General features: G+C 68.0%; 43 protein-coding genes. 15 read left to right on the plus strand and 28 right to left on the minus strand.

All coding sequences use genetic code 11. The annotated features are described in order from the left end of the window. Positions 1–302 precede the first annotated feature (302 nt). Both JNL31_RS17095 and JNL31_RS17100 read right to left on the minus strand, forming a co-directional pair. Positions 303–1,676: an amidase gene (locus JNL31_RS17095; protein ID WP_294975872.1), complete on the minus strand. Its 1,374-nt coding sequence runs from the start codon at positions 1,674–1,676 to the stop codon at positions 303–305. A gap of 171 nt (positions 1,677–1,847) precedes the next feature. Next, positions 1,848–2,642 (minus strand): class III extradiol ring-cleavage dioxygenase, encoded by a 795-nt coding sequence (locus tag JNL31_RS17100; RefSeq protein ID WP_294975875.1) that lies wholly within the window; start codon positions 2,640–2,642, stop codon positions 1,848–1,850. A 160-nt stretch (positions 2,643–2,802) separates the two neighbouring features. On the opposite strand from JNL31_RS17100, the gene JNL31_RS17105 reads away from it, so the two are divergent. Further along, positions 2,803–3,588 (plus strand): transporter substrate-binding domain-containing protein, encoded by a 786-nt coding sequence (locus JNL31_RS17105; RefSeq protein WP_294975878.1) that lies wholly within the window; start codon positions 2,803–2,805, stop codon positions 3,586–3,588. 36 nt (positions 3,589–3,624) lie between these two features. Beyond that, complete coding sequence (locus JNL31_RS17110; protein ID WP_294975880.1) at positions 3,625–4,419, plus strand: amino acid ABC transporter permease; 795 nt, start codon at positions 3,625–3,627, stop codon at positions 4,417–4,419. A gap of 36 nt (positions 4,420–4,455) precedes the next feature. Here JNL31_RS17110 and JNL31_RS17115 read toward each other — a convergent pair whose 3' ends face one another. Then, on the minus strand, positions 4,456–5,142 hold the full coding sequence (locus JNL31_RS17115) for a DUF599 domain-containing protein (RefSeq protein WP_294975883.1): 687 nt from the start codon (positions 5,140–5,142) through the stop codon (positions 4,456–4,458). A gap of 80 nt (positions 5,143–5,222) precedes the next feature. On the opposite strand from JNL31_RS17115, the gene JNL31_RS17120 reads away from it, so the two are divergent. From JNL31_RS17120 to glcF, 3 genes are all read left to right on the plus strand, one after another. After that, positions 5,223–6,656, plus strand: a complete 1,434-nt coding sequence (locus JNL31_RS17120) for an FAD-linked oxidase C-terminal domain-containing protein (RefSeq protein WP_294975885.1) — start codon at positions 5,223–5,225, stop codon at positions 6,654–6,656. 61 nt (positions 6,657–6,717) lie between these two features. Then, positions 6,718–7,800, plus strand: a complete 1,083-nt coding sequence (locus JNL31_RS17125) for an FAD-binding protein (protein WP_294975889.1) — start codon at positions 6,718–6,720, stop codon at positions 7,798–7,800. Beyond that, positions 7,800–9,080, plus strand: a complete 1,281-nt coding sequence (gene glcF / locus JNL31_RS17130; RefSeq protein ID WP_294975892.1) for a glycolate oxidase subunit GlcF — start codon at positions 7,800–7,802, stop codon at positions 9,078–9,080. Before JNL31_RS17125 ends, glcF begins: the two co-directional genes overlap by 1 nt. Here the strand turns inward: glcF and JNL31_RS17135 are convergent, their stop codons facing one another. Beyond that, positions 9,081–9,257: a hypothetical protein gene (locus tag JNL31_RS17135; protein WP_294975895.1), complete on the minus strand. Its 177-nt coding sequence runs from the start codon at positions 9,255–9,257 to the stop codon at positions 9,081–9,083. Further along, positions 9,257–10,009, minus strand: a complete 753-nt coding sequence (locus tag JNL31_RS17140) for a DUF6502 family protein (RefSeq protein WP_294975898.1) — start codon at positions 10,007–10,009, stop codon at positions 9,257–9,259. The genes JNL31_RS17135 and JNL31_RS17140 overlap by 1 nt, the downstream gene beginning before the upstream one ends. Positions 10,010–10,091: 82 nt before the next feature. On the opposite strand from JNL31_RS17140, the gene JNL31_RS17145 reads away from it, so the two are divergent. From JNL31_RS17145 to JNL31_RS17160, 4 genes are all read left to right on the plus strand, one after another. After that, complete coding sequence (locus tag JNL31_RS17145) at positions 10,092–11,396, plus strand: VWA domain-containing protein (protein ID WP_294975901.1); 1,305 nt, start codon at positions 10,092–10,094, stop codon at positions 11,394–11,396. A gap of 147 nt (positions 11,397–11,543) precedes the next feature. Continuing rightward, positions 11,544–12,353: a trypsin-like peptidase domain-containing protein gene (locus JNL31_RS17150; protein ID WP_294975903.1), complete on the plus strand. Its 810-nt coding sequence runs from the start codon at positions 11,544–11,546 to the stop codon at positions 12,351–12,353. Then, entirely contained in the window at positions 12,350–13,219 is an 870-nt protein-coding gene (locus JNL31_RS17155) for a trypsin-like peptidase domain-containing protein (RefSeq protein ID WP_294975906.1), read from the plus strand. The genes JNL31_RS17150 and JNL31_RS17155 overlap by 4 nt, the downstream gene beginning before the upstream one ends. A 125-nt stretch (positions 13,220–13,344) precedes the next feature. Further along, positions 13,345–13,815, plus strand: a complete 471-nt coding sequence (locus JNL31_RS17160; RefSeq protein WP_294975909.1) for an Hsp20 family protein — start codon at positions 13,345–13,347, stop codon at positions 13,813–13,815. A gap of 101 nt (positions 13,816–13,916) precedes the next feature. Here JNL31_RS17160 and JNL31_RS17165 read toward each other — a convergent pair whose 3' ends face one another. From JNL31_RS17165 to ubiA, 13 genes are all read right to left on the minus strand, one after another. After that, the gene (locus tag JNL31_RS17165; RefSeq protein ID WP_294975912.1) at positions 13,917–14,681 is read right to left on the minus strand and encodes an anti-sigma factor; all 765 of its coding nucleotides are present in this window, start codon (positions 14,679–14,681) and stop codon (positions 13,917–13,919) included. Further along, positions 14,681–15,193, minus strand: coding sequence for a sigma-70 family RNA polymerase sigma factor (locus tag JNL31_RS17170; protein WP_294975915.1), 513 nt, complete (start codon positions 15,191–15,193; stop codon positions 14,681–14,683). The genes JNL31_RS17165 and JNL31_RS17170 overlap by 1 nt, the downstream gene beginning before the upstream one ends. Before the next feature lie 21 nt (positions 15,194–15,214). Continuing rightward, entirely contained in the window at positions 15,215–15,580 is a 366-nt protein-coding gene (locus JNL31_RS17175; protein WP_294975917.1) for a hypothetical protein, read from the minus strand. Positions 15,581–15,710: 130 nt separating this feature from the next. After that, on the minus strand, positions 15,711–17,876 hold the full coding sequence (locus tag JNL31_RS17180) for a von Willebrand factor type A domain-containing protein (RefSeq protein ID WP_294975920.1): 2,166 nt from the start codon (positions 17,874–17,876) through the stop codon (positions 15,711–15,713). Beyond that, entirely contained in the window at positions 17,873–18,409 is a 537-nt protein-coding gene (locus JNL31_RS17185; protein ID WP_294975979.1) for an RNA polymerase sigma factor, read from the minus strand. Before JNL31_RS17185 ends, JNL31_RS17180 begins: the two co-directional genes overlap by 4 nt. Positions 18,410–18,593: 184 nt before the next feature. After that, positions 18,594–19,073: a peptidoglycan-binding domain-containing protein gene (locus tag JNL31_RS17190; RefSeq protein ID WP_294975922.1), complete on the minus strand. Its 480-nt coding sequence runs from the start codon at positions 19,071–19,073 to the stop codon at positions 18,594–18,596. Between the two features lie 147 nt (positions 19,074–19,220). Next, a complete protein-coding gene (locus JNL31_RS17195; RefSeq protein WP_294975924.1) occupies positions 19,221–20,342 on the minus strand; it encodes a pyridoxal phosphate-dependent aminotransferase in 1,122 nt (373 codons plus the stop codon). An 88-nt stretch (positions 20,343–20,430) separates the two neighbouring features. Beyond that, a complete protein-coding gene (locus tag JNL31_RS17200) occupies positions 20,431–21,174 on the minus strand; it encodes an SDR family oxidoreductase (RefSeq protein ID WP_294975926.1) in 744 nt (247 codons plus the stop codon). Between the two features lie 75 nt (positions 21,175–21,249). After that, complete coding sequence (gene yghU, locus JNL31_RS17205; RefSeq protein WP_294975929.1) at positions 21,250–22,101, minus strand: glutathione-dependent disulfide-bond oxidoreductase; 852 nt, start codon at positions 22,099–22,101, stop codon at positions 21,250–21,252. Between the two features lie 156 nt (positions 22,102–22,257). Then, positions 22,258–23,736, minus strand: a complete 1,479-nt coding sequence (locus JNL31_RS17210; protein ID WP_294975932.1) for an NAD-dependent succinate-semialdehyde dehydrogenase — start codon at positions 23,734–23,736, stop codon at positions 22,258–22,260. 190 nt (positions 23,737–23,926) lie between these two features. After that, positions 23,927–24,256 (minus strand): hypothetical protein, encoded by a 330-nt coding sequence (locus tag JNL31_RS17215; RefSeq protein ID WP_294975935.1) that lies wholly within the window; start codon positions 24,254–24,256, stop codon positions 23,927–23,929. Between the two features lie 3 nt (positions 24,257–24,259). Beyond that, the gene (locus tag JNL31_RS17220; RefSeq protein WP_294975938.1) at positions 24,260–26,344 is read right to left on the minus strand and encodes an OmpA family protein; all 2,085 of its coding nucleotides are present in this window, start codon (positions 26,342–26,344) and stop codon (positions 24,260–24,262) included. Between the two features lie 34 nt (positions 26,345–26,378). Then, the gene (gene ubiA / locus JNL31_RS17225; RefSeq protein WP_294975940.1) at positions 26,379–27,377 is read right to left on the minus strand and encodes a 4-hydroxybenzoate octaprenyltransferase; all 999 of its coding nucleotides are present in this window, start codon (positions 27,375–27,377) and stop codon (positions 26,379–26,381) included. A gap of 12 nt (positions 27,378–27,389) precedes the next feature. On the opposite strand from ubiA, the gene JNL31_RS17230 reads away from it, so the two are divergent. The 5 genes from JNL31_RS17230 (at position 27,390) to pepT (ending at position 32,361) form a co-directional block, all read left to right on the plus strand. After that, entirely contained in the window at positions 27,390–28,109 is a 720-nt protein-coding gene (locus JNL31_RS17230) for a 16S rRNA (uracil(1498)-N(3))-methyltransferase (RefSeq protein WP_294975942.1), read from the plus strand. Then, a complete protein-coding gene (locus tag JNL31_RS17235; RefSeq protein WP_294975945.1) occupies positions 28,106–28,954 on the plus strand; it encodes a GNAT family N-acetyltransferase in 849 nt (282 codons plus the stop codon). The genes JNL31_RS17230 and JNL31_RS17235 overlap by 4 nt, the downstream gene beginning before the upstream one ends. Then, the gene (locus JNL31_RS17240) at positions 28,951–29,502 is read left to right on the plus strand and encodes a hypothetical protein (RefSeq protein WP_294975948.1); all 552 of its coding nucleotides are present in this window, start codon (positions 28,951–28,953) and stop codon (positions 29,500–29,502) included. The genes JNL31_RS17235 and JNL31_RS17240 overlap by 4 nt, the downstream gene beginning before the upstream one ends. Positions 29,503–29,763: 261 nt before the next feature. Continuing rightward, positions 29,764–31,110 carry a glutamate--cysteine ligase gene (locus JNL31_RS17245; RefSeq protein WP_294975951.1) on the plus strand — a complete coding sequence of 449 codons (1,347 nt, stop codon included), beginning with the start codon at positions 29,764–29,766 and terminating at the stop codon, positions 31,108–31,110. A gap of 9 nt (positions 31,111–31,119) precedes the next feature. After that, the gene (gene pepT, locus JNL31_RS17250) at positions 31,120–32,361 is read left to right on the plus strand and encodes a peptidase T (RefSeq protein WP_294975954.1); all 1,242 of its coding nucleotides are present in this window, start codon (positions 31,120–31,122) and stop codon (positions 32,359–32,361) included. Between the two features lie 86 nt (positions 32,362–32,447). Here pepT and plsY read toward each other — a convergent pair whose 3' ends face one another. The 10 genes from plsY to JNL31_RS17300 all read right to left on the minus strand — a co-directional run bounded on the left by plsY (position 32,448) and on the right by JNL31_RS17300 (position 39,878). Then, the gene (gene plsY, locus JNL31_RS17255) at positions 32,448–33,062 is read right to left on the minus strand and encodes a glycerol-3-phosphate 1-O-acyltransferase PlsY (RefSeq protein ID WP_294975956.1); all 615 of its coding nucleotides are present in this window, start codon (positions 33,060–33,062) and stop codon (positions 32,448–32,450) included. Between the two features lie 3 nt (positions 33,063–33,065). Further along, positions 33,066–34,340 carry a dihydroorotase gene (gene pyrC, locus JNL31_RS17260; RefSeq protein WP_294975959.1) on the minus strand — a complete coding sequence of 425 codons (1,275 nt, stop codon included), beginning with the start codon at positions 34,338–34,340 and terminating at the stop codon, positions 33,066–33,068. A 66-nt stretch (positions 34,341–34,406) separates the two neighbouring features. Further along, positions 34,407–34,934 (minus strand): hypothetical protein, encoded by a 528-nt coding sequence (locus JNL31_RS17265; protein WP_294975961.1) that lies wholly within the window; start codon positions 34,932–34,934, stop codon positions 34,407–34,409. Beyond that, positions 34,931–35,374, minus strand: coding sequence for a hypothetical protein (locus tag JNL31_RS17270; protein ID WP_294975963.1), 444 nt, complete (start codon positions 35,372–35,374; stop codon positions 34,931–34,933). Before JNL31_RS17270 ends, JNL31_RS17265 begins: the two co-directional genes overlap by 4 nt. Before the next feature lie 115 nt (positions 35,375–35,489). Next, the gene (locus JNL31_RS17275) at positions 35,490–36,020 is read right to left on the minus strand and encodes a hypothetical protein (RefSeq protein WP_294975965.1); all 531 of its coding nucleotides are present in this window, start codon (positions 36,018–36,020) and stop codon (positions 35,490–35,492) included. Between the two features lie 20 nt (positions 36,021–36,040). Further along, positions 36,041–37,003, minus strand: a complete 963-nt coding sequence (locus JNL31_RS17280; RefSeq protein WP_294975967.1) for an aspartate carbamoyltransferase catalytic subunit — start codon at positions 37,001–37,003, stop codon at positions 36,041–36,043. A gap of 56 nt (positions 37,004–37,059) precedes the next feature. Then, positions 37,060–37,602, minus strand: a complete 543-nt coding sequence (moaB, locus tag JNL31_RS17285) for a molybdenum cofactor biosynthesis protein B (protein WP_294975969.1) — start codon at positions 37,600–37,602, stop codon at positions 37,060–37,062. 4 nt (positions 37,603–37,606) lie between these two features. Further along, entirely contained in the window at positions 37,607–38,236 is a 630-nt protein-coding gene (locus JNL31_RS17290) for a LysE family translocator (RefSeq protein WP_294975972.1), read from the minus strand. Beyond that, positions 38,236–39,033 (minus strand): uracil-DNA glycosylase, encoded by a 798-nt coding sequence (locus tag JNL31_RS17295; protein ID WP_294975974.1) that lies wholly within the window; start codon positions 39,031–39,033, stop codon positions 38,236–38,238. Before JNL31_RS17295 ends, JNL31_RS17290 begins: the two co-directional genes overlap by 1 nt. 53 nt (positions 39,034–39,086) lie before the next feature. After that, on the minus strand, positions 39,087–39,878 hold the full coding sequence (locus tag JNL31_RS17300; protein ID WP_294975977.1) for a protein-disulfide reductase DsbD domain-containing protein: 792 nt from the start codon (positions 39,876–39,878) through the stop codon (positions 39,087–39,089). 140 nt (positions 39,879–40,018) lie between these two features. On the opposite strand from JNL31_RS17300, the gene JNL31_RS17305 reads away from it, so the two are divergent. Continuing rightward, positions 40,019–40,398, plus strand: a 380-nt coding sequence (locus JNL31_RS17305; protein WP_294975982.1) for a YqgE/AlgH family protein, incomplete at its 3' end; no start/stop codon positions are given.

A 40,398-nucleotide genomic window follows, 5' to 3' on the forward strand; every position in this document is an offset into this window, starting at 1 on the left:
GCGCGATCTCCCGCTGGCTCGTGCCCCGGCGATGCTCCGCAAAGATCACCGCACGCTCGCATGCGTCCAGATGCCGCCCCCGCCTCTCCATCGCAACCCCCCTCCAAACCTCAGGTGTTGCGTTCCTTTCTAGAGGCTAAGTGGTGTTAAGGTTTGGGATCCGGGTGTTCGGGTCCTGCCCCCCACCCCATCCCTCCCCCACGAGGGGGGAGGGAGGCGCTTTGCGGCTGGGCGTGGTGCGGGCTTTGGGGCGGAGGAGTCGGGCTGAAGCCCGACCTACGGATGGTGCGCTTTAGCGCACCCTACGATACCGCCGGAATGTCGGGCGCGAGGAGGTCGGCCAGATCGAGGAGGATGTGCTCGCAGCCGCGGTCGGCGAGGGCCTGGATGCCGAAGGGGTGCGTCGCCGTGCGGCCCGTGGTGACGGCCAGGCCGGGGAGGCCCATGAAGGGCGGGGCGATCTGGGGCATCTGGGCCTCGATCACCTGGGCGAAGGCCTCTGGCGAGGTGGTGTCGTAGTGGTCGGGGAAGGGCAGGCGGGCGGAGACGGGGGTCAGCAGGACCGGCCAGTCGGCGAAGAAGCCGCGCCAGAGCCGGGCGAGGCGGGCGCGGGATTGCAGCGCCTTCATGAAGCTTTCCAGCGTGGGCGGCGGGGCGAGTTTCAAGAGCTCCCGATGGACGAAGCTGGCGTCGGGGTCGGCTTCGCGAGTGATGGCGTCGGCCCCGCCGAGCCCGAATTCGGAGAGCCAGAGGGTGAGTTGCAGCTCCATCGCCTCGCGGAAGGGCGGGAGAGTGGGTTCGCCGATCTCCCAGCCATTCGTTTCGAGGGTGCGGGCGGCTGCGGAGAGGGCATCACGGAGAACGGGGTCGGTGTCGAGGCCGTCGGGGGTGAGGGCGAGGGCGGCGCGCTTGCGGTAGGGTGCGGGCGGTGGCGCGGGGGTCCACCACGGATCGCGCGGGTCGGGCTGCGACAGGGCCTGTAGCCCGAGGCGGAGGTCAGCGGCAGAGCGGGCGAGGGGGCCTGATACGGCCATCAACTGCCCGCCGATCAGCCGGTCGCCTGCGGTGGCGTTGAAGGCAGGAACACGGCCAAGGCCGGGGCGGAGGCCGTGGATACCGCAGGCATAGGCTGGATAGCGGATCGACCCCGCGATGTCGGTGCCATGGCCGATGGGTCCAAGGCCTGCGGCGACGGCCGCGGCGGCCCCGCCGGAGGAACCGCCGGGGGTGAGGCCGACGAAGGCGGGGTTCCTTGTGGCGCCGTGAAGCGAGTTGCGCGTGAACCAGCGAAGCGAGAAGGCAGGTGTGTTGGTGCGCCCGACGATGATTGCCCCGGCGCGGCGGAGGTTGGCGACGGGCGGGCTGTCCTCTGTCGCGATCAGGCCCTGCTGGATGCGCAGGCCGTTGGTCGTGGCAAAGCCCTGCTGGTCGATGTTGACCTTGACGGTGACGGGCACGCCCGCGAGCGGGCCGGGGTCGTCGCCTCGCGCAATCTTTGCGTCGACGGCGGCGGCATCGCGGAGCGCCTCGTCGTCCATCCGCTGCACGATGGCGTTGAGGCCGGGGTTGATCCGGTCGATCCGGGCGAGGGTGGCGCGGGTTGCCTCGACGGCGGAGAGCTGACCTCTGCGGATGAGGTCCACGAGCACGGATGCGGTGAGGGTGGCGGGGTCCATCGGGCGCTCCTTTCGGTCGGAGGGTGGACCGGATTGCCGCGATGGGGAAGGGGGTGGATCGCGCGCCCTGATCGGCGGGCGTCGGAGCGAGGGGTTTCACACCCCTCGCGCTCCCCGTGGGATATTTGGGGAGGGAAAGCAGGGGCCGGGCTGTTCGGACGCGGCGATGGATCAGCCGATCCGGTAGCTTGACGCAGTGACGCCGCCGAAGAGGTTGGTGTCATGGTAGACCATGGTCGCCTTTTCGCCCTCTGCCGCGCCGAGGGCGGCGAAGAGGGGGACGAAATGGTCTTCCTCCTTGTGGCAGGTGCGGGCGTAGGGGGCGTCTTCCCAGTGGATCAGCCGGTCGGTGCGGTCGGCAGGCGCGGCGGCCATGGTTTCGGCGAGCCAGGCGTCGAAAGCCTCGGACGGGACCTTGGCCTGCGGCCCGAAGAGGCGGAGGTTGTGGTAGGAAAGGCCGGAGCCGACGATCAGCACGCCGTCGTCGCGCAGGGGCGCAAGCGCACGGCCAAGGGCGAAATGTTCGGCCGGGGAATAGCCCTTGCGGAGCGAGACCTGGAAGACGGGAACGCTGGCGTCGGGATACATCACGAAGGCGGGCACGAAGCAGCCGTGGTCGAAGCCCTGGTTTTCATCGAGCCGCACCGGCAGGCCCGCGGCCCGGATCAGCTCGGCGGCTTTCCGGGCAAGCTCGGGCGCGCCGGGGGCGGGGTAGACGATCTGGAAGGTTTCGGGCGGGAAGCCATGATAGTCATAGACCATCGGCGGGTTCGCGCTGGACATGACGGCGAAGGCCTCGTCCTCCCAGTGGCCGGAGATCATCAGGATCGCCTTCGGGCGTTCGGGCAGGTCCTTGACCATCTGGACGAAGCTGGCTTCGAGATTGCGGAACATCGCGCGCCAGTCCGGCATCCAGGGCCAGGGGCCGCCGCCGTGGCTGATGAAATAGGTGGGCATGCGGGTCATGTCGGTCTCCGTTCCTTTGGAGAAAGGTGGGGGATGCGGGGGGGCCGCGCAACTGGGCAATTCTGGCCGGGTCTTGTGCGGGCCTGCACAGCGAGGGCGCCGGGTTGCAAGCGGGCGGGCCACCCGGCATAGTCGGGCAAAACCAACGGGAGCCTGACCGATGAAACTGACTGCTGCCGCCCTTGTGGGCCTTGCCACGCTTGCCGCGCCCGCCTTTGCACAGGACCTGCCGGACCTTGCGGGCAAGGAAGTCGTGGTCGTGACCGAGAACGCCTATCCGCCGTTGCAGTTCCTGGACAAGTCCGGCGCGGCGGTGGGCTGGGAGTATGACGCGATGGCAGAGATTGCCAAGCGGCTGAACATGACGGTGAAATACGAGAACACGTCCTGGGACGCGATGATCCCGGCGGTGTCGGAAGGCCAGTACGACATTGGCATGACCGGCATCACCATCAAGGACGAGCGCAAGGAGAAGGTCGATTTCTCGGACCCCTACATGCGGTCGGAGATGCTGATGATCGTGCGCGGGGATGAGAGCCGGTTCACCGATGCGGCGAGCTTTGCCGCGATCCCGGAGCTGCTGATTTCGGCCCAGCCGGGAACCTCGCCTTTCTACGCGGCGGTCTACAACATCCTGGACGGCAACGAGGAAAACGCGCGGATCATCAAGTTCGAGACCTTTGGCGCGGGGCTTGAGGCGCTGAAGGCGGGCGACGTGGACCTGACCCTGTCGGATTCGACGGCGGCGAATGGCTATGTCGCGGCCTCGAACGGGGCGTTGAAGATCGTGGGCGAGCCCTTGGCTTCGGAGGATTTCGGCTTCATCTTCCCGAAAGGGTCGGAGCTGGTGGCGCCGGTCAACGCGGCGATTGCTTCGATGAAGGCGGACGGCACGCTGGATGCGCTGAACCAGAAATGGTTCGTCGACTACAAGATGGGTGAGTGAAAGGCGGCCTCCCGGCCCGGTCCGGGGGGCAAGCTGATGGCCCCCAACGCCGAACCCGAGAAGGACTTTCCCTGGTGGCTGGTGATCCTTGCGGTCACCGGCCTTTGGCTGTTGTACGAGATGCTGTCGGACGCGGTGTACCGGGACGCGCTGAGGGTGCTGTCCAAGGGCCTGGTGGTCACGCTGACGGTTGCGGTGGTGGCCTATCTGGGCGCCTGCGGCATCGGGCTGGGCCTCGCCGTGATGGGCATGTCGCAGCGCATCGTCCTGCGGCAGGCGGCGCGGCTTTACATCGAGGTGATGCGGGGCGTGCCGATCATCGTGCTGCTGCTGTATGTGGCCTTCGTGCTGGTGCCGGGTGTGGTGGCGGGGGTGAATGCGGTGGCGGGCGAGGACATCCTGCGCACCCGCGACGTGCCGCTGCTGTGGCGGGCGGTTCTTGCGCTGATGCTGGCCTATTCCGCCTTCCTGGCCGAGATCTTCCGGGCGGGGTTGCAGGCGGTGGACAAGGGCCAGATCGAGGCGGCGATGGCGCTGGGGCTGAACGGCTGGCAGCGCTTCCGCCATGTTCGATTTCCACAAGCGTTTCGGCTGATCCTGCCGCCGCTGGGTAATGATTTTGTGGCAATGGTGAAAGACAGCTCGCTGGTGGCGGTGCTGGGGATCACGGATGTCGCGCAGCTGGCCAAGGTCACGGCGGCAGGGAACTTCCGCTATTTCGAGACCTACAACGTGGCGGCCTTCCTGTATCTGGTGATGACCATCGGGTTGTCGCTGCTGCTGCGCCGGTTCGAGGCCCGGATGCGGGCGCGCGGGCGGGACGGATCGTGAGGTGTACGTCCCGGCATCGCGTCCGGGACGGTAGCCTTACCGCTCGCGCATCAGGATCACGGCGCGCGAGTGGCTTGCGAATTCGCGCCGGATCAGGATGCCGGTGGCCAGCACCGTCCCCGCCAGCAGGCCCCAGGGGCCAAGCAGCCACCCCAGCGCCGCAAGGGCGTAGTAGATCGACCGCAGCCCCCGGTTGAAGCTTTTCGCGGCGGTGATGTTGATTTCGGCCGCCTGTCCCGCGCGATGGAAGGCCTGCGGATCGCCGGGGTCGTTCGGGACGGCTGCCATCAGAATCGAGCAGTAACCAAAGAGCCGGTGCGCCCAGACGAATTTCAACAGCGCATTGGCCAGGAAGACGATCACCGGCAGCATTTTGACCGCGACGTCGGGCCCCCCGGTGATGGGCAGCTCGTCGGCCAGCCGCTCTACCGCCGCCGCATTGCCGATCACCGCCACCCCGCCGCCGATGGCGATCATGCAGGCACTGGCGAAGAAGGCGGTGCCCTGTCGCAGGCTGTCTATCAGCGTTGCGTCGAAGATGCGCGGCTGGCGGGTGACGAAGGTCTTCATCCAGTCGCGCCGGTACTCCTCCATCAGCCAGGAGACCGAGGGCCGCGTGGCGGGCGGATTCTCGCTGAACCAGCCGGACCCGAGCCAGAACAGGAGCAGAAGTCCCAGTACGGCCAGGTCAAGAGGGGGGATCGTGCCAAGGTTCATCGTCATCCGACCAGCCTAAAGGCGGGGTTTCTGCTTGTCAGTAGGCAGAATTGGTTATATTTATTTACCGGTCGAGGGGAATTGCCATGGACATGCCAGTGCCGGATGCCGGAGTGCTCGCCCAGGGCGCGCGGATCGTGACGCGGCTCAAGGCCGTGCTGCCGCCCGACGCGGTGATCGACGCGCCCGAGGAACTGCGCGTCTACGAATGCGATGCGCTGACCGCCTATCGCTGCCCGCCGCTGGCCGCCGTCCTGCCACGCACGACTGCGGAGGTGTCGGCCGTCCTGCGCATCTGCTGGGAAGAAGGCGTGCCGGTCGTGCCGCGCGGCTCGGGGACCAGCCTCGCCGGGGGCGCGATGCCGACCGCCGACAGCGTGATCCTGGGCGTCGCGCGGATGAATGCGGTGCTGGAGACGGATTACGACAACCGCTTCATCCGGGTGCAGTCGGGCCGCACCAACCTGTCGGTCAGTGGCGCGGTCGAGGCGGAGGGGTTCTTCTACGCCCCCGATCCCTCCAGCCAGCTCGCCTGCGCCATCGCCGGGAACATCGCGATGAATTCGGGCGGGGCGCATTGCCTGAAGTACGGGGTGACGACGAACAATCTCCTTGGCGTGACGCTGGTCAGGATGGACGGGACGGTGGTCACGTTGGGCGGGCCCTGGGGGGAACCCTCGGGCCTCGACCTTCTGGGTGTGGTCTGCGGGTCGGAGGGCCAGTTGGGCGTTGTCACCGAAGCCTGGCTCCGCATCCTGCCGAAGCCCGAAGGCGCGCGGCCCGTGCTGGTCGGCTTCAACTCGAACGAGGTGGCGGGGGAATGCGTCGCCGACATCATCCGGGCGGGGATCCTGCCGGTGGCGATCGAGTTCATGGACCGGCCCTGCATCCGTGCCACCGAGGCCTTCGCGAAAGCGGGCTACCCGGATTGCGAGGCCTTGCTGATCATCGAGGTCGAGGGGTCGGAGGCCGAGATCGCCGAACAACTGGCCCGCATCCGCCAGATCGCGCTGGCGCATGACCCGGTCGAATTCCGCGAGGCGGCCGACGAGGACCAGGCCAGACGCATCTGGCTGGGGCGGAAGTCGGCCTTCGGCGCGATGGGGCAGATCAACGACTACATGTGCCTTGACGGGACGATCCCGGTCTCCAGCCTGCCACATGTGCTGAAACGCATCGGCGAGATGAGCCGCGACTACGGGCTGGACGTCGGCAATGTCTTCCATGCGGGCGACGGCAACATGCATCCGCTGATCCTGTTCAACGCCAACAAACCCGGCGATCTGGAACGCTGCGAGGCCTTCGGGGCCGATATCCTGAAGCTGTGTGTCGAGGTCGGCGGGTGTCTCACCGGCGAGCATGGCGTGGGCATCGAGAAGCGCGACCTGATGACGGTGCAGTTCGCGCCCGCTGACATGGAGGCGCAGATGCGGGTGAAGGATGTGTTCGACCCGAAATGGCTGCTGAACCCGGCGAAGGTGTTCCCGCTCGCCACCACGGCAACCCGGCGCGCGGGCTGAACCCGCCGGGTGCCAGCCCCCGGACCCCCGGGATACTTGTGCTAAGATGAAAGGCAGGTCGATGCGGCCTTCGAGCGAAGCGGAACTGGCGCAAGCGGTGGCGGGGGCCGCCGGGCCGCTGCTGGTGCGCGGTGGAGGAACGCGGACCATTGGTCATGCGGCGGGCGAGGTTCTGGAGACCGGGGGCCTGGCCGGGGTGGAACTGTATGAACCCGGCGCGCTGACGCTGGTGGTGCGGGCGGGGACAGCTCTGGCCGAGGTCGAACGGGTGCTCGCGGCGGAGCGGCAGCGGCTGGCCTTCGAGGTGCCGGACCTGCGCGGGCTGCTCGGCCGCGAGGGCGTGTCGACCATCGGCGGCGTCCTGTCGGCGAATGCCTCGGGCCCGCGCCGGGTGCAGGTGGGCGCGGCGCGGGATGCGGCGCTGGGCGTGCGGTTTGTGGATGGGACCGGAGCCGTGGTGAAGAACGGCGGGCGGGTGATGAAGAACGTCACCGGCTATGACCTGGTGAAGCTTCTGGCAGGCAGCCGGGGCACCCTGGGCGTCCTGAGCGAGGTCAGCTTCAAGGTGCAGGCCCTGCCGGAAGCCGAGGCGACACTGGTGGTCGAGGGTCTTGGCGACGAGGCCGGGCTTGCCGCGCTGCGCGTGGCGCTGGGTTCGCCCTTCGACGTCTCGGGCGCGGCGCGGCATACGGGCCGCAGCCTGATCCGGGTGGAAGGCATGGCGGGCTCGGTGGCCTATCGGGTCGGGCGGCTTGGCGCGCTCGTCGGGGGTGACGTGAGCGTGGCGGAGGCCGAGGCTTCCGCCATGCTCTGGCGTGGAGTGCGGGATGTTGCGCCGCTTACCGGCAAGACGGGCGAGGTCTGGCGGATCGCCACTTTGCCCACCGCGGCAGCAGAGGTGGTGTCGCGCACGGGTGGAGAGGCGCTGTGGGACTGGGGCGGCGGACTGGTCTGGCTGCTCCTCGATCCGGGCCGGGGCGCCGAGGTCGCTGCCGCCGTTGCCGGGCGCGGCCATGCCACGCTGGTGAAGGGCGAGGGCGGTCCGGTCTTCCCGCCCGAGGGTCCGGACGTGGCGGCGCTGGTGGCGGGGCTCAAGGCGAAGTTTGATCCGAGGGGCATCCTGAACCGGGGGATGATGGGCTGATGCAGACGAATTTCACCCCCGAACAGCTGGCCGACCCCGGTATCGCCCGGGCGAACCAGATCCTGCGCTCCTGTGTGCATTGCGGCTTTTGCACCGCCACCTGCCCGACCTATCAGGTGCTGGGCGACGAGTTGGACAGCCCCCGGGGCCGCATCTACCTGATCAAGGACATGCTGGAGGCGGGGCGCCCGGCGGACGAGAAGACGGTGAAGCACCTCGACCGCTGCCTGTCCTGCCTTGCCTGCATGACCACCTGCCCGTCGGGCGTGCATTACATGCACCTGATCGACCACGCCCGAGCGCATGTCGAGAAGACCTACAGGCGGCCGCTGGTCGACCGGCTCCTGCGGGCGGTGCTGGCGCGGGTGATCCCCTATCCGGGCCGCTTCCGGCTGGCGCTGCTGGGCGCAAAGGCGGCGCGGCCCTTCGCGCGGTTTCTGCCGGATGCGCGACTTCGCGCCATGCTGGCAATGGCGCCGAAGCATATTCCCCCGGTCAGTCGCAACGACGACCCGCAGGTCTTCGCCGCACAAGGGGAACGCCGCATGCGGGTGGCGCTCCTGACTGGTTGCGCGCAGAAGGCTCTGAACACCGACATCAACGACGCCACCATCCGGCTCCTCCGGCGGCTGGGCTGCGAGGTGGTCGTGGCGAGAGGCCAGGGTTGCTGCGGGGCCTTGACGCATCACATGGGCAAGGAGGGCCTGGCCCATGCCAGCGCCGCCGCCAACATCCGGGCGTGGATGGCGGAACGCCGGGCCGGGGGGCTGGATGCGATTGTCATCAACACCTCGGGCTGCGGCACCACGGTCAAGGACTACGGCCACATGTTCCGCAATGAGCCATTGGCCGACGATGCTGCCACTGTGTCCGGGTTGGCGAAGGACATCAGCGAGGTGCTGGCAACGCTTGGCTTGCCGGAAGGTGCGCCGAAGGGCCTGCGGGTCGCCTACCACGCCGCCTGTTCCCTGCAGCACGGCCAGCAGATCAGGTCCGCGCCGAAGGACCTGCTGAAACGTGCGGGCTTCGACGTGGTGGAACCCGCCGACAGCCATCTCTGCTGCGGCTCGGCCGGGACGTATAACCTCTTGCAACCCGGGATCAGCAGCGATCTCAAGCGCCGCAAGGTGGCGACCCTGGAGGCGAAGGCGCCGCAGGTGATCGCGGCAGGGAACATCGGCTGCATGATGCAGATCGGCAGCGGCACGGGCATTCCCGTCGTGCATACGGTCGAGCTTCTGGACTGGGCCACCGGCGGACCGAGGCCGCGGACGCTCTGATCAGTCGACCTGGCAGCCGGTGCCGCCGATCCCGTCGTCGTCGCCCGGCTGGCAGCGCTGGTCAGCCAGCGGCGCCGACACAGCCCCTTCGACCACGACTTCCGGCTCGAGTGCGACTTCGGCCTTTTGCGCGCAGGCGGCCAGGAGCAGCAGGGCAAAGAGGGCGATCGGGCGCATCAGTCGTTGTCTCCGGTCCGGTAGAAGTAGCCGCCCGCACGGAACCGCCGGGGGCCGGGCGTGGCGTTCTCTTCCTTCATCCGGGCGGCAGTCTGGCTGATCTCCTGGAAAAGCGCCATCTCGGCGGCGGCAAATCTTGCGGAAAGCTCGGCGACCTGCGCTTCGGTCAGGCCGGTGTAATGGACGGCGCGCTCGAAATGCGGCGGGTCGGCGCCCTGCACGTTTTCTGCGGCCGCCTGGGCGTGGTCGCCAAGGTTGCGGGAGAGATAGGCCAACTGGTCATCTGACCCGGCAAGCGGCTGGTAGGAGGGCTGGATCAGCCGTACCTCCTGTCCGTCATCGGAGAGCGCGACGGTTCCCGCCGCAAGCAGCGTGTCAAGCATCGTGCGGGGGTGCACATCGCGGCGGACGGTCTGGGCCAGCGCCTCGAAACTTGGCGCCGGGCCGGAGCGGGGCAGGGGCTGCCCCCCCAGGTCTGGCTCGGTCTGCCAGAGGGCCACCAGCCGGGCGAGGTGGTTCGGGCGGCGGTCCTTCACGTCCTGATCCCTGAGCCGGACGACATCACGGCGCTGGAGGCCGGTCAGCACGGACACGCGGCTGTCGGTCGCCCGGTCGCCGGATTGGGCCCCGGCCTGCGCGATTGCGGCCTGGACGTAGTGGAGCTTCATCCGCTCCACAAGATCGGGGAAAGGCAGGCCGCGCGCGACCAGAAGCCGGGCGATCGGGGCGAAGAGGGCGTCGAAGATCTCCATCGTGTGTAATATGCACATTTCCTTTGACAGGTCCAGCCCGACGGAATATGTGTAATTTACACATTTGATATGGAGCCGCCCAATGCGCCTTTCCCATGCCTTTCGCCCCCTTGGCTACGTCTCTGCCCTGGCCCTGCTTGCGGGCTGCATGTCCGTGCGCGAGGAGGCGGTCGTCGCGGCCCCGGAACCCGCGCCCGAGGTCTCTGGCGTATATGGCGGAGACGTCATCGTCGCCGAACCGGCCTATGAAGCCGAAGTGGTCGCGGAATCGCCCCCATCGGGCTCTTACGCCGGGATTGCGCGGCGGGGTGTGGTCACGGCGGGGGATATCGACGATTTGCTGAACCTTGCGGCCTTCACCCGTTATGTGAAGCGCGCGGGGGGCAGTCTGGGCCTGCCGCAACTGGGCCTGGGTGCCCCGGTATTGGTGCGGCTGACCGGCCCCGATGGCAGCGCGGCCCCCGGTGCGCGGTATACCTTGCGCAAGCCCGGCGCGGCGGAGCCGTTCCATGAGGGTTATGCCGGGCCGGAGGGGCGCATCGCCGATTTCCCGCAGGTCCTGGGAGCGGGCAATCCCGGCGCGGTGGAGGTGCGGGTCTTTGGCGCGGACGGACAGGAGATTGCGCGGGAGACGGTGAGAACCGGCAAGACTGCGACGGTTCGCCTGCCCGAGGCTGCCGGTTGGCAGCCGGATTTCCTGGACCTTGTGCTGGTGGTCGACACCACCGGGTCGATGGGTGACGAGATCGCCTTCCTGCAGAAGGAGCTGATTGGCATCACCCGTGCGGCGGCGCGGAAGGCTCCGGGGGTTTCGATCCGTTACGGGCTGGTGGCCTATCGCGACCGGGGCGACGAATATGTGGTCAAGAACTACGGCTTCACCGCGAATGGGGGGCAGATGGCGGGCTGGCTTCGGGGCCTGTCGGCAGGTGGCGGGGGCGACTACCCGGAAGCGGCGGCGGCGGCGCTGAAGGCCGGGGTCGGGCTGAACTGGCGCGCGGGCAAGGGCGAGCGGCTGATCCTGCAGGTCGCCGATGCCCCGCCGCATGATGGCGACGCGGGCAGCTACCTGCGCACCGCGAAGGCGGCGGCCGACAGGGGAGTGCAGATATTCACCCTCGGCGCTTCGGGCGTCGGTGACGAGGCGGAATACCTGATGCGGCAGGCCTCGGTCGCGACGGGCGGGCGCTATCTGTTCCTGACCGACGACAGCGGCGTGGGCCTGGCCCACGCCGAACCGACGGTGCCCTGCTATCAGGTGACAAGGCTGTCGCGGCTCCTGACCCGGGTGCTGATGACGGAACTGTCCGGGCGGCGCCAGGAGGCGGGTGGAGGCGAGGTGCTGCGCGAAGTGGGCGGCTATGATGCCGGGGTCTGCCGGTCCTGAGATCGGCAATGACCTCCAAGGGCCGGACCGGCGTTGCCGAAATGCCCGGGCGTGCCGCAGCTTGCGCGCGACCGCCTTGCGCGACCGGCCCCAAATCCGCCAAAGTCGCCGGGTAAGCCTGAAGGCCGCGCTGGGAGGGGAGGTTCCATGCGTTACCTGTTCCCTGGTCTTCTGGCGGTGGTGCTGGTCGTTTCCGGTCCGGCCCACCCGCAAGACGCCGACATGGTCAAGCTGGAGACGGCGGACGATTCGCGCGGCTGGGATGCGGTGGGCAAGCTGATCCTCGGCAAGCGCGGCTTCTGCACCGGTGCGCTCATCGGGCCGCAGCTGGTGCTGACCGCGGCGCATTGCCTGTATGACAAGACCACCGGCGTGCAGCTCCGCCCCGAGGAGATCGAGTTCCAGGCCGGTTTCCGCAATGGCCGCGCCGTGGCCTACCGCCGGGTCAGCCGCGCCGTCGCGCATCCGGACTACCGCTTCAGCGCCGGGGACAAGCTGGACCGCGTGACCGACGACCTGGCGCTTCTCGAACTCAGCCAGCCGATCCGGCTGCCGTCGCTTGCGCCGTTCGAGACCGGCGCCGCCCCGGTCGAGGGCGATCCGGTCGGCGTCGTTTCCTATGCCCAGTACCGCGAAGAGGCGCCCTCGATCCAGGAGGGCTGCGAAGTGCTGGCGGGTGAACGCACCGCGCTGATCCTGACCTGCAGCGTCGATTTCGGCTCTTCCGGCGCGCCGGTCTTCACCATCCGCGACGGGGTGGCGAAGGTGGTGTCCGTGATCTCGGCCAAGGCCGAGGTCGATGGCCGCAAGGTCGCGCTCGCGGTGCCGCTGGCCGAACCGATGGCCGCCTTGCGCAGCGCGCTGGAAGACAGCAAGGCCGGGTCTTTCGGCGGGTCCAAATCGGTCAGCGTCCTGTCCGGTGGCAATGGCGCCGGGGCAAAGTTCGTCAAGCCATGAAGGCGCTGCTGGCCTCGGTGATCCTTGTGGCAGGCGCGGCGGGCGCCGAGCCGAACTCGGGCCTTGACGAGTTGACCACGCGCGAGGACCTGCGCGGGTTCGAACCCGTGGGCCGGGTGGATGTCGAGAACGGCGGCTTCTGCACCGGCACGCTGATCGCCGACGACCTTGTGCTGACGGCGGCGCATTGCGTCCTGAAACCGGACGGCACCCCGGTAGATGCCGCGCGGATCACCTTCCGGGCCGGGTTTTCGCATGGCATCTCGCTGGCCGAGGTGCCGGTGGCCCGCACCATCGCCGACCCCGCCTATCGGAACGCCAGTCCCGCGCCGGTCGAGATGATCGAACGCGACGTGGCGCTCTTGCAGCTTGCAAGTCCGATCCCAAGCTCGGTCATCTCGCCCTTTGCCGTGGCCCGCCCCGGAACCGGAGACGAGGTCAGCGTGGTCTCCTATGCCGAGGGGAGGGAAGAGGCGCTGTCCTGGCAGCGGGTCTGCAAGGTCATGGGCCGTGAGGATCGGTTGATCGCCTTCGATTGCGACGTGACGTTCGGTTCGTCCGGCGCTCCGGTGCTGGACCGGTCGGGCTATCGGGCGAAGATCGTCTCGATCATCTCGGCGGGGGGCGAGATGGACGGCAAGGCGATTGCCTTCGGAATGGAACTGCCCGACCGCGTGGACGAGCTGAAAGCCGCGCTCGGCGAGGGCCAATCGCTCAGCCCCGGCAAGCCGGGTGCGAAGGGTCCGCCCGGGATTGCGTCGTCGGGGATGCCGGGCAAGCCTGCCAGGCGCATCGTGCTGCAGGGCGACAGCGGCACATCAGCCGTCACCGGCACCGGTACCGGAGCGCGCTTCGTCTCGCCCTGACCGGCCCTTGAAAGCGCAAAATCCGTTTCCTACCTGACAGTCATCCGGGTGCCATGACGGGCCCGGTGAACCCGCCTTGCCCCCGAAAAGGGAAGGCCCCTGACATCGCTTCCAGGAGGATGACCATGCGCAATCTTGATTTCGCGCCGCTTTACCGTGCCACCGTCGGCTTCGACCGCATCGCCGACCTGATGGACCGGGTGCTGACCAGTGACGGGACCCAGCCCACCTATCCGCCCTACAACATCGAAAAGACCGCCGAGGATGCCTATCGCATCTCGATCGCCGTTGCCGGGTTCACCCCGGAGGAACTGGGCGTCGAAGTCCGGGACGGCAGCCTTCTCGTGACCGCCCGCAAGGCCCAGGACGAAACCGAACGCAGCTACCTGCACCGCGGCATCGCCACCCGCGCCTTCGAGCGCCGCTTTGCGCTCGCCGACCATGTCCGCGTCGCGGGTGCGGTGCATGAGCACGGGATGCTGCACATCGACCTCGTCCGCGAAGTGCCCGAGGCGATGAAGCCCCGCCGGATCGAGATTGCGCACGCCAATGGCGCGACCCCGGTGCTGGAGGCGAAGGCCGAGACCGTCAACTGAGGCGAAGGCCGAGATCGGCAACCGGGCCCCTGGGGTTCGGAAATCGGGGGCGCACCGGGAAACCGGCGCGCCCCTTTCTCACGACTGCCGGGTCGCTGGGGTCAAGCCTCGGTCAGGTCGTGATAGGCGGCAATCGCCAGCCGTCGCAGCGTGTCGCGCGGCAGATCGCCGACCAGCGCGCAGCCCAGGTTGCCCTCGATCCACCAGAACGCCTGCCGCCCCGGCTCCTCGGCAAAGGCAAGGTCGCTTTCCCGCCCCTCGCTGCGCGACAGATACAGCGCCAGCCTGCGCCCCAGGTCATCCTCGTACATCAGGAGTGCCGCGGGCGAGGTCGCGCCCGGCAGAAGCCTGCCGCCGATCAGCCGGAAGCCCCCTGTCGACAGGTCGGGCGGGTGGAACGGGGTGCCAAGGCGCTTGGACAGCCATTGCACCAGATGCGCCTCGTCCTCGGCGCCGACCTCGACCGGATGCCGCGCCTCGACGGAATAGGTGGCAAAGCTGGTCATCGCCGCCTGGGCAAGGGTCGGGCTGGCCGGGGATTGGGTGAAGCGCGCGCCGCCCCATCCGGCGGCGAAGCCGAAGGCCAGCAGCGCCACCCCGGCGGCGATGCGCCACATGGGCAGCGCGGGGCGGCGGGGCGCATGGCGTGCCCCGGTGATCATCTTCCGCAGGCGGTCGGGGATCGGTTCCTCGGCAACCGGGGCGTACAGCGCGCGGATCGCCGCATCCTGCCGGTCCCAGTCGGCGATGAGCGCGGCCAGCCCCGCATCGGTTTCGGCCATGGCGCGCAGCCGGGCCTGATCGGCCTCTGACCCGTGGCGCAGGCGCAGCGCCTCTTCCTGATCGAACGACGGGGAACCGGACATCACTCGCCTGCCTTTCCGGGACGGTGGGGCACCGCCTCGCGCCCCGTCATCTGTCTCAATGCCGCCCGCCCCCGCGCCAGCCGCGAGGCGAGCGTGCCCTCGGCACAGCCCAGCACGCTTGCGGCTTCGGCAAGGCTCATCCCCTCCAGCGCCACCAGGAGCAGGGCGGCGCGCTGGTCCTCGGGCAGGCGGCCCATCGCGGCGTGAACCTCGGCCAGCGCCAGCCGCCCCTCGGCGGCGCGGGTGGCCGACAGGTCGGCCGGGTCCGGGACCAGCGTCAGCACTATCGTTTCAGGGCGCTTCCGCCGCAGCCCGTCGCGAAAGCGGTTCATCAGGATGCGGGCCAGCCAGGCGCGCAACGGGCCATCACCGCGCCATTGCGCCTGCCGGGCCAATGCGGCTTCAAGCGTGTCCTGGACCAGATCATCCGCCACCTCGCGGTCACGCGTCAGCGCCCGGGCATAGGCCCGAAGGCCCGGGATGGCGGCCTCGATCTGGTCCAGGAACGGCATTGCTGGTCTGGGTCCTTGGCCTCAGTCTGCCTTGGCAGTGTGCCAGACGTCGTTGACGCCGTCGCCGGTCATGTCGCCCGGCTTCTGGTCCTTGACCCAGAGATAGAGCGGCTTGCCGTCATAGGTCCATTGCTTCGAGCCATCGGTGCGGTCGGTCAGGCCGTATTCGCCTTCGGCCTTGGCATCGGCGGCGGCCAGCAGCGGCGGCCAGTTTTCGGCGCATTTGTCGTAGCAGGCCGAGACGCCGCCTTCGTCCTTGTCGAAGGTGTACAGCGTCATGCCGTTGGCATCGGTCAGGACGCCGTCCTTTTCCATCACGGCCATGCCGTCGGCCAGCGCGGGCCCAGCCAGAAGGGCAAGAACAAGGGCGAGCGGGGTGCGGGTCATCGAGAATCCTCCGATTGGCTTCGCTTGGCCCGAAGCCGGGCGGGCAGCCACTGCGGCCACCTGCAGGGAATGACGCAGCCGACGCGAGTTTCATCCCGCGCCGGCCTTGGTCTCACGCGCTTGTGATGACCTACTTCGACAGGCTTTGCGCCAGCCGCATCAGGTTCACCGCCTCGATCCGGTAGCCGAAGGCATCCTCGCCCCGGTTCGCCCCGGCCAGCGCAATGGCCTCGTCCCAGCCCCAGTCGCCGAGGTAGACCGAGCCCTGCAACAGCTGCCCGAAGCCCGCGATGGCCGCGGCGAAGCGGGTCTCCGTGGAGGCAGCCTCCTGTCCGGTGATCGGGGTTTCCACCAAGGTCGAGCTATCCTCGCCCGGCGCCTTCCAGCGCAGCCGCAGGAAGCCGAGTTCCCCCGCCGTCCCCTCGGCCGGGGCCGTGCCATAGCGCAAGGGATCGTTCAGCAAAGCGTCCGACCCCGGCGCCGTCACCTCGTAGATCGCCGTGACCTGCGTCCCCGCGCCGATCTCGCCCGCGTCGACCTTGTCGTTGTTGAAATCCTCCCGCCGGAGGCTGCGGGTCTCGTAGCCGATCAGCCGGTATTCCGCGACGGTCGCGGGGTTCCATTCGACCTGGATCTTCACGTCGTCGGCGATGGGGAACAAAGCTCCGGTCAGCTGGTCCACCAGCACCTTCCGCGCCTCGCTGAGGGTGTCGATATAGGCCGCCGTCCCGTTGCCGTTCTGCGCCAAGGCCTGCATGATCGCATCGTCCAGGTTGCCGCGCCCGAAGCCCAGGACCGACAGATAGGTGCCGCTCTCGCGCTTCTTCGCGACATAGGCTTCCAGCCCGTCCGGGTCGTCGATCCCGACGTTGAAGTCGCCATCGGTGGCCAGCAGGATGCGCGTGACCTCGCCGTCGGCCTTCATCCCGTCCGCCACCTGATAGGCCAGCTCCAGCCCCTCGGCCCCGGCGGTTGACCCGCCCGCCGCAAGGTTCTCCAGCGAGGCCAGGATCGTCGCCCGATCCTTCGCGGCCGTCGGCGGCAGCACCAGACCGGCCGACCCGGCATAGGTGACGATGGACACCTGATCCTCGGGCCGCAGTTCCGACAGCATCAGCGACAGCGACTGCTTGAGGAGCGGCAGCTTGTTGGCATCCTCCATCGACCCCGAAGTGTCGATCAGGAACACCAGGTTCAGCGGGGGGCGGGCGGTGACTTCGGGCAGCGCACCCTGGATGCCGATGGTGACAAGCCGCGTGCCGGGGTTCCAGGGCGTCGGCATCACGCTGACGGTCGAGGCGAAGGCCGCGTCCCCCTCGGGCGCCGCGTAGGCATAGGGGAAGTAGTTCACCATCTCTTCGATGCGCACCTGATCGGGCGTCGGCAGATAGCCCCCGGTCAACGAGGACCGCACCACGGCATAGGAGGCGGTATCCACGTCGATCGAGAAGGTCGAGACGGGTTCCTCCGCCGTCACCTTCACCGGGTTCGGGGCCTCGTTGGCATAGGCCTCGGTGTTCTCGACCGGCGGCGGCATCAGCTCCGGTTCGGCAGTGATCGAGGTCGCCGGGGCGGCGACATAGCCCATCACCCCGCCCGCATCGGCAGGGGCCTCGGTGCGCAGGCGGGCTTCGGCATCGGCGACGAGGCCTTCGACGGGGGCAGGCGCCGCCTCTTCCGCCAGATCCAGAGCCGGAGCCTCCATCATGGGCTCCGCTTCCGTCGCGGCAACGGCGGTCGAGGAACTGTCGATCTCGGTTCCCGCCTGCCGGGCAAGTTCGTCGGTGGCAACCGCTTTCGCCTCTGGCTTCGGCGTAGCAGTGTCAATGCCGGTCGGGGCCGCATCGTCGGCCTCGACCGACAGGGCCGCAGCCTCGCCACCGGAATTGGCCGTGGTCGCGCCCTCGGGGGCCGTTTCCGTTTGCGGCGTGGTCGGCAGGGGGTCCACCACCGGCTCTACCGGCGGAACCGGCTCGGTCTTCGGCGCCTCGACCACGGTGGGCTTGCCGATCCGAAGATCGGCCACCGGCAGGATCACCGCGACACCGATGATCAGCGCCGCGACCGAGGTGGTGGCGGCAAGGGCGGGGCGGGAGGTCAGGTAATTCAACATGCGACGTACTCCGTTCAGGGGGGCCGCTTTGGTGCGGTCCTCACTGGAACGTGTCCCTTCCGTCGATCCTTGGAGCCGGTCGAAATTTTCCATCGCCAGCGCCATCGCCCGCGCCTTCGCATCCCCATCCGGGGCCGGCGCCGCCTTCAGCAGGCCGCGGAGGTCGTCAAGATCGTCGCTCATTTCGCCTCCTCCTTCGCCATGGCCCGCAGGCGTTTCTTCACTTCGCTCATCCGCCAGGCAATCGTCCCCTCGGAGACGCCCAGCACAACCCCGGCTTCGGCCTGGGTCATCTCTTCCCCCAAGACCAGCGCCACCGTATCGCGCAATTCCGGCGAAAGCTGCGTCATCGCCTGCGCCAGCCAGTCCGCCGCTTCGGCCTGCACGGCAATCTCGTCCTGCCGCGCAATCTCCCAGTCGCCCCAGCCCTGCGCGGCGCGCGACCTGGTCGCCTGCCGCCGCCGCAGGTCATGCGCGGCGTTCACCACCACGCGGTAAAGCCAGGTGGTGAACCGGGCCTCGCCGCGCCAGTTCCGCAGCTTCGATGGCAGGGCGGCACAGATGTCTTGCGCCAGATCCTCGGCTTCCGCCTTCGCGCCGGTCAGCCGCCAGGCAAGGCCATGGATGCGGTCATAATGCCGCCCGACCAAAGTGGCGAAAGCCGCCCGATCTCCTTGGGCGGCGGCAGTGGCCAGCATCTCGTCGGGCGTATCCATCAGCATCACGTTATCTGGGACGCGCACCGAAGGGCAATCCTTGGGCCGCGCCCGGAAATCCTTACCCCGGACAAAAAGCCCACCCGAAATGGAATGGCCCCCCGAAACGGAATGACCCCCGGTCCGGACGGGGGCCGGGCCGGGGGCTCTGGGGCTGTTCAGGTCCTGGACCAAGGGGAAGTGATCAGTAAAGCAACCCGTCATAGACGCCATAGGCGGAGGAATTGGTCCTCAGGCTCTGGCCCTCGTCGCGGGCATAGGCGGTCACCGCAGTGTAGGTGCCGGGTCCGAACGAACCGTCGATCCCGCCGCGATAGTAGCCATAGGCGCGCAGGTTGCGCTGGATCGCCTTGCGCTCCCTCAGCGAATAGCTCTGGAACGCCCGTGCGGCCGGGGTCGCGTAGATCGAGGTCGTGTGGTGCGGCTCGGCATAGACCGGGCGCGGCTCGACATAGGTCGGGGCGGGTGCATAGGTCTGGCCGTACAGCCGCGCCCTGCGGTTCTTCAGGATCTCGTCGACGATGACGGCGGTGGCGACCCCGGCGACAAAGCCCTGCTCCTTGTCGCCCCAGGCAAGCGCCGGGGTGGCGGGAACGGCGGCGATGGAAAGCGCGGTCAGGCCAGCGATCAGGGTGGTCTTGGCTTTCGTGACAGAGAGCAGCATGTCGTGTCCTTTCGTGGGTTCCCCGGGCAGTCGGGGTTCGATGCCACTGGTTATGGGCACCGGGGCCACGCTAGGCAAAATCAGCGCCGCGCTAGGGGAAAGCACTGCACTGCTATCTGATAACGCATTTTGAATCCGTTAGTTACATCAAGTCCGGTCTCTGCGGAGTAGTGCGGAAAGTCGGCCTAAACCTTCCTCCAGCCGCGCTTCCGGGCCCCCTCCCGCCCCGATGCGGATGTGGTGGGGCAATCCGTAGGCCGATCCCGGCAGCAGGAATGTGCGATATGGCGGGGCCAGCAGCGCGCGGGCCAGCGATTCGCCGTCCGTCCCTTCGACCCGCGCCAGGCCGATCAGCCCGGCCTCGGGCCGGTGCCAGGAAAGGCGGGGATCGCCCGACACAAAAGCATCCAGACGGTCCAGCACCTCTGCCCCTTCGGCCCGTGCCCTGCCAAGGCTTGCCGCCAGACGCTCCGGTCGCAGCGCAATCTCGGCGATATGTTCGCCCAGCACGTTCATGATCTCGGACCCGTTCTCGCGCAGGATCATCGCGTCACGGATCACCTGCGGCGACTGGCAGATCATCCAGCCCGTCCGCAGCCCCTGCAACCCAAGCGCCTTCGACACCGATCCCGTGGTGATCCCGAACGCCGTCAGCCCGGCGATGGAGGGCGGTCGCGGCCCGGCCCATTCGAGGCCCGCATAGACTTCGTCCACCACCAGCCAGATGCCATGCCTGTCCGCCAGCGCCGCCAGCGCGCGCAGATCGGCCTCCGGGATCAGCCGCCCGGTGGGGTTGTTCGGGTTGGTCAGAAAGATCATCCGCGTCTTCGGCGTGATCGCGCAGGCGACCACTGCGGGGGCCAGCGCCCAGCCCTGCGTCTCGTCGCGCGGCACCTCCACCAGCCGCGCCCCGATGGCCTTCGCCATCACCCCCGCCTGCGGCCAGCCCGGCGCTTCGGTGATGATCTCGTCGCCCGCCTGCACCAGCTGCCGGAACAAGAGGTAGTTCGCCTCCGCCGCCCCCGCCGTGATCAGCACGCTGTCCGCGGACAGGTCCAGCCCCGCCTGATCCAGCACCCGTTGCCGCAGGCTGGGCAGGCCCAGGAAGCTTTTCCCGTTCCAGTCGAGCGACAGCTCCGGGTCGAGGTCGGGCAGGAAGTCCTTCAGCCGGGGCGACCGGGCCAGCGAAAATCCGATGAAGCACTCCGGTGGCTCGGCGGCGGTGGTCTCCAAAAGGTAGTCGAACAGCTTGTGGATCGTGACCTTCATCTGTCTCGCCCAAACCGGACTTTTCGAAAAGTCCGGATCGGAGCCTTCAAAGGCTCCGCCCCGATTTCTTTGAAGAAATCGCCCCCCCTCACCGCACGTCACGCCCCTGGTTCAGGATGATCACATTGCCCGACGACACATCCCCGGCGGGCGAGATCAGGAATCCCACCCAATTCGCAATCTCCTCCGGCTGCATTGCCCGCCCATGCGGCATCGCGCTGATGGCGCGGGCCAGCACCTCTTCGGTCAGCACGTTGAAAAGCGGCGTCTCGGTCATTGCCGGGGCGATGGAGTTCACCGCGATCCGGTCGCGGGCATAGCGCCGCGCGAGATCCTTGGTCAGCGTGTCCATCGCCGCCTTCGAGGCGCGGTAATGCGGCGGGTCGAAGACGTCGAAGTTGTAGGCCCCGTTCGACGAGATGTTGACGATCTTCCGCACCCCCGACCGCCCCGCCATCGCTTTCACCGCCCCCTGGCAGCAATGGAAGGCCGAGGAAAAGTTGATCGCCATCTGCCGGTCCAGTTCATCCGCGGGGATGTCCGGAAAGTCCGACATGAAGCAGGTCCCGGCGTTGTTCACCAGCGCATCCACGCCCCCGAACCGCGCCACCAGCCGGTCGAACAGGTCCGCGATGGCCTCCGTATCCGTCAGGTCCACCGCTTCCGCCACGAACCCCTCGCGGTCGGCTGCCATTGCCAGCAGCGCCGCCCCGTCGATGTCGACCCCCACCACCGTCAACCCGTCGGCCAGCAGCCGGTCGACGAACGCCCGCCCCAGCCCCCCGGCGGCTCCGGTGACGACGGCGACTTTCGGGGCGATGCGGTTGGACATGGCTCGTGCTTCCCTGGCATGGAAAAGCCAGCCTAGGCGAAGGCCCGGGCTGGCTCAATCCGTCCTGTCAGATCGTCAGGGCGCTTTCGGCAGCGCGTCGAAATCCGCCGCCGAATGGCGTTCCGGCAGTTGCTCCCAGGGCTCGCCCCAGGTGCGGTTCACCTTGCGGCCCCGGGTCACCGCCGGGCGCGCCTCGATCCGCTTCGCCCAGGCGATCACATGCTTGTAGCTGTCCGCGTCCAGGAACTCGGCCGCGTTGTAGGACCGGCCAAGGGCCAACCCGCCATACCAGGCATAGATCGCCATGTCGGCCAGCGAGTATTCCCCCGCCATCCAGTCATGCGTCGCCAGATGCCGGTCCAGGACGTCCAGCTGGCGCTTCGTCTCCATCGCGTAACGGTTGATCGCATATTCGATCTTCACCGGCGCATAGGCGTAGAAATGCCCGAAGCCACCGCCGACGAAGGGGGCCGAGCCCATCTGCCAGAAGAGCCAGCTGAACATCTCGGTCCGGTTCGACGGATCCTTCGGAATGAAGGCCCCGCCGAACTTCTCGGCCAGGTACAGCATGATCGAGGCGCTCTCGAACACCCGCTGCGGCGGGTTCACCCCATGGTCCATCAGCGCCGGGATCTTGGAATTCGGGTTCACCTCGACGAAGCCCGACCCGAACTGGTCGCCGTCGCCGATCTTGATCAGCCAGGCGTCGTATTCGGCGTCAAAGCCGGCCTCAAGCAGCTCCTCCAGAAGGATCGTCACCTTGATCCCGTTCGGCGTGGCGAGCGAGTAGAGCTGCAACGGGTGCTTGCCGACCGGCAGCGCCTTGTCATGCGTCGGCCCGGCGACGGGGCGGTTGATGTTGGCGAAAGTGCCGCCCGAGGGCTGTTCCCATTTCCAGACCTTCGGCGGGGTATAGTCGTTCGGCATGGGTAAAACCTTGTTACCGTGGACGTTGAACAGGAAAGTTAGTGTATCGGTTCCCGACCTTCCAGAGGTCCCGACCTGCGGCAAAGGGCTGCGCAAATGCACAGCAAAGGAAAAGGGCGGCCCGAAAGCCGCCCCCCTTGATCCGCGTCCACCCGGTCAGACCGACAGGCAGACGTATTTCAGCTCCATGTAGTCGTCGATCCCGTGGCGGCTGCCTTCACGCCCAAGACCCGACTGCTTGACCCCGCCGAACGGCGCCATCTCGTTGGAGATAAGGCCGGTGTTCACGCCGACCATGCCGTATTCCAGCGCTTCCTGTACCCGGGTGATCCGGCCGATGTCGCGGGCATAGAAGTAAGAGGCCAGCCCGAAAATCGTGGCATTCGCCAGCTCGATCACCTCTTCCTCGGTGTCGAACTTGAACAGGGGTGCCAGCGGCCCGAAGGTTTCCTCGGTTGCGACCTTCATGTCGGGCTTCACCCCGGTCACGACCGTCGGCTGGAAGAACGACCCGCCAAGCGCGTGACGCTTGCCGCCGGTCACGACCTTGCCGCCCCCGGCCAGCACATCGGCGATATGCTCCTCGACCTTGTCCATCGCCGCTTCGTTGATCAGCGGGCCGGTTGTGACGCCCGCCTTCAGCCCGTCGCCGATGGAAAGCTTCTCGACCGCCGCCGTCAGCTTCTTGGCAAAGGCGTCATAGACCCCGGCCTGCACATAGATCCGGTTGGCGCAGACGCAGGTCTGGCCGTTGTTGCGGAACTTCGAGATCATCGCCCCTTCGACCGCCAGATCCAGGTCGGCGTCGTCGAAGACGATGAAGGGCGCGTTGCCGCCCAGCTCCATCGAGCATTTCAGCACCTGGTCCGCCGCCTGTTTCAGCAGGATGCGGCCCACTTCCGTCGACCCGGTGAAGGTCAGCTTGCGGATCAAGGGGTTCTCGCAGAACTCCTTGCCGATGTCCGACGACCGCTTCGAGGTGATGACCGAGAAGAGCCCGGCCGGAACCCCGGCACGTTCCGCCAGCACCGCCAGCGCCAGCGCCGAGAGCGGCGTCTCTGCCGCCGGACGCGCGACAAAGCCACAACCCGCCGCAAGGGCAGGGGCCACCTTCCGCGCGATCATCGCGTTCGGGAAGTTCCAGGGGGTGATCGAGGCGGCGACGCCGATCGGCTGCTTCAGCACATGGATGCGCTTGTCGCGCTGGTGGCCGGGGATGATGTCGCCATAGGTGCGCTTGGCCTCTTCCCCGAAGAACTCGATATAGCTGGACCCGTAGGCGATCTCGCCCTTGGCCTCGGCCAGGGGCTTGCCCATCTCGGCGGTCAGGATGGTCGCCAGGTCGTCCTGGTTCGCCATGCAGAGGTCGAACCACTTGCGCAGGACCTGCGCGCGTTCCTTGCCGGTGCGCTTGGCCCATTCGCGATGCGCGACATGCGCGGCCTTGATTGCGCGGGCAGCCTCGGCCCGGCCAAGGTTCGGCAGCTGGCAGATCACGTCGCCACGCGCGGGGTTGGTCACGGCGAAGGTCGAGCCGTCGTCGGCGGCGATCCATTCCCCGGCGACATAGGACTTGAAGACCAGAAGCGAGGGGTCTTTCAGAAGCGACGCGAGATCGGTCACGGAATCGAGCATGGGTGGGCCTCCTTATGCTTTGGCAGACAGGTGCCACGCATGACAGGGTATGTCCAGTTCCAAGCCGCGCTTCAGGCCAGGGTCCGATCAAATCCGTGGCAGGCTGGACCGACATGCCGGAGTTTTGAAAACTCCGGAACGGAGCCTTCAAAGGCTCCGGTACGATTTCTTCGAAGAAATCGCCCTGTCCTCACCCGTTCGCGTGCATCCGCTCGATATAGGCGCGCATCTCCTCGGCCTCGTGGCGGGCGTCGCGCAAGCCCTCCATCGCCGCTTTCAGCTCGGCCTCGGTCTGGCTGATGTGGTTCGTGAGTTCCGCCTCGCGCTGTTCCAGATAGGCCAGCGCCTGGTCGCGCAATTCCTCCGCCTCGTGCAGGGATTGCGCGAGCTTGTCCATCTCGGCCATGTCGCCGCCCTGCACCCGGGTGAAGCGGTGCAGAAGCCAGTGGGTGAACCAGCCCATCGCAAAGGCGACCAGCAGGATGATGGCGGTGGCGACGACGAATTCGGTGCGGTTCATAGGTTATTCCTCGGCCTTCAGGCCTTCGGGGCGGGGCTTGGGCGCCAGGGTCTTTTCGGTGGGCGCGACCGACGGGCTGGTATCGCCCGAGAAATCGGGGCCGGTCGCCGCCGGGTTGGCCGTGGCAGAGCCGTCGGGAGCGGTTTCGCCCGCGCCCGTCTGGTCCGGGGTGCCGCCTGCCGGGTTGGTCTCGGTGACGGCATCGGCCCAGGTCGCCGCGGCGGTGCCCTTCAGCACGAATTCGATCCGGCGGTTGGCCTCGCGGCCTTCCTCGCTGCCGTTGTCGGCAATCGGCTGCGCCTCGCCGTAGCCCACAGCCGTCATGCCGGACACGTCGACCCGGCGGCCCTGCAGCGCCAGCAGCACCGCCTCGGCCCGGGCCTGGCTCAACGCCTGGTTGCCGCCTTCGGAGCCCTGGCTGTCGGTATGGCCGCCGATCTCCATCTGGATCGGCGGGCAATTGGCCAGGATCTTCGCAAGTTCGTCCAGGACGGGGCGGGCGGTGGTGGCGATCTCGGCGGACGAGGGCGTGAAGGTGATCTTCGTCCGTGCGATCACCGCGTTCACGTCGGCCACGCATTCCTCGGGCGTGGGCAGCGAAGCGACCGGGTCCAGCGCCTCGTCATAGCGGACGTTGACCTTGAAGGTCTGGCCCGGACCCAGGGCCTCGGACAGGATCTGGGTGATCTTGCCGCGCGCTGCCGTCGAGCCGGTGACGCCCGTCACCTCCACCAGGTCGGCGCGGACCAGAAGCTTGCCGTGGTCGACCTCGGCCAGCGCCTCGAGGCCCGCCAGCACCCGGACCGGCCAGCCGTCCGGCAGGGTCTCGTCCATCCGTGTCGCGGTCAGAACCTCCGACCCGGCAAAGGCCGACCGGGCGAAGGCATCGACCGCACTCCTCTGCCGCTCGTCGGTCAGACGGCCGCGCAGTTCCACCTTGCCGTCCTCGGCCAGGGTCGCGGTGAACTCGGCTGGGCCCTCGGTTGCGGTTTCCTTCTTCTCCAGCGTCGAGGTCAGCGAGAAGACGTCGGGCAGCCCGGTCTCCAGGTCGCCGACCACCTTGTCGAAGGTCGCCTGCGGCACATCGCTGCCCGCCAGGAGCGTGACGTCGGCATCCGAGAAGGTGATCGACCCCGAGCCCAGTTCCTTGACCGCCTTGATCGCCAGCGCCACCGCATCCGCCCAACGCGGGGTCGGCGTGCCAAGGCCGACCTGGCAGATCGGCGCCCCCTCGACCCCCGCCGCCGTCGCCGCCCGCAGGATCTGCGTCCGCGCGCGATCGGTATCGGCCGAGCAGCTGTCGAACCGCGCGCCCTCGGCATCGACGACGAAGCGCATGGTGAAGGGCGTGATCACCGGGCGCGGTGCGGAAATCTCCAGCACCAGTTGCACGTCCTTGGGCGCAATGGCGCGCAACTCGCCTTCCAGCTTGCGTTTCTGGTCCTCGCTGTCGGCAATGGCCTTCACCTCGACGCGGTCCGCGCTGACCGAGATTTTCGACAGCTGCAACCGCTCCAGCGCTTCCAGCCCGAAGGCCAGTGCCTCGTTCCAGGTGTCGGGCGCAGGGTAATCCGCCGTCTCCAGCATGTCGGGCAGTTCGGTCCCCTGCGCCAGCGCCGCTGCCGCTGCCGCCAGGTCTTCCTCCGACATCCCGCCCTCGCCGGGCTTTTCCGGGATCAGGCCGCTCAGCTGCACCTCGTCTTCCGTCCGCAGCATCTGCACCGAGAATTTCGGCGCCTCGATCCCCGTCGTCGGCGCGACATCCAGCCGGTCGCGGATGCGCGAGGTGTCGATCAGCGAACCCACCATGTTCACCGCGCGGAACCGCTCGGCCTCGCGCGGGGCGGTGCCGGTCAGGCGCACCTGCAACCCGTCGGTCGTGACGGTGATCCAGCCGATCCCCGCCTCGGCCAGCCGTGCCGTCACCACCTTGCTTGTCCGCGATTCGATCACCAGCGCCGCGCCATAGGCGACCGAGAACATCACTGCCGCCGCCAGGATGAAGGCCAGCAGCGCCAGGGTGGTCGTGGACAGCTTGCGTAGGTGCAGCAGCAACAGCTTGGATTCCGGAAGACTCAGACGGGTCATTGCGCCAAGTGCTTAGGGGTTCGCGCGTCCGGGTTCAACCAAGCCATGCAGCGACGGCAAGAAACGGCACGGGGATCAGCCCCGCGTCGCGGTTCGACCAGAAGGTCGTCCTGCACGAGGCCGGGTCGTCCAGGTCCAGTTGCCGCATCTGCCAGCCCATGTGCAGCCCCATTGCCCAGACCCCCGCCAGCGCCACCACGAAGGCCAGCGGCCGGTGCGCGCCCGCATGGGCCAGCACCACGGCAAGGGCGAAGAAGACCAGCGTCAGCCCGAAGAAGCCCCAGAGCCAGGCCCGGCTCTGGTCGCCGAACAGCCGCGCCGTCGACTTCACCCCGATCAGCGCGTCATCCTCGATGTCCTGATAGGCATAGATCGTGTCGTAATAGAGCGTCCAGGCGATCCCGCCCAGGTAAAGCGCCAGCGCCGCGGGCGGAACCTCGCCCGCATGGGCCGCCCAGGCCAGAAGCGCGCCCCAGTTGAACGCCAGCCCAAGGAAGACCTGCGGCCACCAGGTGAAGCGCTTGGCGAAGGGGTAGATCGCGACCAGCCCCAGCGAGGCGACCCCGAGCCCCACCGCCAGCCAGTTGTAGCTGAGCAGGATCACCGCCGCGAGAGCCGCCTGCACCGCCATCCAGACCAGCGCTGCCGTCACCGTCACCTGACCCGAGGGCAAGGGCCGCGACCGGGTTCGCGCCACCTGCGCGTCGATCTCGCGGTCGGTGATGTCGTTCCAGGTGCAGCCCGCCCCCCGCATCAGGAAGGCCCCGACCCCGCACGAGACCGCAAGCCACAGGTCCCACCCCCGGAACCCGCCCACGCCCCCCGCCAGCGCAGTTGCCCAGAGACAGGGGATCAGCAGGAGCCAGGTGCCGATCGGCCGGTCTGCCCGGCTCAACCGCAGGTAGGGCCGCGTCATCGTCGGCGCATACCGGTCCACCCAGTTCGCCTTCGGCGCATCCGCCACCTGTCCCGCCGGGACGGTCGCAAGGGTGTCCTCGGGGGCGGCCTCTGGCGTTTCGGGCACTTGCGACATAGGGTCCGGCTCATGGATGCGAAGATCAGGCTCTATGTAGATCAGCCGCTTGCCCCGGGGCAAGCCGTGCGCCTGTCGCCCGACCAGGCGCACTACCTGACCGGCGTCATGCGTCTGACCGCCGGAGCCGCCATCCTGATCTTCAACGGACGCGACGGCGAATGGCGCGCGACGCTGGCCGAGGCCGGGAAACGCGGCGCCATCGCCCTTCCCGACACGCAAACCAGGCCCCTCCACCTTCCGCCCGACCTCTGGCTCCTCTTCGCTCCGATCAAGAAGGCCCGCACCGATTTCATCGTCGAAAAGGCGGTGGAGCTTGGCGCCGCCCGCATCCTTCCCGTCCAGACCCGCCACACCAATTCCGAACGCATCCGGCAGGACCGCCTGCAGGCCCATGCGATCGAGGCCGCCGAGCAATGCGGCGCGACCTATGTTCCCGGGGTGACAGACCTCCAGCACCTCGACAAGCTGCTGACGAAATGGCCCGACGACCGCCGCCTCTACTGGTGCGACGAAACTGCCCTCGGCCAGCCCGCCAGCATTGCCCCCGCAACAGGCCCCGCCGCCATCCTGATCGGCCCCGAGGGCGGCTTCTCTGCCGAGGAAGCCGCCAGATTGCGCGGCAAGGCGAACGTGATCCCCCTCTCCCTCGGCCCCCGCATCCTGCGCGCCGACACGGCCGCTGTCGCCGCCCTCACCCTCTGGCAGGCCGCCTGCGGGGACTGGCGATGATCCGCGAACAGGGGCCCGAGGATCGCGCCCAGATCGAGGCCCTCCTCACCGCCCGCATCACCGAGGCGATGTTTCCGTTGGTGAACCTGCGTGACCACGACCTTGCCAAGGGCGACTTTCCCGGCCCGCACGACCACGCGATCCGCCTCTGGCGCACGGGCGACAGCCTCATTGCCCTGACGCGCGCCGGGATTCTTCTGCCGCTCCTCGACGGCATCCCCGACCTCTCTGGCCTGAAGGCCACCCTCCACGGCCTGAAAGTCACCGGGGCCGTCGGCCCCGCCGCCTCGGCGCGACCCATTCTGAACGCCCTCGGCCTCGACGGCCTGCCTGCCAATACCAACCGCGACGAGCCCGGCCTCACGCTGGACCTGACCCGTCTGGCAATTCCCGACCGTCCCGGCACCGCGCTCCGCCCGATCGTCCCGGACGACCTGCCCCTCCTCTCCGATTGGCGCGAGGCCTATGTCGGCGAAGTCCTTGGTCAGACCGGCACCTCCGCCCGAATTCGCGCCGAAGCCGAACTCGCGAGCTACCTTGCAAACGACAGCCACCGCCTTCTCCTCGATCACGGGACACCCGTCGCGATGACCGGCTTCAACGCCACCCTGCCGGAAATCGTTCAGGTCGGCGGCGTCTACACCCCGCCCGAACTGCGCGGGAAAGGCTATGCCCGCCGTGCCGTCGCCCTGCATCTGGCCGAGGCGCGCGCCTCCGGCGTCATCCGGGCCGTGCTTTTCGCCGCCTCCGACGCCGCGGCCCGGGCCTATCGCGCGATCGGCTTCCAGCCCGCCAAACCCTTCACCCTGTTCCTGCTCGCCACCCCCGCCCGGATCGAAGCATGAGCCTGATCCGCCCGGACCTCCTCGCCGCTGCCCGCCGCAATGCCGAGCTGCTGACGGCCCTTGCCCTTGCCCTTTTCGGCGGCTGGACGGCATGGCAGGGCGGCTACCTCCTCACGCCCCTCGGCCTCGCGCTTGTCGCGATGGGCGCGGGCTGGGCGCTGACCACCTGGCGCCGCCTCCGCTTCCAGCAAGAGGGCGAGGCCCCCGGCATCGTCCGCGTCACCGAAGCGCAGATCGCCTATTTCGGCCCCCGCGTTGGCGGCTTCGTCGGCCTGCCGGAGCTGACCGAAATCCGCCTCCTCACCCTCCGCGGCCGCCGCATCTGGAAGCTGAAACAGGCCGATGGCCAGCTTCTGCATATCCCGGTGGAATCCGACGGGGCCGAAGCATTGTTCGACGCCTTCGCAGCACTTCCGGGCATCGACATGGCCGCGCTGGTCGCGGCACTTGGGTCCGACGCCCCTCCGTCCGACAGCAAGGTGATCGCGCTGGCCGAAGTCGATCGCCTGATCTGGGCAAGGAAAGGTGCGGGCATCGTCTCGGTCTGAAAGGCTTCGCGAATATTCCTGGACCGTGACCGCTGTGTGACGCTCCGCAAAGCCGACAATTCTCCTGTTCAAATCCTAACAGATCTATAACGGCCACGCGCAACCTGTTGAAAACAGGGCATCGAATTTTCTGTCCACCGTGGACACCCCCGCCGCCCTCCGCGACCCCCCTTGACTTGCCTCCCGCCGCACGACACGTCTTGCCATCCGGTTTCCAAGGCCGGAGCCAAGGCCAACCAGCGAAGTCCCGGAGCCCGTCCCATGTCCATCCCTCAGTCCGGCGGCGGACCGATCGAAAGCTTCGACCAGCTCGCCGCCTACATGGAATCCGGCTGCAAGCCCAAGGAAGACTGGCGGATCGGGGCCGAGCACGAGAAATTCGGCTGGCTCACCGACACGCGTCAGCCGCTCCCCTACGCCGGCGACCGCTCCATCTCCGCGATTTTCGCCCTGCTTGAAGCCCGCTACGGCTGGGCGCCCCTGCGCGAGGGCGAGAACGTGATCGGCCTCACCCGCAACGGGGCCAACATCAGCCTGGAGCCTGGCGGGCAGTTCGAGCTGTCCGGGGCGCCGCTGACCTCGACACTGGACGTCGGGGCGGAACTGCAAGACCATCTCGACGAGGTCCGCTCCATCGCCGACCCGATGGGGGTGAAGTTCATGGGCATCGGTGCGGCCCCCGAATGGACCCACGACCAGATGCCGGTCATGCCCAAGGGCCGCTATCGGCTGATGACCGACTACATGGGCCGCGTGGGCACCCACGGCACGCAGATGATGTACCGGACCTGCACCGTGCAGGTGAACCTCGACTACGGTTCCGAAGCGGACTTCGTGCAGAAGCTTCGCGTGGCACTCGCCCTGCAACCCGTCGCCACCGCGCTTTTCGCCTCCTCGCCGTTCTTCGAGGGCAAGCTGAACGGCCACCGCAGCTGGCGGAGCCGCATCTGGCGCGGCCTTGACGACAGCCGGACCGGGATGCTGCCCTTCGCCTTCCAGCAGGGCATGGGCTTCCAGGCCTATGTCGACTGGGTGCTCGATGTGCCGATGTATTTCGTCTACCGCGACGGCCGGTACATCGACGCGCTCGGCCAGTCGTTCCGCGATTTCCTGGCGGGCAAGCTTCCCGCTTTGCCGGGGGAAAAGCCCACGCTGTCCGACTGGGCCGACCACATGACCACCGTCTTCCCCGAGGCGCGGGCGAAGAAGTTCATCGAGATGCGCGGTGCCGATTGCGGCGATCAGGCGCATATCGCGGCGCTGCCCGCCTTCTGGGTCGGGCTCATGTATGACCAGGCCGCCCTTGATGCCGCCTGGGACCTGGTGAAGGGCATCGACGCCGAGACCCGCGAAGGGCTGCGCGTCGCGGCCTCTGTCTCGGCCCTTCAAGGCGAAGCCGGAGGGGTCAAGCTCCTCGACCTTGCCCGCGCCGCCGTGGGCCTGTCGCACGCCGGGCTGGTCGCCCGTGGCCTGGGCGAGGAAGCGCAGCTTCTGCCGCTGGTGGAAAGCCTGAAGACCGGAAAGGTGCAGGCGGACAAGTGGCTCGACCTCTACAACGGCGCCTGGGGTCACAGCCTGGCCCCGCTCTACGAGGCTTCCTCGCTTTAAGGACCGATCATGCGCACCGATTTCGACCGCGAGCTGGAAGAGCGTCTCATCCGCTACTGCACCATCGACACCCAGAGTGACGAAGACAGCAAGACCGCCCCCAGTACCGCGCGGCAGTTCGACCTGCTGAACCTTCTGGTCGAGGAACTGCGCGGGATCGGGGCCGAGGAGGTGACGCTCACCGACTATGGCACCGTCCTTGCCACTGTTCCGGCGACGGCCAACGGGCCAACCATCGGCCTGCTGGCCCATGTCGACACCGCGCCCGCCTTCAACGCCACCGGCGTCAAGCCACGGGTGATCCGGGGCTACAACGGCGGGCCGATCCGCTTTCCCGATGCGCCCGACCTGGAACTGTCGCCCGAAGTCTCGCCCTATCTCGGTACGCGGCTGGGGCATGATATCGTCACCGCCTCGGGCACCACGCTGCTGGGCGCTGATGACAAGTCCGGGGTGGCGGTCATCATGGCGACGGCGCGGCACCTGATTGCCAACCCCGACATCGCACACGGGAAGCTCCGCATCGCTTTCACCCCGGACGAGGAAATCGGGCGCGGGGTCGATCCGCGGCTCGCCGGGGACATTGCCGCCGACTTCGCCTATACGCTCGACGGTGGCGCAGTGGGCGAGATCGAATATGAAAGCTTTTCCGCCGACGGGGCGGTTGTGCGGATCGAGGGCGTCTCGGTCCACCCCGGCACCGCCAAGGACAAGCTGGTGAACGCGCTGCACCTTGGTGCGAAGATCATCGCCACCCTGCCGCAAGTGCGCCTGACACCGGAGACGACCGAGGAGCGCGAGGGCTTCCTCATGATCTACGAGATGCGCGGCACGGCGGCGGACTGCCAGCTGCGCTTCATCCTGCGTGACTTTGAACTGGACGGGCTGGCCGCCAAGGGTGCGCTGCTGCGGCAGGTCTGCGAGACGGTCGCGGCGACCGAACCGCGCGCGAAGATCACCTGCGAGATCAAGCCGCAGTATCGCAACATGCGCTACTGGCTGGAGAAGGACATGGCCCCGGTCGAGCTGGCGCACGGCGCCTGCCGCGATCTTGGGGTCGAGCCGAAGTCGGTGCCGATCCGTGGCGGGACCGACGGCTCGCGGTTGACCGAAATGGGCGTGCCCTGTCCGAACGTCTTCACCGGCATGCAGGAACTGCACGGTCCGCGCGAATGGATTTCGGTGCAGGACATGGCGCTTGCGACCCGCGTCGTGCTGCGGCTGGTCGAGAAGGCGGCCCAGCCGGGATAGCGCCGCAGCTTGGTTGCGATACGGTAAAGGTCCACAAGCAAGCCATTGATCTTGCTAGATCGGTGAAACCTGTCCCCCGTGGACGGTCAGGTCTTCTTCTGCCCGATCCTTGGCTCGGTCCCCGCCTTCAGCCGGGTCAGGTTCGCCGAATGCCGGACATAGACCAGCAGGGTCAGGACCAGCGCAAGGACCAGAAGGGTCGCGTCCGTCAACCACAGGATCCAAAGTCCCGCACTCGCGGCCGCAATCAGCGCCGCGATCGAGGAATACCGGGTCACGATCGCCGTAACCAGCCAGGTCAGGCAGAGCGCAATCCCCACCCGCCAGTCGAGCGCGAGGAAGATCCCGAGGAAGGTTGCCACGCCCTTTCCGCCCCGGAACCCCAGCCAGACCGGAAAGAGATGTCCCAGGAAAGCCGCGAGCCCCGCGACCTGCGCCGCGTCCTCGCCGCCGAACAGCCAGCGGGCCATGAGCACCGCCACCGCCCCCTTTCCGCCGTCCAGAAGCAAGGTGGCCAGCGCGGCGCCCTTGTTTCCGGTCCGCAAGACATTGGTCGCGCCGATGTTGCCCGACCCGATGGAGCGCAGGTCGCCCAGCCCCATCGTCCGGGTGACGAGGATGCCGAAGGGGATCGAGCCCAGAAGATAGCCCAGCACGGCGGTCACGAGGAGCATCCCTTGCGAAGTCACGAAGTCAGGCATGTCTCACTCTTCCGCCGCAAAGACCTGGGCCCCGCCGACCCAGGTCGCCAGCACCTTACCCTCCATCCGCGCGCCGTCAAACGGGGTGTTCTTCGACTTGGACCTGAGCTTGAAGCGGTCGAGCAGGAAGGGGGCATCAGGGTCGAAAAGGATGAGGTCGGCAGGAGCCTTCAGGGCCAGCCGTCCCTGCGGCAGGCCCAGCCGATTGGCCGGATTCAGCGCCATGGCCCGGAACAGCGCGGGCAGGTCGAGGTGTCCGGCATGGTAGAGGCGCATTGCGGCGGGCAGGAAGGTTTCCAGGGCGACGGCACCGGCAGCGGCATCCTCGAAGGGCAGGCGCTTCGATTCCTCGTCGGCGGGGGTGTGTAGCGAAGAGATCACGTCGATGGTCCCGTCCGCGACCGCCGCGACGATGGCAAGCCGGTCCTGTTCCGAGCGCAGCGGCGGGGTGAACTTGAAGAAGGTCCGGTAGTCGCCGACGTCGAATTCGTTCAGCGTCAGATGGTGGATCGAGGTGCCCGCCGTCACGTCCAGCCCCGTGGCCTTGGCCCGGGCCAGCGCAGGCAGAGCCCTGGCCGTGGTGATCTGGTCGGCGTGGTAGCGCACGCCTGTCATCTCGACCAGCGCCAGGTCACGCTCCAGCCCCATGCGCTCGGCCATCGGCGACACGGCCGGGATGCCGCGCAGGCTGGCGAACTTGCCCGAGGTCGCCGACGCGCCCGAGGACAGCCCGGGGTCCTGCGGATGACCGACGACCAGCGCGCCCAGCGACTTTGCATAGGCCATGGCGCGGGTGATGGCCTTGGCCTCGGTCGAGACCCGGAACACATCGGAGAACGCAATCGCGCCCGCATCGCGCAGGAAGCCGATCTCGGTCATCTCGCGGCCGTCGCGGGCCTTGGTCAGGGCGGCCATGTGGCGGATGCGGACCGGGGCCTCACTGGCGCGGCGGGTGACGAACTCCAGCGTCTCGGGCGTGTCGATGGCGGGGTTGGTATCGGGGCGGGCGATGATCGTCGTCACGCCGCCCGCGGCAGCCGCAAGCCCTGCCGAGCGGAAGCTTTCGCGGTGCCGCTCGCCCGGCTCGCCGATCTTGACGCCCCAGTCGACGATGCCGGGGGCAAGGCATTTGCCGCCGCAGTCGACCACCACCGCGCCCTTGGGTACTTTTTCGTCGCGCGACAGGATCGCCCCGCCCTTCACCGTGAGAGTGCCCGGAACATCCGTCCCGGCCTCGGGGTCGATCAGGCGGGCATTGGCGAAGTGCAGTGTGGTCATGGGTGGCTCGTCCGAAGGGCTGGCCCGATATGCGACGGCGCGAGGGGCTTGTCCACCGGAACCCGCCTATCGCAGGGCCAGCCAGAGCGCGACCAGCGCCACAAGCGCGAGCGCCGCTCCGAGAAGCAGCAGGGCCGAGCCAGGCCGCTGCGGCGTGGCGTCGGGCGGCAGCACCGGGTTCAGGATGCCCTGCGCTGCCGTTGTGGGCAGCGGCTCGAAATGCACCGGGGAACGGTCCTCGGCATAGGTGCCGACCAGCGTCAAGCGGGGATCGAGCGTCAGGGTGGCTTCGCGCCCGTGCAGCGCCTTCGACAGAAGGATCAGGACCGGCCCCCGCAGGGCGTCCAGCCGCGGACGGTCGGCGGCGAGCGCGGCATCGGGGACGCCGAGGCCCTCGGCAAGGTAGCCCGCAAGATGGAGGTTGGTGAGGTCAGCCATATCGAACAGCTCGACAAAGGCGGGGTCGAGGTTCGCATCGCCGAGCAACTGGGCAACAAGCGTGGCTTTGTCACGCTGCATCTCCTCGGGCGTCAGCGCCGCCGAGAAGACGCGGACGCCGGTGCGGTCATGGGCGGGGATGGTCAGCTGGGTCATCGGCGGCTCTCCATGATGCCGGTGGCAGCGGCGGCGGGATCGGCCAGATACTTGATCAGGTGCCGGTCGCCGGTCGAGGTGGTGATCTGGACGGCCCCCAGAAAGACCTTGGCCGAGGCCAGCTGCGCAAGCGGAATGGCCCGCGCACCGGGTCCGAGAAGCCGGTGGTCGGTCAGCCGCCAGACATCGCCCATAGCCTCCGGCGCAAGGAAGGCCGCGCGCGCGCCGATGGCGAGGACGGCGCCGAAAGGCCCGGCAACGGGGTAGGGATTGCCGAGCAAGATCAGGATCAGCCCGGCGGCGGTACCCAGAACCACGGCAAGGATCAGGTGGCTGCGCCAATAGGCCAGCCGGTCGGCCCTGAATTCGGCCACCACCCTCTCGCCGTCCTGCAGGGGGACGGTTCGGGCCAGGATGCTGTCGGGTTCGATCCGGGCCATCAGGCGATCCAGACGATGAGGGTGGTGAAGAGCGCGATGAAGACGAGAACCGCCACGGCCACCATGCCGCCCTGGCGCATCTCCTCCCTGGTGGGCTTGCGGTCGGGGTCGGGGGTCATTCGGCCTTGCCCTGCAACTCGCGGATCAGAAGGAACACCTTCTCACCCTCGGCGATGTTTTCAAAGCCCGCTTTCGTCGTGCCGAGATCGCCGTCCGAGTCGCGTTCCAGCCGGGCGTGCAGCCAGACGGTGCCCGCGCGCGTGCCGGGCTCCAGCTCCAGCGCGGTGGAGGGGAGAATGGGGTAGACCTTCAGGCTGGGGAAGCGACCGCTGCGGGCGATATAGGCGGCGCGGGTGGTCAACGCATAGCGGATGTCGCGGCTTGCGGTGCGCGCCTCGACCAGCGGGCCGAAGACAAGGAAGGCGCCCAAGCCGCCGAAGGGCAGGGCGAAGGCGGTGAGGAAGAGCGCGAGCCCTGCGTCCGAGGTGGTGGGGGCCTGGGTCAGCCGATGCAGGCCGTAGAAGAAGAGCGCCAGGCCGATGGTCAGGAAGGGGAGGCCGAAACACATCAGGAAGATCGCCTTGCCGCGCTGGTGCAGACCGGGAACGGGGGTGCCTTCCCAGAGGACGGTTTCGCCAGGGCGCAAGCGACCCTGCCAGCCGGGCGTCACACCATCGCCCCCACGATCTTCCGCCCCCGTTCCGCCCGCAGGTTCCGCGCCAGGAGGTCCATGCAGGCCATCCGCACGGCCACCCCCATCTCAACCTGATCCTGGATCACGCTCCGGTTGATGTCGTCGGCAAGATCGCCGTCGATCTCCACCCCCCGGTTCATCGGGCCGGGGTGCATGACGATGGCCTCGGGGCTGGCGGCCGCCAGCTTCTCGGCGTCGAGACCGTAGCGGTGGTAGTATTCCCGCTCGGACGGGATGAAGCCGCCGTCCATCCGTTCCTTCTGCAGCCGCAGCATCATCACCACGTCCGCGCCCTTCAGCCCCTCGCGCATGTCGTCGAAAAGCTCGCAGCCGAAGTCCTCGACGCCCGAGGGCATCAAGGTGGGGGGCGCGATCAGGCGCAGGCGGTTTTCCATCTTGCCGAGCAGGATCAGGTTCGACCGTGCGACGCGGGAATGGGCAATGTCGCCGCAGATGGCGATGGTCAGGCGCTGGATGCGGCCCTTGGCGCGGCGGATGGTGAGGGCGTCGAGAAGCGCCTGCGTCGGGTGCTCGTGCCGCCCGTCGCCCGCGTTCAGGACGGCGCAATCCACCTTCTGCGCCAACAGGTTCACCGCGCCCGAAGCCCCGTGCCGCACGACGAGCAGGTCCGGGTGCATCGCGTTCAGCGTCATCGCGGTGTCGATCAGGGTCTCGCCCTTCTTTACCGAAGAATTCGCCACCGACATGTTCATCACGTCCGCCCCGAGCCGTTTCCCGGCCAGTTCGAAAGACGACTGCGTTCGGGTCGAATTCTCGAAGAAGAGGTTGATCTGCGTCATCCCGGCCAGCACGTCGGACTGTTTCACGGTGCGGCGGTTCAGGTCGACATAGCGCTCGGCCAGGTCGAGGACGGTGGTGATCTCCAGGGGCGCAAGCTGTTCGATCCCCAGCAGGTGGCGGGCGCGGAAGGCCATGTCTGTCCCCTTGTCCTCTTTCCCCCTCTATCGCAAAGCCGGGGGAGGGCGGCAACCTACTTCCGCCGCAGATGTTCTTCCAGACGGGGCATGATCTCGACGAAGTTGCAGGGGCGGTGGCGGCTGTCGAGCTGGGGCTTCAGGATCTCGTCCCAGGCATCGCGGCAGGCGCCGGGAGAGCCGGGGAGGGCAAAGAGATAGGTTCCTCCGGCGACACCTCCGGTCGCCCGGCTCTGAACGGCGGAGGTGCCGATCTTCTGCATGGAAACCACGGTGAATACGGTACCGAAGGCCTCGATCTCCTTCTCGTAGACTTCGCGGTGCGCCTCCACCGTGACGTCGCGGCCGGTGAGGCCGGTGCCGCCGGTGGTCAGGATCACGTCTACGGCAGGATCGGCGATCCAGCCTTTCAACCGGGTGACGATGGCGGGGCGGTCGTCGGGGACGATGCCGCGGTCGGCCAAGACATGCCCGGCCTCGACAAGCCGCTCGACCAGTGTGTCGCCGGACTTGTCCGTCGCCACCGTGCGGCTGTCGCTCACGGTCAGGACGGCGATGCGGACCGGGTGGAAGGGAAGGGAATCATCGATGCGGGACATGGGCTCAGCTCCGGGGCATCAGCGCGAGCCGCAGGGCCAGCGCGCCGAAGATCGTGGCGCTGATCCGGCTAAGCCATCGGGATAGCCCCGCCGACCGTGCCACGCGCTGGCCGATGGACCCGGCGAACAGACCCACAGCACCGTTCACGACCAGCCCGCCCAGAGAGAAGACGACGCCCAGGGTCAGGAACTGCGGCAGGATCGCGCGGGTGGGGTCGACGAATTGCGGCAGGAAGGCGAGGATGAAGAGAATGACCTTCGGGTTCAACAGGTTGACCATCAGCCCCTGCCAGAAAGCCCTTGCGGTCGAGGTCGGCGTCACCTGCGCCTCGGTAGCGAAGGGCGAGGAGCGCAGTGCCGCGACCGCCAGCCACAGAAGATAGCCGACCCCCAGCCAGCGGATCGCCTCGAACGCCGCCGGATGGGCGGCGACCAGCGCCCCAAGGCCAAGCGCCGCCAAGAGGGTGTGGATCATCCCACCCGTCGCGATGCCGAAGTTGGCGGCCATCGCGGGCCGCCTCCCGGATTTCAGCCCCTGACCCAGGCAGAACATCATGTCCGCCCCCGGCGTCAGGTTCAGCGCGAGGCCAGCAGGGACGAAGGCGAGGAGGGTGAGCGGTTCGACGGGAAGCATCAGCGCAGCCTTTGTTGCAGGGACAGCAGGTCGGCCCAGGCCTCGCGCTTGGCCGAAGGGTTGCGGAGGAGATAGGCGGGGTGGGTCATCGGAAGCAGAGGTTTTCCAAGGGCTTGCGACCAGTGACCCCGCGCCCGCAGGATGCCCCTCGTCCCGGTCAGCGCGAAAAGCGGCGTGTTCCCCAGGACGACGATCACCAGTGGATCGACCAGCGCGATGTGGCGCTGGACGAACGGCAGCATCATCGCGATCTCGGCCGGTTCGGGGTCGCGGTTGCCGGGGGGGCGCCAGGGCATCACGTTGGTGATGTAGAGCGCGTTTTCCGCGTCGGGACTGCCGCGCGACAGGCTGATGGCGGCAAACATCCGGTCGAGAAGCTGCCCGGCGCGACCGACGAAGGGTCGGCCCTCGCGGTCTTCCTCGGCCCCAGGAGCCTCGCCCAGGATCAGGACCCGGGCCTTCGGGTTGCCGTCGGCGAAGACGGTGTTCCGCGCGCCCTTCTTCAGGTCGCAGAGGTCAAATCCGGCGATCGCCTCGCGGAGGGCCTCCAGCGTCGCGGCGTCGGCGGCTGCGGCCTGTGCCACGGCGACCGGGTCGGCACCCGCATCCGGCGTGGGCGGCGGAGAGGAAGGCTTTGCGGCCAGTGGCTTGGGAGTCTCGGTCGCAAGTTCGTAGCGGTTGATCGGGGCATCGCCGATCGCCTCGTCCGCGCCCGCCTCGACCTCCCAGGCCAGGGCGGCGAGGGCGGCATGCCAGTCGTCAGCGATCTCGGTGTCGACTTCGGTGGCGATTCCCATGGGCGGAGACTAGGCCCTGCGCGGGGGGGCCACAACCGGTCAGGACGCAGTACTCAGGGCGCCGGGCAGCCCTTGACCTCGACGGCGCCGCCGGCGGCGAGGATGGTCAGGGTGATCCCCGATCGGTCGAGCGCGAAGGGCGCGCCGTTCGGCGGGACCAGTTCGGTCATGCTGACCAGCTCGCCCCCCTGGCGCTGGGTGACAGCTTCGGCGACCCAGACCTCGCGGTTTGCAGTCTCGAAGGCTACAACCTCTGGATGGCCGGGATCGGGGAGCCGGACGCGGGCGGTGAGGCGCAACCCGTCGCTGATCGGGTCGACCTGGCATGCGACCCCCGTCACCCCGGCCTCGCCCGCCGTGGCAGCCTGTTCGCGCAGCGCGGCCTTGATGCTGGCATCGGGAGAACCGGGGGCCGTCAGGTCGGAGGACAGTTCCACCATCGCGGGCAGGCAGATTTCATCACAGACCCCCAGCGCCATCACCAGCGAGAGCCGCACGGGGCGCGAGGGGTCCTCCGGGGTGATTTCCACTGGCAGGACAAGGCGTTCGTGGTAGCCGATGGTCTGCATTCCGTTCGCCTCGAACACCTCGGGCGCGGGCCAGTGCAGCCGGACGGACTTCACGTTCTCGGACCCCGACCAGTCGAAGCTCGGCGGGATGCCCGCATCGCCCGGACTGCGCCAGTAAGTCTTCCAGCCGGGGGCGAGCTGAAGCTCGACTGCAGCCATGTAACCGCCATTTTCCATTTGCCATCCGGGCCTTAGCTGGGCCGCAAGGACATCGTCCTGCGTCGTGGCAAGGGCGGGTGAGGCCAGGAGGGCAAGGGTGGCGAAGGCTTTGATCATGGGGCGAACATAGGAAAACCAGCGGGATTGGGAAATCACCTTTCGGCGAAGCGTTGTGAGCGTGACATCATGGCTGCGGCGCGGGACTTGTGGGTCGGGGCCTCGGGGTCCATGTTTGGGGCATGAGTTTGGGGGTGCCGATGGACCTTGCCGGACAGATCCTGATCGCCATGCCGGGGATGGCGGACCCGCGTTTTGAGCGGAGCGTCGTGCTGATCTGTGCCCATTCGGAGGAAGGGGCGATGGGGCTGATCGTCAACAAGCCGTTGGAAGATTTAAGCTTTTCCGGGCTTCTGGAGCATCTGAACATCCCCCTCGGACCTGCGGGCCGCGACATCCGGGTGCTCTTTGGCGGGCCGGTGGAGAGGGGGCGGGGGTTCGTCCTGCACTCCGCCGACTGGGAGCGGGAGGGCGAGGGCACGATGCAGGTGCCGGGCGGGCTGGAGATGACCGCGACGGTGAACATCCTGGAGGCTTTGGCGAAGGGTGAGGGTCCGGGCAAGGCCTTGCTGGCGCTGGG

Source organism: Tabrizicola sp. (genome assembly GCF_016792905.1).
Classification (GTDB): Bacteria; Pseudomonadota; Alphaproteobacteria; order Rhodobacterales; family Rhodobacteraceae; genus Tabrizicola.

Bases quoted from the DNA above. Each gene is read 5' to 3' on its own strand.
- JNL31_RS17145 (WP_294975901.1), top strand. From the start codon at position 10,092: ATGCGCCTTTCCCATGCCTTTCGCCCCCTTGGCTACGTCTCTGCCCTG.
- JNL31_RS17155 (WP_294975906.1), top strand. From the start codon at position 12,350: ATGAAGGCGCTGCTGGCCTCGGTGATCCTTGTGGCAGGCGCGGCGGGC.
- JNL31_RS17210 (WP_294975932.1), bottom strand. From the start codon at position 23,736: ATGCTCGATTCCGTGACCGATCTCGCGTCGCTTCTGAAAGACCCCTCG.
- JNL31_RS17120 (WP_294975885.1), top strand. From the start codon at position 5,223: ATGGACATGCCAGTGCCGGATGCCGGAGTGCTCGCCCAGGGCGCGCGG.
- JNL31_RS17175 (WP_294975917.1), bottom strand. From the start codon at position 15,580: ATGACCCGCACCCCGCTCGCCCTTGTTCTTGCCCTTCTGGCTGGGCCC.
- JNL31_RS17265 (WP_294975961.1), bottom strand. From the start codon at position 34,934: ATGACCCAGCTGACCATCCCCGCCCATGACCGCACCGGCGTCCGCGTC.
- pepT (WP_294975954.1), top strand. From the start codon at position 31,120: ATGCGCACCGATTTCGACCGCGAGCTGGAAGAGCGTCTCATCCGCTAC.
- JNL31_RS17270 (WP_294975963.1), bottom strand. From the start codon at position 35,374: ATGGCCCGGATCGAACCCGACAGCATCCTGGCCCGAACCGTCCCCCTG.
- JNL31_RS17300 (WP_294975977.1), bottom strand. From the start codon at position 39,878: ATGATCAAAGCCTTCGCCACCCTTGCCCTCCTGGCCTCACCCGCCCTT.
- JNL31_RS17180 (WP_294975920.1), bottom strand. From the start codon at position 17,876: ATGAGCGACGATCTTGACGACCTCCGCGGCCTGCTGAAGGCGGCGCCG.
- JNL31_RS17135 (WP_294975895.1), bottom strand. From the start codon at position 9,257: ATGCGCCCGATCGCCCTCTTTGCCCTGCTGCTCCTGGCCGCCTGCGCG.
- JNL31_RS17100 (WP_294975875.1), bottom strand. From the start codon at position 2,642: ATGACCCGCATGCCCACCTATTTCATCAGCCACGGCGGCGGCCCCTGG.
- JNL31_RS17235 (WP_294975945.1), top strand. From the start codon at position 28,106: ATGATCCGCGAACAGGGGCCCGAGGATCGCGCCCAGATCGAGGCCCTC.
- JNL31_RS17185 (WP_294975979.1), bottom strand. From the start codon at position 18,409: ATGGATACGCCCGACGAGATGCTGGCCACTGCCGCCGCCCAAGGAGAT.
- JNL31_RS17195 (WP_294975924.1), bottom strand. From the start codon at position 20,342: ATGAAGGTCACGATCCACAAGCTGTTCGACTACCTTTTGGAGACCACC.
- JNL31_RS17280 (WP_294975967.1), bottom strand. From the start codon at position 37,003: ATGGCCTTCCGCGCCCGCCACCTGCTGGGGATCGAACAGCTTGCGCCC.
- JNL31_RS17165 (WP_294975912.1), bottom strand. From the start codon at position 14,681: ATGTCCGGTTCCCCGTCGTTCGATCAGGAAGAGGCGCTGCGCCTGCGC.
- ubiA (WP_294975940.1), bottom strand. From the start codon at position 27,377: ATGTCGCAAGTGCCCGAAACGCCAGAGGCCGCCCCCGAGGACACCCTT.
- JNL31_RS17105 (WP_294975878.1), top strand. From the start codon at position 2,803: ATGAAACTGACTGCTGCCGCCCTTGTGGGCCTTGCCACGCTTGCCGCG.
- JNL31_RS17245 (WP_294975951.1), top strand. From the start codon at position 29,764: ATGTCCATCCCTCAGTCCGGCGGCGGACCGATCGAAAGCTTCGACCAG.
- JNL31_RS17160 (WP_294975909.1), top strand. From the start codon at position 13,345: ATGCGCAATCTTGATTTCGCGCCGCTTTACCGTGCCACCGTCGGCTTC.
- JNL31_RS17170 (WP_294975915.1), bottom strand. From the start codon at position 15,193: ATGCCGTTCCTGGACCAGATCGAGGCCGCCATCCCGGGCCTTCGGGCC.
- pyrC (WP_294975959.1), bottom strand. From the start codon at position 34,340: ATGACCACACTGCACTTCGCCAATGCCCGCCTGATCGACCCCGAGGCC.
- JNL31_RS17295 (WP_294975974.1), bottom strand. From the start codon at position 39,033: ATGGGAATCGCCACCGAAGTCGACACCGAGATCGCTGACGACTGGCAT.
- JNL31_RS17240 (WP_294975948.1), top strand. From the start codon at position 28,951: ATGAGCCTGATCCGCCCGGACCTCCTCGCCGCTGCCCGCCGCAATGCC.
- yghU (WP_294975929.1), bottom strand. From the start codon at position 22,101: ATGCCGAACGACTATACCCCGCCGAAGGTCTGGAAATGGGAACAGCCC.
- JNL31_RS17220 (WP_294975938.1), bottom strand. From the start codon at position 26,344: ATGACCCGTCTGAGTCTTCCGGAATCCAAGCTGTTGCTGCTGCACCTA.
- plsY (WP_294975956.1), bottom strand. From the start codon at position 33,062: ATGCCTGACTTCGTGACTTCGCAAGGGATGCTCCTCGTGACCGCCGTG.
- JNL31_RS17140 (WP_294975898.1), bottom strand. From the start codon at position 10,009: ATGGAGATCTTCGACGCCCTCTTCGCCCCGATCGCCCGGCTTCTGGTC.
- JNL31_RS17095 (WP_294975872.1), bottom strand. From the start codon at position 1,676: ATGGACCCCGCCACCCTCACCGCATCCGTGCTCGTGGACCTCATCCGC.
- JNL31_RS17290 (WP_294975972.1), bottom strand. From the start codon at position 38,236: ATGCTTCCCGTCGAACCGCTCACCCTCCTCGCCTTCGTCCCTGCTGGC.
- JNL31_RS17115 (WP_294975883.1), bottom strand. From the start codon at position 5,142: ATGACGATGAACCTTGGCACGATCCCCCCTCTTGACCTGGCCGTACTG.
- JNL31_RS17190 (WP_294975922.1), bottom strand. From the start codon at position 19,073: ATGCTGCTCTCTGTCACGAAAGCCAAGACCACCCTGATCGCTGGCCTG.
- JNL31_RS17215 (WP_294975935.1), bottom strand. From the start codon at position 24,256: ATGAACCGCACCGAATTCGTCGTCGCCACCGCCATCATCCTGCTGGTC.
- moaB (WP_294975969.1), bottom strand. From the start codon at position 37,602: ATGTCCCGCATCGATGATTCCCTTCCCTTCCACCCGGTCCGCATCGCC.
- JNL31_RS17200 (WP_294975926.1), bottom strand. From the start codon at position 21,174: ATGTCCAACCGCATCGCCCCGAAAGTCGCCGTCGTCACCGGAGCCGCC.
- glcF (WP_294975892.1), top strand. From the start codon at position 7,800: ATGCAGACGAATTTCACCCCCGAACAGCTGGCCGACCCCGGTATCGCC.
- JNL31_RS17125 (WP_294975889.1), top strand. From the start codon at position 6,718: ATGCGGCCTTCGAGCGAAGCGGAACTGGCGCAAGCGGTGGCGGGGGCC.
- JNL31_RS17110 (WP_294975880.1), top strand. From the start codon at position 3,625: ATGGCCCCCAACGCCGAACCCGAGAAGGACTTTCCCTGGTGGCTGGTG.
- JNL31_RS17230 (WP_294975942.1), top strand. From the start codon at position 27,390: ATGGATGCGAAGATCAGGCTCTATGTAGATCAGCCGCTTGCCCCGGGG.
- JNL31_RS17150 (WP_294975903.1), top strand. From the start codon at position 11,544: ATGCGTTACCTGTTCCCTGGTCTTCTGGCGGTGGTGCTGGTCGTTTCC.